40 protein-coding genes and 2 pseudogenes are annotated in these 45,240 nt (G+C 62.6%); 25 read left to right on the forward strand and 17 right to left on the reverse strand.

What is annotated here, in order from left to right; translation table 11 throughout:
• From HGR_RS06785 to HGR_RS06795, 3 genes are all read right to left on the reverse strand, one after another.
• Nucleotides 1-1,255 (reverse strand): efflux RND transporter permease subunit (locus HGR_RS06785; RefSeq protein ID WP_006297428.1); only part of this gene is annotated, 1,255 nt, incomplete at its 3' end.
• A gap of 25 nt (nucleotides 1,256-1,280) precedes the next feature.
• Entirely contained in the window at nucleotides 1,281-2,525 is a 1,245-nt protein-coding gene (locus HGR_RS06790) for an efflux RND transporter periplasmic adaptor subunit (RefSeq protein ID WP_006297429.1), read from the reverse strand.
• Nucleotides 2,526-2,724: 199 nt separating this feature from the next.
• Nucleotides 2,725-3,561, reverse strand: a complete 837-nt coding sequence (locus tag HGR_RS06795) for an alpha/beta hydrolase (protein WP_039852747.1) — start codon at nucleotides 3,559-3,561, stop codon at nucleotides 2,725-2,727.
• A 113-nt stretch (nucleotides 3,562-3,674) separates the two neighbouring features.
• On the opposite strand from HGR_RS06795, the gene HGR_RS06800 reads away from it, so the two are divergent.
• Together HGR_RS06800 and HGR_RS06805 are read left to right on the forward strand one after the other, a co-directional pair.
• Complete coding sequence (locus HGR_RS06800) at nucleotides 3,675-4,589, forward strand: LysR family transcriptional regulator (protein ID WP_006297431.1); 915 nt, start codon at nucleotides 3,675-3,677, stop codon at nucleotides 4,587-4,589.
• Nucleotides 4,590-4,666: 77 nt separating this feature from the next.
• Entirely contained in the window at nucleotides 4,667-5,140 is a 474-nt protein-coding gene (locus HGR_RS06805; protein ID WP_006297432.1) for a GNAT family N-acetyltransferase, read from the forward strand.
• Here the strand turns inward: HGR_RS06805 and HGR_RS06810 are convergent.
• Nucleotides 5,137-5,700 carry an NADPH-dependent FMN reductase gene (locus HGR_RS06810; protein ID WP_006297433.1) on the reverse strand — a complete coding sequence of 188 codons (564 nt, stop codon included), beginning with the start codon at nucleotides 5,698-5,700 and terminating at the stop codon, nucleotides 5,137-5,139. The genes HGR_RS06805 and HGR_RS06810 overlap by 4 nt on opposite strands.
• Complete coding sequence (locus HGR_RS06815; protein WP_006297434.1) at nucleotides 5,697-6,596, reverse strand: RNA polymerase sigma factor; 900 nt, start codon at nucleotides 6,594-6,596, stop codon at nucleotides 5,697-5,699. Before HGR_RS06815 ends, HGR_RS06810 begins: the two co-directional genes overlap by 4 nt.
• A gap of 91 nt (nucleotides 6,597-6,687) precedes the next feature.
• On the opposite strand from HGR_RS06815, the gene HGR_RS06820 reads away from it, so the two are divergent.
• Nucleotides 6,688-7,305, forward strand: coding sequence for an ATP-dependent Clp protease proteolytic subunit (locus HGR_RS06820; RefSeq protein ID WP_006297435.1), 618 nt, complete (start codon nucleotides 6,688-6,690; stop codon nucleotides 7,303-7,305).
• A gap of 81 nt (nucleotides 7,306-7,386) precedes the next feature.
• Nucleotides 7,387-8,787 (forward strand): class II fumarate hydratase, encoded by a 1,401-nt coding sequence (gene fumC / locus HGR_RS06825; RefSeq protein WP_006297436.1) that lies wholly within the window; start codon nucleotides 7,387-7,389, stop codon nucleotides 8,785-8,787.
• Here fumC and HGR_RS06830 read toward each other — a convergent pair.
• Together HGR_RS06830 and HGR_RS06835 are read right to left on the reverse strand one after the other, a co-directional pair.
• Nucleotides 8,732-9,715, reverse strand: a complete 984-nt coding sequence (locus HGR_RS06830) for a cation diffusion facilitator family transporter (RefSeq protein ID WP_006297437.1) — start codon at nucleotides 9,713-9,715, stop codon at nucleotides 8,732-8,734. The two genes, fumC and HGR_RS06830, sit on opposite strands and share 56 nt — an antisense overlap.
• 225 nt (nucleotides 9,716-9,940) lie before the next feature.
• Nucleotides 9,941-10,339, reverse strand: a complete 399-nt coding sequence (locus HGR_RS06835; RefSeq protein WP_006297438.1) for a tautomerase family protein — start codon at nucleotides 10,337-10,339, stop codon at nucleotides 9,941-9,943.
• Between the two features lie 140 nt (nucleotides 10,340-10,479).
• On the opposite strand from HGR_RS06835, the gene HGR_RS06840 reads away from it, so the two are divergent.
• Both HGR_RS06840 and HGR_RS06845 read left to right on the forward strand, forming a co-directional pair.
• A complete protein-coding gene (locus HGR_RS06840) occupies nucleotides 10,480-11,403 on the forward strand; it encodes a LysR family transcriptional regulator (RefSeq protein ID WP_039852758.1) in 924 nt (307 codons plus the stop codon).
• Nucleotides 11,404-11,541: 138 nt separating this feature from the next.
• Nucleotides 11,542-11,973 (forward strand): hypothetical protein, encoded by a 432-nt coding sequence (locus HGR_RS06845; RefSeq protein ID WP_138922428.1) that lies wholly within the window; start codon nucleotides 11,542-11,544, stop codon nucleotides 11,971-11,973.
• 32 nt (nucleotides 11,974-12,005) lie between these two features.
• Here HGR_RS06845 and HGR_RS17260 read toward each other — a convergent pair whose 3' ends face one another.
• The 7 genes and pseudogenes from HGR_RS17260 to HGR_RS17275 all read right to left on the reverse strand — a co-directional run bounded on the left by HGR_RS17260 (nucleotide 12,006) and on the right by HGR_RS17275 (nucleotide 16,871).
• The gene (locus HGR_RS17260; RefSeq protein ID WP_138922429.1) at nucleotides 12,006-12,950 is read right to left on the reverse strand and encodes a hypothetical protein; all 945 of its coding nucleotides are present in this window, start codon (nucleotides 12,948-12,950) and stop codon (nucleotides 12,006-12,008) included.
• 14 nt (nucleotides 12,951-12,964) lie between these two features.
• On the reverse strand, nucleotides 12,965-13,378 hold the full coding sequence (locus HGR_RS06855; RefSeq protein WP_138922430.1) for a hypothetical protein: 414 nt from the start codon (nucleotides 13,376-13,378) through the stop codon (nucleotides 12,965-12,967).
• Nucleotides 13,379-13,494: 116 nt separating this feature from the next.
• Nucleotides 13,495-14,538 (reverse strand): GNAT family N-acetyltransferase, encoded by a 1,044-nt coding sequence (locus HGR_RS06860; protein ID WP_006297444.1) that lies wholly within the window; start codon nucleotides 14,536-14,538, stop codon nucleotides 13,495-13,497.
• A gap of 28 nt (nucleotides 14,539-14,566) precedes the next feature.
• Nucleotides 14,567-14,922, reverse strand: a pseudogene (locus tag HGR_RS06865) (transposase); the annotation flags it as partial.
• Nucleotides 14,923-15,104: 182 nt separating this feature from the next.
• Nucleotides 15,105-15,233 (reverse strand): annotated as a pseudogene (locus tag HGR_RS17775) (IS5/IS1182 family transposase); the annotation flags it as partial.
• Nucleotides 15,234-15,257: 24 nt separating this feature from the next.
• On the reverse strand, nucleotides 15,258-15,869 hold the full coding sequence (locus HGR_RS17270; protein ID WP_138922431.1) for a hypothetical protein: 612 nt from the start codon (nucleotides 15,867-15,869) through the stop codon (nucleotides 15,258-15,260).
• Between the two features lie 735 nt (nucleotides 15,870-16,604).
• A complete protein-coding gene (locus tag HGR_RS17275; RefSeq protein ID WP_138922432.1) occupies nucleotides 16,605-16,871 on the reverse strand; it encodes a hypothetical protein in 267 nt (88 codons plus the stop codon).
• On the opposite strand from HGR_RS17275, the gene tssC reads away from it, so the two are divergent.
• From tssC to HGR_RS06930, 13 genes are read left to right on the forward strand one after another with little or no spacing between them, the layout of a single operon-like run.
• Nucleotides 16,854-18,824 (forward strand): type VI secretion system contractile sheath large subunit, encoded by a 1,971-nt coding sequence (gene tssC / locus HGR_RS06870; protein WP_006297447.1) that lies wholly within the window; start codon nucleotides 16,854-16,856, stop codon nucleotides 18,822-18,824. The two genes, HGR_RS17275 and tssC, sit on opposite strands and share 18 nt — an antisense overlap.
• Before the next feature lie 53 nt (nucleotides 18,825-18,877).
• A complete protein-coding gene (locus HGR_RS06875) occupies nucleotides 18,878-19,504 on the forward strand; it encodes an Hcp family type VI secretion system effector (RefSeq protein WP_006297448.1) in 627 nt (208 codons plus the stop codon).
• Between the two features lie 14 nt (nucleotides 19,505-19,518).
• Nucleotides 19,519-19,932: a type VI secretion system baseplate subunit TssE gene (gene tssE, locus HGR_RS06880; RefSeq protein WP_006297449.1), complete on the forward strand. Its 414-nt coding sequence runs from the start codon at nucleotides 19,519-19,521 to the stop codon at nucleotides 19,930-19,932.
• A gap of 30 nt (nucleotides 19,933-19,962) precedes the next feature.
• Entirely contained in the window at nucleotides 19,963-21,759 is a 1,797-nt protein-coding gene (tssF, locus tag HGR_RS06885; RefSeq protein ID WP_006297450.1) for a type VI secretion system baseplate subunit TssF, read from the forward strand.
• Entirely contained in the window at nucleotides 21,723-22,829 is a 1,107-nt protein-coding gene (tssG, locus tag HGR_RS06890; RefSeq protein WP_006297451.1) for a type VI secretion system baseplate subunit TssG, read from the forward strand. The genes tssF and tssG overlap by 37 nt, the downstream gene beginning before the upstream one ends.
• Nucleotides 22,826-25,873 carry a contractile injection system protein, VgrG/Pvc8 family gene (locus HGR_RS06895; protein ID WP_006297452.1) on the forward strand — a complete coding sequence of 1,016 codons (3,048 nt, stop codon included), beginning with the start codon at nucleotides 22,826-22,828 and terminating at the stop codon, nucleotides 25,871-25,873. Before tssG ends, HGR_RS06895 begins: the two co-directional genes overlap by 4 nt.
• Before the next feature lie 7 nt (nucleotides 25,874-25,880).
• The gene (locus HGR_RS16800) at nucleotides 25,881-28,520 is read left to right on the forward strand and encodes a DUF2169 family type VI secretion system accessory protein (protein ID WP_006297453.1); all 2,640 of its coding nucleotides are present in this window, start codon (nucleotides 25,881-25,883) and stop codon (nucleotides 28,518-28,520) included.
• A gap of 23 nt (nucleotides 28,521-28,543) precedes the next feature.
• On the forward strand, nucleotides 28,544-29,608 hold the full coding sequence (locus tag HGR_RS06905) for a pentapeptide repeat-containing protein (RefSeq protein WP_006297454.1): 1,065 nt from the start codon (nucleotides 28,544-28,546) through the stop codon (nucleotides 29,606-29,608).
• Entirely contained in the window at nucleotides 29,605-30,159 is a 555-nt protein-coding gene (locus HGR_RS06910) for a DUF3540 domain-containing protein (RefSeq protein WP_006297455.1), read from the forward strand. Before HGR_RS06905 ends, HGR_RS06910 begins: the two co-directional genes overlap by 4 nt.
• The gene (locus tag HGR_RS06915) at nucleotides 30,159-30,542 is read left to right on the forward strand and encodes a DUF4150 domain-containing protein (protein ID WP_006297456.1); all 384 of its coding nucleotides are present in this window, start codon (nucleotides 30,159-30,161) and stop codon (nucleotides 30,540-30,542) included. Before HGR_RS06910 ends, HGR_RS06915 begins: the two co-directional genes overlap by 1 nt.
• Before the next feature lie 2 nt (nucleotides 30,543-30,544).
• A complete protein-coding gene (locus tag HGR_RS06920) occupies nucleotides 30,545-31,048 on the forward strand; it encodes a hypothetical protein (RefSeq protein WP_006297457.1) in 504 nt (167 codons plus the stop codon).
• 2 nt (nucleotides 31,049-31,050) lie between these two features.
• Complete coding sequence (gene tssK, locus HGR_RS06925; RefSeq protein WP_006297458.1) at nucleotides 31,051-32,451, forward strand: type VI secretion system baseplate subunit TssK; 1,401 nt, start codon at nucleotides 31,051-31,053, stop codon at nucleotides 32,449-32,451.
• Complete coding sequence (locus tag HGR_RS06930) at nucleotides 32,444-33,220, forward strand: DotU family type IV/VI secretion system protein (protein WP_006297459.1); 777 nt, start codon at nucleotides 32,444-32,446, stop codon at nucleotides 33,218-33,220. Before tssK ends, HGR_RS06930 begins: the two co-directional genes overlap by 8 nt.
• Nucleotides 33,221-33,238: 18 nt before the next feature.
• On the opposite strand, the gene HGR_RS17530 is transcribed toward HGR_RS06930, so the two are convergent.
• Complete coding sequence (locus HGR_RS17530; RefSeq protein ID WP_237701384.1) at nucleotides 33,239-33,412, reverse strand: hypothetical protein; 174 nt, start codon at nucleotides 33,410-33,412, stop codon at nucleotides 33,239-33,241.
• 163 nt (nucleotides 33,413-33,575) lie between these two features.
• Between HGR_RS17530 and HGR_RS06935 the strand changes: the two genes are divergently transcribed.
• From HGR_RS06935 to HGR_RS06945, 3 genes are all read left to right on the forward strand, one after another.
• On the forward strand, nucleotides 33,576-37,136 hold the full coding sequence (locus HGR_RS06935) for a type VI secretion system protein (RefSeq protein WP_169312684.1): 3,561 nt from the start codon (nucleotides 33,576-33,578) through the stop codon (nucleotides 37,134-37,136).
• 20 nt (nucleotides 37,137-37,156) lie between these two features.
• A complete protein-coding gene (tssA, locus tag HGR_RS06940) occupies nucleotides 37,157-38,338 on the forward strand; it encodes a type VI secretion system protein TssA (protein ID WP_006297461.1) in 1,182 nt (393 codons plus the stop codon).
• 69 nt (nucleotides 38,339-38,407) lie between these two features.
• Nucleotides 38,408-39,781, forward strand: coding sequence for a hypothetical protein (locus HGR_RS06945; RefSeq protein ID WP_138922433.1), 1,374 nt, complete (start codon nucleotides 38,408-38,410; stop codon nucleotides 39,779-39,781).
• A 313-nt stretch (nucleotides 39,782-40,094) separates the two neighbouring features.
• Here HGR_RS06945 and HGR_RS06955 read toward each other — a convergent pair whose 3' ends face one another.
• Together HGR_RS06955 and HGR_RS06960 are read right to left on the reverse strand one after the other, a co-directional pair.
• Entirely contained in the window at nucleotides 40,095-41,054 is a 960-nt protein-coding gene (locus HGR_RS06955; protein WP_039852751.1) for a sigma-54 interaction domain-containing protein, read from the reverse strand.
• A 449-nt stretch (nucleotides 41,055-41,503) separates the two neighbouring features.
• Nucleotides 41,504-42,259 (reverse strand): IclR family transcriptional regulator, encoded by a 756-nt coding sequence (locus HGR_RS06960; protein WP_039852752.1) that lies wholly within the window; start codon nucleotides 42,257-42,259, stop codon nucleotides 41,504-41,506.
• Between the two features lie 100 nt (nucleotides 42,260-42,359).
• On the opposite strand from HGR_RS06960, the gene HGR_RS06965 reads away from it, so the two are divergent.
• From HGR_RS06965 to HGR_RS06975, 3 genes are read left to right on the forward strand one after another with little or no spacing between them, the layout of a single operon-like run.
• The gene (locus HGR_RS06965) at nucleotides 42,360-43,340 is read left to right on the forward strand and encodes a Bug family tripartite tricarboxylate transporter substrate binding protein (protein ID WP_006297466.1); all 981 of its coding nucleotides are present in this window, start codon (nucleotides 42,360-42,362) and stop codon (nucleotides 43,338-43,340) included.
• A 17-nt stretch (nucleotides 43,341-43,357) separates the two neighbouring features.
• On the forward strand, nucleotides 43,358-44,038 hold the full coding sequence (locus HGR_RS06970) for an RraA family protein (RefSeq protein ID WP_006297467.1): 681 nt from the start codon (nucleotides 43,358-43,360) through the stop codon (nucleotides 44,036-44,038).
• A complete protein-coding gene (locus HGR_RS06975; RefSeq protein ID WP_006297468.1) occupies nucleotides 44,035-44,967 on the forward strand; it encodes an NAD(P)-dependent oxidoreductase in 933 nt (310 codons plus the stop codon). Before HGR_RS06970 ends, HGR_RS06975 begins: the two co-directional genes overlap by 4 nt.
• Nucleotides 44,968-45,240: the final 273 nt, after the last annotated feature.

Here is a 45,240-nt window from a genome sequence, read left to right on the forward strand (position 1 = left end):
CGTTCTCCACCACCACGATGGCGTCGTCCACCACGATGCCGATGGCCAGCACCAGGCCAAACAGCGACAGCGCGTTGATCGAGAAGCCCAGCAGGTGCAACACGGCGAAGGTGCCCACCACCGACACCGGCACGGCCAGCAGCGGGATGATGGAAGCGCGCCAGGTTTGCAGGAACAGGATCACCACCAGCACCACCAGGGCGATGGCTTCGAGCAGGGTCTGGATGACCGACTTGATGGAGGCGCGCACGAACTGCGTGGGGTCGTAGGCGATGCGGTACTCCACGCCTTCAGGCATGAGCTTTTGCAGCTCGTCCATGGTCTCGCGCACGGCGGCCGAGATCTCCAGCGCGTTGGAGCCCGGGGCCTGGAACACGCCCATGCCCACGGCGGGCTTATTGTTCAACAGGGAACGCAGCGAGTAATCGGCCGCGCCCATTTCGAGCCGGGCGATGTCGCGCAGTCGGGTCACCGCGCCGTTGGCGCCGGTCTTGACGATGATGTCACCGAACTCTTCTTCGCTTTGCAGGCGACCCTGGGCGTTGATGGACAGCTGCATGTCCACGCCGGGCAGCCCGGGCGAGGCGCCGACCACGCCGGCCGCGGCCTGCACGTTCTGACCGCGGATGGCGTTCACCACGTCGCTGGCCGACATGCCGCGTTGGGCGATCTTCTGCGGGTCCAGCCAGACGCGCATGGAATAGTCACCGCCGCCGAAGATCTGCACCTGGCCCACGCCCTCGATGCGCGCGAGCCGGTCCTTGACGTTGAGCACCGCGTAGTTGCGCAGGTAGTTGATGTCGTAGCGGTCGTTCGGCGAAACCAGGTGCACCACCATCGTGATGTCTGGCGAACTCTTGACCGTGGTGACACCCAGTCTGCGCACTTCCTCGGGCAGGCGCGGCTCGGCTTGCGAGACGCGGTTCTGCACCATCTGCTGCGCCTTGTCGACATCGGTGCCGAGCTTGAAGGTCACGGTGAGCGTCATCACGCCGTCGGTCGTGGCTTGGCTGCCCATGTAGAGCATGCCTTCCACGCCGTTGATGGATTCCTCCAGCGGCGTGGCCACGGTCTCGGCGATGACCTTGGGGTTGGCCCCGGGGTACTGCGCGCGCACCACGATGGAGGGCGGCGCGACCTCGGGGTACTCGGAGATCGGCAGGCCGCGCAAGGCGACCAGGCCGGCGATCAGCATCAGCAGCGAGAGCACGCCCGCGAAGATCGGCCGATCAATGAAGAATTTCGAGAGATTCATGATGTGTTCTGGAGGTTCTCGAGGTTCAAGGCTGGGCCGAGGCCACGGCTTGCGCGGCGGCGTCACCGTTCTTGCCGCGCAGGGCGGCGTTCATGGGCACGTCCTGCGGCTGCACCACGTCGCCGGGGCGCACGCGCTGCAGGCCGTTGACGACGATGCGTTCACCCGCGCGCAGGCCACTGAGCACCAGGCGCAGGCCGTCCACGGAAGCGCCGAGGGTGATTTCGCGGTACGCGGTGCGGTTGCCTTCGCCCAACACCAGCACGTACTTCTTGTTCTGGTCGGTGCCGATGGCGCGTTCGCTCACCAGCAGGGCGCGGCTCGCCTGGGCTTGTCCCATGTGGATGCGGGCGAATTGGCCATGCATGAGTTGGCCGTCCTTGTTGTCGAAGACGGCCCGCACGCGCACCGTGCCGCTGCTGGTGTTCACCTGGTTGTCGATCAACTGCAGCCGGCCGGTGTAGGGCGTGTCGCCGCTGCTGGAGGTGCCCATGCGAACCGGAACGCGTTCCAGTGCTTGGCGTTCACCGTTCACGCCGCCGTTCACGCTCTTGAGCGCGCGCGCGACCACCTGTTCATCGGCGTCGAAGCTGGCGTAGATGGGGTGCACCGACACCAGGGTCGTGAGCACGGGGGCGCCCGCGCCGGCGGCGACGAGGTTGCCCACGGTCACTTCCAGCTTGCCGATGCGCCCGGCCACCGGTGCGCGCACCTGGGTGTAGTCCAGGTTGAGTTGCGCCACCTGCAGCTGGGCCTGGGCGGCCTTGAGGTTGGCTTCGGCCTCGCGCAGCGTGTTCAGACGGTCGTCGTACTCGCGCTGGGCGATGGCACGTTCGTCCCAGAGCAAACGCGCGCGGGCATGTTCGCTGGTGGCGTTCGTCACGCGGGCTTGGGCCGCGGCCACCTGAGCGGCGGCGCGAGCCACCTCGGCCTCGTAGGGCGCGGGGTCGATGGAGATCAACAGATCCCCTTGGTTCACCAAGGCGCCTTCGCGGAAGTGCATGGCCTGGATGACGCCCGCGACGCGGGGGCGGATGTCCACGCGGTCGATGGCTTCGAGCCGGCCCGAGAACTCGTCCCAGGCCGACACGTCACTTTCCGTGACCAGGGCGACCGAGACGGGCATGGGCGGCGGCGCGCCATTGGCGGCACCCGCTTGCGCGGCGGTCGGTTTGTGCAGCAGCACGACGACGGCCACGGTGACGGCGGTCAGGGCGGCGGCAGTGGGCCACCAGAGGCGGCGGCGGGGGCTCAGAGGGAAGCGGGACATGAGGTTTCCTTTGAAGAACAGCAAAGAGGCAAGAAGACGAAAAGGCGAAAAGGCGAAAAGACAAAAATCGAGAGAGGAGAGAGGAGAGAAAAATGAGGACAGCGAAACAGGCGAAGGAAAAAATGGGCGAGCACAGCCCAACCCGACCGTCGGCCGGGTTGAACGGAGCAGGGGAAATCAGGTCAGCAGAGAGCGGCCATCAGGCCGCAGGCGGCGCCGCGGCCTGGAAGAAGCTGCGCAGGTGCTCACGCGCCAGGGCTGCGCAGGGGGGAACGTCATCGGCCAATGGCTCGGCCAGGGAATCGGGCCAGCCGGTCTGGGCCTGCAGCAGGACGCGGGTGACCGGGATGCCAGCGTCGCGCAAGCGGTCCGCATAGGCCAGCGCTTCATCGCGCATGGGGTCGTCACCCCCCGCGAGGATCAGCGTGGGCGGCACGCCCGCGAGCCGCTGTGCGAGCGCCGGCACGGCATACGGGTGCTCGGCGTCCATGGGGCCGCGCAGGTACTCGCGCCAGCCGTCCATCCATTTGCAGCGGGTGGTCGCGCCCAGGGTTTCGCGCAGCGAGGCCGTGCCGTTGCAGGGGTCCAGCATGGGCGACACCAGGATCTGCCCAGCCAAGGCGGGGTGGGCGCGGTCGCGCACCATCAGCGCCACCGCCGCCGCGATATTGCCGCCGGCTTCCTCGCCCGCGACGAAGAGGGGCGCGCCCGTGCCCGCCAGGCGCGTGCGCTGCTTGTACAGCCATTCGATGGCGGTGTAACCTGCTTCCACGGCTTCGGGGAATTTGTGGGTGGGCGCCAGTGGGTAGGCCAGCGAAGCCACCACGGCGCCGGAAGCGGCCAGCAGTTCGGCCAGGCAGGCGCCGCTGTCCAGATCACCCGAGACAAAGGCGCCGCCATGGAAATGCAGCACCAGCGGCCGCGCCGCGCCGCGCACCTTGTCGCCACGCACGCGCAGTTCCAGCGGACGGTCGCCCGGCACGAACAGGGTGTGAGTCGGCGAGGGTTGGAACGGGGATGGGGTTGAGCTGACCATGGACGCGACTATAGACATGCGAGTTCCGGGGATAAAGCAGGCTGCGACCAGTTGTCTGTTTCCCATTCATGAACAATCCCGCCTGCGCGACGCGCAAACAGGACACAAAAGGCATGGACCAGATTCAATCGATACGCGTCTTCGCCCGGGTGGTGGAGGCCGGCACCTTCACCAAGGCGGCCGAATCGCTGGACCTGCCCAAGGGCACGGTGACCAAGCTGGTGCAGCAACTGGAGGCACGGCTGAAGGTCAAGCTGCTCAATCGCACGACGCGGCGCGTGACCGTCACCCCCGATGGCGCGGCGTATTACGAGCGCACCACCCGCGTGCTCAAGGATCTGGACGACATCGAAGCCAGCATGACCAATGCACAGGCCAAGCCCAGCGGGCGCCTGCGCGTGGACGTTGGCACCTCGGTGGCGGGCCAGATCCTGATCCCCGCGCTGGCTGACTTCTACCGCCGCTTCCCCGACATCCAGCTGGACCTGGGCGTGACCGACCGCCCGGTCGACCTGATCACCGACAACGTGGACTGCGTGATCCGCGGCGGTGATCTGCAGGAACAGTCCCTGGTGGCGCGCCGACTGGGCAATGTGCCCCTGGTGGCCGTGGCCTCGCCGGCCTACATCAAGGCGCGGGGCCTGCCTCGGCATCCGTCGGAGCTGGAACGCGAGCACACCACGGTGAACTTCTTTTCCGCGCGCACGGGCCGACCCTACATGCACGAATACATGCAAGACGGCAAGACGCTGGAGGTGGCGGGGCACTACCAGCTGTCGGTGAACGAAAGCAATGCCTTGACGTCGGCGGTGCTGGCCGGCCTGGGCGTGTCCCACATTCCGACCTTTACCGCGGAACCTTTGATCGCGAGTGGTCAACTGGTGCGGGTGCTGGAGGATTGGACTTGCCCCGTCATTCCGCTCTACGTGGTCTATCCGCCCAACCGCCACCTCAGCGCCAAGGTGCGGGCTTTCGTGGAATGGGCGGCGGAACTGTTTTCCCGCCACCCGCAGGTGTTGACAGGGTGAGCCAGGGCTGATCCCTCGGCCCGCGCGTCGCATCGCGGTGATGGTCATGGCCCATGATGCGTCCTTATCATCGGGACATGCAATTACCTCTTTCTTCCGGTCTGCGTTGGATTGGCCTGGGCTTCGAGGCCCTGACCGTGCACCAGCTGTACGACTTGCTGCGCCTGCGCTCGGAGATCTTCGTGGTCGAGCAGCGCTGTGCCTACCTCGACCCCGACGGCAAAGACCTGCATCCTCAGGCCTTGCACCTGCTCGGCTACGACGGTGAGGTGCTCGCCGCCAGCGTGCGCATCCTGCCGCCGGGGCTGGGCTATCCCTGCCCGAGCATCGGGCGCGTGGTGGTGGCCGCCTCGCACCGCGGCACCGGCCTGGGCCATGTGCTGATGCGCGAGGCCCTGAGCCAGGTGTTCCAGCATTGGCCGGGCAGCGAGGTCCAGCTGGGCGCGCAGGCGCACCTGGCGAATTTCTATGCCGTGCATGGTTTTGTCGTGGCTTCGCCGGTCTACGACGAGGACGGCATTCCCCACGTCACCATGCGCCGCCCGGCTTAAGCGAGCGGAAAACTCGGTCCCACGCCGCCATTGCCGCCATCACCTTGCAGGTGCCTGAGCAGGGCGGCCAGCAGGTCCTCGAGAGCGCGGCGTACTTCTGGGCTTCTCAGCATGGCCTCTTCGCTGGTGCAGTGGCCCGGCAGGGGCAAGCCCCCGGAGGCCTGGACCACGATGTCGGCCGACATGGTGCGCAGCACCTCACGCAAGGCGTCGTCGGCGTGGTGCGCGCGGGGCGCGGCGTTGACCAGCGCCACTGGCTTGCCCACGGTGCCTTCAAAGCTGACCAGCCAGTCCAGCGCATTTTTCATCACGCCCGAGATGCCGTGCGCGTACTCGGGGCTGGCGATCAGCAGCGCGTCGGCTGCGGCGACCGTGGCGCGCCAGTGCCGCACCGATTCGGGCGGTTGTGCTTCCAGATCCGGGTTGAACAGCGGCAGATCCCTCAGGCCTTCGAACACCGAGATGCGCAGAGCCGGTGGCGCCAACCGAGCCGCCACGCGGCAGACGGCCGAGTTGATGGAGGCAGCCCGCAGGCTGCCGGACACCGCGACGATGTTCATCCGGCCACCGCATGGACGGCGGTCAACGGTTCGCGTTCGGCGCGGCTACCCAGGGGCAGCACACACAGCGTGACGCCATCCAGGCTGAGTGCCAAGCCCAACTGCCCGCCAACCCGCACGAGACCACTGATGCGGGTCGTCGGCCGTGCATCGGCCCAGCAGCTGATCTCGCCCGCGGCCAGCGATGCGCTGGGGGCGGCGTGACGGGCACTGACCAGCGGTTGGCGCAGCAAGGCCCACAGGGGGGCCGCGTCACGCAGTTGCAGGCATTGGCAATAGGTTTGGAAGAGGACTTCGGTCTCGGTGTCCGCTGTCCTCGATGCGTCTTTCAAATACTCCAACTCGTCCAAGTCCGACGCGGGGTTGGACCGCCCCAGCGACGCGCCTGCCGCCTGGTGCAGCCGCGCCAAGGCGCGCCGCAACTGCTGGCGGCTGCCTGCTGCCGTCTTGCCCTGAGCTTGGGCGATCTCGGCATGTTCCACTTCGAACACCTCGTGCAGCAGGAGCACCGCGCCCTCCACGGGGGACAGGTGGGTCGCCAGCAGACGCAGCGCACGCGTGCTGTCTTGCCGCAGCGCCGCTTCCGATTCGGCAGAGGTTTGCGCGTCGGACGGAGGAACCTTGGCCGATTCCGCCAGCCATTGCTGCATCCACTGCCGACGCCGCAGGCGGTCGATGGCGATGTGGCGCATCACGGTGAGCAACCAGGCTTGAGCGACATTGAGTTCCAGGGCCCGGGCTTCCAGCGCGCGCACATAGGCGTCTTGCACCGCGTCCTCGGCCTCCGTCGGCCCCAGCAGGCGGGCAGCGGCGCGCACCAATTGGTGACGGTTGGCGTCGAGCAAATCGGTCAAGGCGGGCGGGGCAGGCAAGTCGGGCAGACGTTCATCGCGCATCGGGCCATCTTGCCATAGCGCCTTGACGGGCCGGGCTGTCACGCCGCATGGGCTTCGTTCGTCATGGCAGCTCAACCTCAAGGAAAACACGATGGAAACCTCCATGACCACCACCATGAACACACCCGACAGCCCTGCTCCGGCCAGCGTGCCCGAACCCCGCACCGCGTCCTACCTGGAAGAAAAAGCCTTCAAGACCCGCACCCTGCTGGTCTTCGGCACCGTGACCGACGCCATGGCCGCGGACGTGACGCGCCGGCTCATCGCCTTGGATGCGGACGGCGACCAGCCCATCCACCTGCTGGTGAGCTCGCCCGGCGGCCATCTGGAATCGGGCGACGCCATCCATGACATCGTGCGTTTCATCGCCGCGCCCGTGAACATGATCGGCACCGGCTGGGTCGGCAGCGCCGCCACCCATCTCTACCTGGCCGTGCCGCGCGCGCGGCGCTACTGCCTGCCCAACACGCGCTTTCTCATTCACCAGCCCAGCGGCGGCGCGGGCGGCCCGGCCACCAACATCGCCATCCAGGCCCGTGAGATGGTCAAGGCCCGCGAGCGCATCGCCGCCACCATCGCGCGCGAGACGGGAAAGTCCCTGGAGGCCGTATTGACCGACATCGAGCACGACCGCTGGTTGTCTGCCGAGGAGGCGGTGGACTACGGCCTGGTGTCGCGCATCATCGAGCGCAAGAGTGAGCTGGGATGAACGGCGTGGCCGTCAGCATCGCCGTGCACTGAACGGTGAGGCGGGCAGGGTGCTAAGGTCCGGCTTTTGTTGGACTACTCCATGAACACCCGCAAAGAAAACACCCGCACCGAACGCGACACCTTCGGCCCCATCGACGTCCCGGCCGAGCGGCTTTGGGGCGCGCAGACCCAGCGTTCCCTGCTCAACTTCGACATCTCGGGCGAGCGCCAGCCGCGCGAGCTGATCCATGCGCTGGTCCAGGTCAAGCGGGCTTCGGCCACGGTGAACCAAGGACTGGGTCTGCTGGACGCAGCCAAGGCCCACGCCATCGTGGCGGCGGCCGACGAGGTGCTGGCCGGGCGGCATGCGGACGAATTCCCGCTGGTGGTCTGGCAGACCGGCTCCGGCACGCAGACGAACATGAACGTCAACGAGGTGCTGGCCAACCGGGCCAGCGAGTTGTTGGGCGGTGAGCGCGGTGAAGCGCGGCGGGTGCACCCGAACGACGAGGTCAACCGCAGCCAGTCCAGCAATGACGTGTTCCCCACGGCCATGCATGTGGCCGCGGTCGAGGCCATCACGCAGCACTTGCTGCCCGCGCTGCAAACGCTGCGCGCCACGCTGGACGCCAAGGCGCGCGAATTCGACGACATCGTCAAGATCGGCCGCACCCATTTGCAAGACGCGACGCCGCTCACCTTGGGGCAGGAATTCTCGGGTTGGGTGGCGCAGCTGGCGCACGGTGAGCGGCATGTGCGCGCCGCCTTGCCGCATCTGTGTGAACTCGCGCTCGGTGGCACCGCAGTGGGCACTGGGCTGAATGCGCCCGCGGGTTACGCCGAGGCCGCGGCGGCGGAGCTGGCGCGCCTGACAGGGCTGCCCTTCGTGACCGCGCCCAACAAGTTCGAGGCCCTGGCCTCCTGCGATGCGCTGGTGCACGCGCACGGCGCGCTCAAGACGCTGGCCGCCAGCCTCATGAAGATCGCCAACGATGTGCGCTGGCTCGCCAGCGGGCCGCGCAGCGGCATCGGCGAGATCAGCATTCCCGAGAACGAGCCCGGCTCGTCCATCATGCCTGGCAAGGTCAACCCCACGCAGAGCGAGGCGCTGACCATGCTGTGCTGCCAGGTCTTCGGCAACGACGTGGCCATCAATCTGGGCGGCGCGTCGGGCAATTTTGAACTGAACGTGTTCCGCCCTCTGGTGGCCCACAACTTCCTGCAAAGCGTGCGCTTGCTGGCGGACGGCATGGGGAGCTTCAACGACCACTGCGCGGTCGGCATCACGCCCAACCGCGAACGCATCGCCGAACTGGTGGCGCGTTCGCTGATGCTGGTGACCGCGCTCAATCCGCACATCGGTTACGACAAGGCGGCCCAGATCGCCAAGAAGGCACACCAGGAAGGGTTGACCTTGCGCGACGCGGCCCTGGCCAGCGGCCACGTCACGGCCGAGCAGTTTGACCAGTGGGTGGTGCCGGAACGTATGGTGGGCCGCTGACCTGGTCGTGGTCCCGGTCCGGGCGATGCCAGGGGTCCACATGGGTCATGAGGTTCAGCACGCGGTGCCGTTGCATCACGCGGCGCCGGGCCTCGACCGCGATGTCGTGCCCGGCCTCGACCGTCAGCGTGGCGTCCACTTCGATGTGGGCATCCGCCACGATCAGGTCGCCCATCTTGCGGGTACGGATGTCGTGCACGCCCTGGATGCCGGGCGTCTCGCTCAGGGTCTGGCGGATGGCCGCCAGCTCCTCGTCGTTCACCGCGCGGTCCATCAGGTCGTGCAGCGCGTCCCAGCCAAACGTCCATCCCATCTTGGCCACCATGAAGCCGACGATGGCGGCGGCAATCGGGTCCAGGATGGGGTAGCCCGCCAAGTTGCCCAGGATGCCCAGGCCCACCACCAGGGAGGACGCGGCGTCCGAGCGCGCGTGCCAGGCGTTGGCCACCAGCATGCTGGACTTGACCCGCTTGGCCACGGCCAGCATGTAGCGAAACAGCAGTTCCTTGGCCACGAGTGCGCCCAGCGCCACCCACAGCGCGACCCCATGCACTTGCGGGATGGCGTGCGGCTGCTCCAGCTTCACGATGGCCGACCACAGCATGCCCACGCCCACGGCCAGCAGCAGCAAGCCCAGCACCAGCGAAGCCGCCGTTTCGTAACGATGGTGGCCGTAGGGGTGGTCCGCGTCGGCATCTTTCTGGCTGTGCCGGTTGGCCAGCAGCACCACGAAGTCGGCGATCAGGTCCGACAGCGAATGGATGCCGTCGGCCACCAGGGCCTGGGACTTGGTGAGCACGCCCGCGACGATCTGGGTCGACGTCAGCACCAGGTTGACGATCACGCTGACCCAGGTGCTGCGCGACGCCGCCGCAGCACGTTCCGCGCTGGTGTACTCGGTGGCTTCCGAGTCCTCCGTGAGGGGCATGGGTGTGTTCATCGGCGTCAGACGGGGTGGGGTGGAAGGGGCCGCCGCTGGAGCAGGGGGCGTGGCCCGATCATAGAGCGGCGACGTGCAGCATGGGGTGGGGGCGCAGCCGCTGGCTGACTGCCGCTGAACGATCGCCGCTGAAGGACCGCCGCTGAAGGACTGCCATTCGTTGAGCCCGGTTCGTTGAGCGCCGTTCACTGATAGTCGCCCAAGGGTTGTCGCTCAAGGGCTGGGGTGTTGGTAGCGATATTCCTGCGTCAGGCCGCCGAAACCATAGGCGGTGGCCCGAACATCTTGCACGTAAACATAGCTCTCGGGGTGGAGGTCCCCCAGCAGCCCCTTGAACGCGGCGAATGCCTCGGCGATGTACCGCGCTTTCTCGTCTTTGGTGTTGGTTTCGTCCGTCACCTTGACGTCGAAATAGAAGCTGGATTTTTTGAGTTTTGCCAGCGATTGGCCCGCAACGTACCAGTCGCGCGGGTCGACAAAGTTGATCACCACCGCCGTGAGCTCGCGCCGCTTGCCGAGTATCCGAGTGGTCAGCTCCAGCAAGGTTTCGGTGATGCGTTCCGAAAGAGCGTCGCTGCGCTGGGCCGACACTTGGACGTTGAGGATGGGCATGAATAACTCCGGTGCGTTGAAGAGGTCTCCACTGTAGGAACAGCATCGCCAACCGGAAATCACCGCTGGTGATAATCGCTTTTGCTCACGGCGCAAAGGCCCCCGAGTCCTGTTGATACTCTGATCCCTTGATCTTCTCGATGACGAAACTCTTCCTGCCCGACCCGTCCGATTTGCGTTGGCTCGTGCGCTCGCTGGACTTGCGTTCCTTCTCGGCGGCCGCGCGCGAACAGAACGTCGTCGTCTCCGTGGTGACGCGGGGCGTGGACCGCCTGGAAGCGGGGTACGGCGTCAAGCTGCTGCGCCGCTCCACGCACGGCTTGTCCGCCACCCCGGAAGGCGCTGAACTCGCGCAAGAGGCGCGCGCCGTGCTGGCCCGGCTGGAAGACGTCTCCGCATCCTTGACCGATCAGCGCAGCCGCGTGGCGGGCACCTTGCGGCTGGCCTCCAGCCAGGAGATTTGCGAAGAGCTGGTGCTGCCGCATCTGTCGGACCTGCAAGCGCGATATCCAGCTTTGCGCATCGAACTGCTGGCCGATGACCGGGTGGCCGACCTGGTGACGGAAGGCATTGACGTGGCCTTGCGCACCACCGTGGGCAACAGCGAGTTGGTCGTGGCCAGGGAATTGGGCAAATTCCAGCGGCGTCTCTATGCCTCACCCGCCTACTTGCGCGAGCACGGCACCCCCGCCGACCCCACCGAATTGCAGCAACACGAGACCGTGACCCACACCGCCCAAGGGCCGGTGGCCACCTGGGTCTTCCGCAAGCAGGGCAAGCGGCTGGAGTTGAACGTCCAGGCCAGGCTGGCCGCCAGCAGCTCGGCGCTGGTGCACCACGCCCTGGTCAACGGCGCGGGCATCGGCATGCTCTCAAGACCCCTGGCCTCGGCCGACGTGGCGCGCGGCCGCTTGGTGGAAGTGTTGGAGCCCTTTGCCTCGGGTACCGTGCATACCCTGTATGCCGTCGCCTCACCTGGCCGACGCAATGCCGCACGGGTCAAGGCCGTGATTGATTTTCTGGAACGGGCCTCGCGCGGTCCATGGGCCTTGGAGCGGGCTTGAAAAGCACCTGCAAAATGCCGTTACGATGTGGCACCACCTCGATGCCCGGCACTCGCTGGGCGCCTTTCGGTGCTCGGCACCGCGTGTGTGATCGGGATATTGTGGTGTTGCGGTTGCGCTTATCCCTGGAGATGGGACATGAGGCCTGAGTTTAGTTCACTGCCGTTCCACATGGCCATGCGCGACGAGCGCCACATGGTTAGCCTGATCCGCCAAGGCGATGCCCGCGGCCGCGTGCGCACCGCCATCGGTGTGCCGTATTCAGGCCACGGCAATCCGCGTGAACGCATCTTGGAACAGTGGGCCATGAACCAATGCTCACCCCGGCGCGAGATGAGCGGCACCGTGTTCGCCCCCTTGCCACCACGGCATCAAGCGGCGCTGCAACCGCTGCTCGCGCCCTTCATCAACGACCTATTGCGCGGCGGGTTGGAAGCCACGCCGATGGGGCGGCGCGACGTTGCTCAGGGGGTCAAAGCGCGCCTGCACCTGGGGCCGGATCGGGAGGCGGTGGTGAGTGGGCAACCGCCGATGCATCATGGTGGGCATGCGCGCGGGCGTGGGAGCTGAAGCGCTTTGTGCTCCTTAGGCGGACTGATTGCTTACTTGCCTCGCTTACTCACGTGCTCCATGTGCTCGGCCATGCAGGTCGCGCACGAATTGGCCATGTTAGACACACTGTCACTTCGCGTCCGGTTGCCAATCGTACGTGTGCCCTGAGGATCCGGGTCGGGAATTTGAGAGCTTGGCGGCACACTGAAATTGCTGAGTCGGTTGCCACGTCCACTCATTGAGGGGTTCATCATCTCGACCAAGCTATCTGGTGGAGGAATTGCGCCACGGTGCACTGATTCGATTGGGGCCTGGTTACCCATAGCCATGGAATGCGCAACATGCGCGGCACGTTTTGCCGCGCAGACATTGGCGTCATCAGCGGCAAACACGTCGGAGACAGTCACACCTTGCAGCCGCCCGCTCCAGTGACCGGAACGTCCTTCTTGATCGTAATGCTGTTGCAGGTCTAGCATTCGATCCTGAACCCGCTGAATATGTAGCAAGTCTTTCTCTGTCCCGGAAAAACCAACGCCCATGTGACCATTCACAGAAGCCACAGCAATTTGCCCGACTTGCTTGGGTGGGATTTTTTTCGCCATGTCCTCACGAACGATTTCATCCTGAGCTTCTTCAGCCATGCTGGCCGCGAAGCGGACGGCACTCGCCTCATGAATGCTGATCGGGCTCATAGCGTTCATTTGAGAACGCTGCCCTTCGGGAAACTGGAGATGACTGGCGCGGATCATGTCTTGGCGAACCCCGATTTCTCGACGTGCTGCCTCCACAACAAGGGCGGGGGTATCAGGGGAGCGGGAAAGTTCCCTCAGAGTCGATTCCGGTAACCGGCGAATGCTATTGGAGCGTTGCCTCCCCATACTGGCCACGCCAAGCGGGTTGTCCCTTTTCGATGGATTGGCCGGCAGATTCGTGACCAGTGCTCTACCGCGCAAAGTATAGGATTGTGGTTTCGTGCCGCGTTCATCGCTTGACATGAAGGTCTCCTTGGTCAATTTGATGAATGGAGATGATTGATCACACCGCCTTTGAATTTCACCTTTGCCTCGGTGTTGTGTTTCACTGTGACACCGGTAGCTTTCGTCGAGGCGATCCCCAGCACGCCGTTATCGGTGTGCTTTACCGTCCCCTTCGTCTCCGGGAACTTACTCAAACCTTGCCTAATCGCAATGATGGTGTTTATCTTTGGAGTCTCTGGTGCTCCAATACCAGTACCCAACGACCGCAGTTTTTTCATCTCGCTGGCGATATAGTCCATCAGGTTTTTCGACAGTGCATCTCCCGTAAAGTCATGAACCTCTGCGATGTGTCGATTTGCAAACCACTTCGTAAGACCCAAGTCGCCTGCTTCGTAGTCGTTGTGCGGCCTCATGTACTCCATGCTCGGTTTGCCATCGGCACCCATGGTCACCCGGAAGTGGTGCTTCCGGACCGCGCTCCGAAAAATCGGAGAGAACGAATTTGTCACAACTTGAGTACGTTGTGGCGATAGATACCGCATTGTCATCATGGTGCTATCTCCTAGCTTGATTTGTTGATGAAAATTTCCGCAACCACAGAAGTACTTGAGATGCGTTCAAATAAAAAACGAAGCTCCGTCGCAGCATCAAGCGTGAGCGTATAACCTGGCGTCACACGCCGAAAGTGCAGTTCGTTTTCGTACTCTGTGCGCACGTGAACATCTAGCAACTCGAAACCCAACTTCGCCAAGCCACTGAGCGAAGGCTGGTTGTCTGCGAAGCACTTCGCGTAACACACACGCAGACCCCAGTGAGTTTCTGCCAGCTCGAATAGCAGGCTGGCAGCTTTGGGGCCAAACCCCAGACCTTGGAATTCGGTTGCGATCCAGTAGTAGAAAAAACCGATGCCCTCGGCCAGGATCAGGCTCACCGAGCCGATGAAGCCCCACTGTGCGTGCATGACCGCAAAAATCATCTGGTCGCCGAAAGCACGGCAGTCATCCAGCCAAGCGTGCCATTCCTCTGCGTTGGCAAACTGTGGCAGGCAGCACCGTGCGGCGATGTCGGGATCTCGATAAGCCCAAGCGAAATGTTCGCAGTGCATGTGATCGAGCGGCACCAAGCGCAAGTTGGTATCGCCCCAGGACGGTCCCGGCATCGGAAAGCAACATGGCTGACGCAGGCTGTTCAGAATCGCTGCGTGCAACGTCGCAAAGCGGGCATCGTACGGGTGTTTGAACAGCAGGCGACGACTGATATCAAGCGCCGGTTCAGGTTCGCCACTGCGCCAAAACGCGATGATCAGGTCGAGTTCGTCGGCGAGGCTAGCCTCGCCTAACGCATGGCGGATCCCGCCGAGGGACCGAATCAGCGGCAAGTCGTCGCAGGCAACGGCGACCGCGAACAATCGTGCTCGTGCCTCGGCGTGTTCGGGCTGTCGTGCGAGAACCGAATCGGTTTCTAGATGCTGGCGCAAGGCCAGCAGCCAATTGATGCGTTCTTCGGGTTGTGGGCGCTTCTTGGGCTCCCAGATGCAGGGGGGCTCAGCGAGGTGCCTCTGCCGGTTCGATTCTTCGCCCAAAGCCGGCGTGAAGATGGCGGACATGATGAGGAGTCTCCCAAGGCTGCTTGAAGATGTGCTCGGCCAAGTCATTCGCTTCCAGCATGTGGCGAAAGTGCAGGATCGTCGTCTCATCTGGAATCGCCTGGAGGTTCAGCCCGGCGAACGCGCGCATGGAGGCGATCACTTAAGGGCCTCTTCCATCGCTGGATCGCTCAGGGTGAACCAGTTCTGCATCAGGTGCACCCGCAGCATCGCCTCCAGCGCGTAGGGCCGCCGCCCTCGGCCTGTCACCGGATAGTGCGGTTCGATCACTTTGAGCAAGGCCTTCCACGGCACCACCAGTTCCATCTCGGCCAGAAACACCTCGCGCCGTGTCTTCTTCCTCTTGCCTGACTGCTCGGCATCCGCAAAACTAATCTGGTTCATCGCTCTTGCTCCATTGACCGGTTCAGATCACCACGCAAGAATCGTGCACTTGTTCAGAGTTTCCCTAAGGAACGTCTGAACAAGTCATAAAACGTTGCTTGGCGATCTACCGAGCCAAACGATTCAGCACATCCCGCAATTCGAAAGTCGCCGTGGTGCCGCCGTGCACCCCCTGCGAGGGCTCACGCCCCCTGCACACGCACGACTCCCATCGTCGCCATCAGCTTCTTGCGCGCCATCCCCAGCCTGGACAGTGCAAACAGCTTGATCACTTGGGCCGTGTTCTTGGTCAAGCCCTTGAATATCACCTTAGCCAAACTTCGGTGACTGCGTACTCAATGCCAGCGTGGTCGCGACTCAATCGAACCGTAGTGCTTAGAATCCGTTCCGCGGTGAGGGCCCGGTCGTTCCGGTGTGATGGGGAATATGCCCTCTTTCGCCAACGTGCCAGCAGAGTTAGAACGAGTAGACGAAACACTGACTGATGGCTTAAGAGAAGCTGCTATCTCTCGTGTTTCTGGTGCAGTGTGACGTTTCATCAGATCGGAAATAAACGCTGTTGCCTCGCCGTTACCTGCCACATCTGATGCATCGCGTTTGCCGCGATCACCCCTGCCCTGGAAAATGTCTTCGCCTTGGTGCTTCTTCACAGACTCGTATACTTCCACCGCACTGTGAAACCCTTGTCCGATCAGAAACGCCGACGCAAGCGCGGACGCGGCTTCCGTTTGCGCTCGGGAACCGCCAGTAAGCGGCCCAACATGACGGCCCTCCATTCCTCTTGTGAATGGGCGTCTATCGCCCGCAGCAGCATCGGCGATCGCTGTTATTTCTCCTGGTGAGCCAGACATATGTCCTTGCAGCGGCTCTATCACGCGATCAAGTTTATCTCTGGAGATTTTCGCTTCCTGTGGACTAGCTTTTGCGAGTAGGGTGGTTTCGCTCATGTCATGAATTCCCATTCTTCCTACAAGCTCTTGAGTTCTGCTTCTCTCCTCTTTCTTGGCGGGTCCTACAACGCCCGAGTCGCTAAGGGCTTTGACTCGCTCCATCTGTGTGTGATGAAGCGATGGCAAGACACGCGCTATAGCGGCCTGTATTCCAGGCAGTTGGTATGGCGGCCGGCCTTCCATGCCTGTGGTGGCGCCCGTGTCAGTGAGAGCCGCACCCAGATCTCCCGCGATCGATTGCACCACTGCATGATCCCGTGCACCTGCTGAACCGTCATTACGACTCACTCTGTGCACGGCAGCTATAACGGCGCCATTGGATGTTCCTTTGGCTACCCCCTGAGGTCCTGCTACTCGAGCCAATAGACCACCACGATGACTGGCCGGGACTTCGCGGTAAATTTGCGTGATGGCTTGTGCAGTCATGGAAGCGCTAGCGCGCGCCCTCGGACCAGGATTGCTGAGTAGCGCTTCTGCCGCATTGTTCTGCTGGCTCACCAATTCTCTAGTTCTATCCCCTGTCTGACGCAAACGCGGTATGTCATGTAGTTTTTTAGGATCTGTGGGCATGATTTATTCCAAGTAATGGAATGTCAATTGAGGAGTGGATTTCGCTTGTTCGAATGAATGCTAAGACGCAAGAAATCTTTGTGCATCATCGGCAACCCCCAGAAAAATATTACCTGTCAGGAAAATTTTTTCCTGGCCTCCGAAACAAAAACCTCATTCTTGTCAGTTGACTTTTCGGGCAACAGGACACATGAACGGTAGGAAAAAATGTTCCTTGCGCGACAGGACATGGGGAATAATTTTTTGAGAAAAATCAAAGACATAAGTCGAAATTAAGACCTGGCACGCGTCTTGAGTAATCAAGCCAACCTCAAAGGTGGCTTGTTGCCAATCCACCCTTGAGCGACGACGCGCCTTTGTCTCGGCACTGCCTGGCATCGGCGCATGAGTTACTTGCTCAGGAGCGCATTCATGCTGGGTAGCATTCAAGACAAACTGACGCGGGTGCGACCCCCGCGAGTGAAAATCACGTACGACGTGGAGACGGGCGGCGCCCTCGAAAAGAAGGAACTGCCTTTCATCGTGGGCATCCTGGCCGAGCTGTCGGGCGACTTTCTGCCCGAGCCCTTGCCACCGCTCAAGGACCGCAAGCTGGTCGAGATTGACCGGGACAATTTCAACAAGGTGCTGGAAAGCATCAGCCCGCAGCTCAAGCTGGCGGGGTGCGCCAACGTGATGCCGGGTGGGGAGGGCAACCTCACCGGCACCTTGACCTTCAAGCACATGGACGACTTCACGCCGGTGCGCGTGATCCGCCAAGTCGGCGTCATGAGCGCGATGTACGATGGCCGCGCACGACTGCGCTTCTTGCAGTCCAAGGCGGAAATTTCGGAGCCTTTGGCGCGCTACCTCGACTTGGTGTGCGCCATGTCGGAAGACGGCACGGCCGCCCGCACGGAACTGGTGGGCCTGTTCGACGCCAAGGCGGAGCCCAAGACCTGGGAAGCCGTGGCCCCTGCGGGCAAGGTCGCCGATCTGACGGGCGAGAAAGGCATGGCACTGGAAGGCGATGCCCTGAAGACCTTCATGGGGCTGCTCGGGCAGTTCGCCGTGGACGTGGCCGCGGAGCTGAAAGAAGCGCATCAGAACGGCTTTGGCGCCTTGATCGACAACCGCGTGGCGGTGATCGACCACGCGCTTGGCTTGCAACTGGACGTGGTCATGCATTCGCCGGGCTTCCAGCGTCTGGAAGCCACCTGGCGCGGCTTCAACTACCTGGTCATGCGCACCGAAACCGGGGTGATGCTCAAGCTGCGCGTGCTCAACGCCAGCAAGAAGGACTTGCTGGACGACCTGACCAAGGCGGTCGAGTTCGACCAAAGCGGCCTCTTCAAGATGATCTACGAGGCGGAGTACGGCACCTACGGCGGCATGCCCTTCAGCATGCTGGTGGGGGACTACGAATTCGGCCGCAGCAATGACGACATCACCCTGCTGAACAAGATCGCGGAGGTGGCCGCTGCGGGCCACGCACCCTTCGTCTCCGCCGCCTACGCCAAGCTGTTTGACTTGGGCACCTTCGAGGAACTGACCCGCCCGCGCGACTTGCAGAAGATTTTCGAGAGCGTGGAGCTGGCCTCGTGGAAGGGGTTCCGCGAGAGCGAGGATTCGCGCTACGTCACACTCGCCCTGCCGCGCGTGCTGCTGCGCCTGCCTTATGACCCGGAGAAAGTGCCCTGTGAAGGTGTGAACTATCAAGAAGACGTGGGGCTGAACGACGCGAGCAAGTTCCTCTGGGGCAATGCCGCGTTCATCTTGGCGGAGCGCATCACCTATGCGTTTTCCGTGTATGGCTGGACGGCCGCGATTCGAGGCGTTGAAGGCGGCGGCTTGGTGACCGGGTTGCCGGTGTACACCTACAAGAGTGACGACGGTGACGTGGCGATGATTTGCCCGACCCAGGTCGCCATCACGGACCGCCGTGAAAAGGAACTCAATGACCTGGGCTTCATGGCCATCTGTCACTGCAAGGGCACCAACAAGGCCGCCTTCTTTGGCGGGCAGACCACGAACTTGCCCAAGAAGTTCATGTCGGACCCGGCCAACGCCAACGCGCAGATCTCCGCCATGCTGCCGTATGTGCTGGCGGCATCCCGCTTCGCTCATTACGTGAAGGTGATCATGCGCGAAAAGGTGGGCTCGTTCATGACGCGGGCCAGCGTGGAAAGCTACCTCAATGCTTGGGTGTCGCAGTACGTGCTACTGGATGAGGGGGCCACCCAGGACGTGAAGGCCGCCTATCCGCTCAGCGCGGCCAAGGTCAACGTCACCGATGTGCCTGGCAAACCTGGCTCCTACAAGGCCACGATGTTCCTGCGCCCTCACTTTCAGCTGGAAGAGTTGACCACGTCCATCCGTCTGGTGGCGGAACTGCCGGGTTGATCGGCGTCTGCGCGAACCATCCAACGAAGCTAATTTCTTAAAGGTTATTCATCATGGATTTGATCATCTTGCAGCCGGGCGACGACAAGATGTTGTCGACCAACAGCTGGACCACGGGCGGCAGCCTGCTGGATCCCAGCAACACCGTCAAGGGCAATGTGTGGCCAGGACCTGCCGATTCGGTTTTTTCCGCTTCCACACCAGGTCCCGGAAACGTTGCGTTGCGTCCCGGTGGGTACATTGAGCTGGTGTCCGTGCATCAAGGCATGAAGCAGCAAATGACCACCGATGTATCCAATTCGGCACGGACTTCGGGGCGGCCGGTTGTCACGGAGTTCACCTGCGTGAAGTATGTGGACAAGAGTTCGGTCTTGCTGTTTGACCGGTGTCTGCGCGCGCTCCCCTTGGGCGCGGGTGCCACAGCGCCCACCATGCTGTATGTGTTGCGGAACTCCGGCACCACCACGGCCAACATCATTACCATGGCCCTGCGTGACGCCATGATCAGTGAGATCCAGTTTCAGACCAATCCCAACGACATGCCGACCGAGCAGTTCAAGATCAACTTCACGGAGATCCTTTGGACTTACACCGTGCAGAACGCCGACACCACGTCGGGTGGCGTCATGTCCTCGGGTTGGAGTCTGGCGCGCAACGCGCCCATTGGCCAGTTCACCTGATCCCCGGGGGCGTCATGCAGTACTTGTTCGAGCGCTTGAACGCGCGCGTGCACACGCGCGCGCACCTGCCAGATTCCCGAGAGCAATTGCGCGAAGCGGTGCGCAGCCAGATCCAATGGCTCGTCGGGTCGCGTGATTGGCGTGCCGAACAAGAGATGCGTGGGCTGCTGGACATCGCGCTGCCCGCCCTGCCCACCCTGGGCAAGGGCGGCTCGCAGTTGAAACGCTACGTGGAAAGGCTCAAGCAGCTCATCCAGCGGCATGAACCCCGGCTGACCCAGGTGCAGGTGGAACTGCAAGCCACAGGTCAATCGCTCACGCCCTTCACGGTGGTGGTCTCGGGCCAATTGGCCCAGGACGATTCCGGCCAGGACGTGCGGTTCGAGTACGAGCCCGGTCCGCGGGATGTGCGCGCCGCACGTTCCTGATGGGCTTTGCTTGAGACCGGTACCCCGCCCATGCAAAACGCCACCACGTTTTTCGATCTGTACCAGACCGAGCTGGCCAAGCTGCGCGAAGACGCCGCGTGGTTCGCGCGTGAGCAGCCTGCGGCGGCGCATGCCTTGGGCATGGGGCATGGCCGTTCAGGTGATCCGCATGTGGAGTTGCTGCTGCAATCCTTTGCTTACCTCACCGGCCGCTTAAGCCACCAGGTGGAGCAGGACCGGGCCTTGCTGCCCAATGCCATGTTGGACCACCTGTGTCCGCACCTCACGGCGCCCATCCCCAGCCTGCTGGTGGGGCAACTGGCCGTGAATGCGGACAGCACAGGCGTGCTGGCCCAGGGGCGGGAGTTTTATGCCATCGCGCAGAACCCGCATGGGCACAAGGTCCGCTGCCGCATGGCGACCTGCTTCGACGTGCCGCTGGCGCCGCTGACGGTGCAGAACCTGGAGCACGTGGCGGTGACCGCCTATGACGAACTGAGCGCTGACACTGGCACCGGCGTTCATTCGGTGCTCAAGCTGCGCCTGCACAACCTGGGCACGGAGCCGCTCTACAACAAGCCGGTGGACAAGCTGCTGTGCTATTTGGACATTGAGCACCTGCAGGTCTGGAAGCTCTATGACTTGCTCACCACCCAGGTGGCCGGGCTCGCCGTGGATGCGGGCAAGGGCACGCTGCGACGCGGGGGGGAGATCCGCTGGCTGGGCTTCTCGGAACAGGAAGCCGCCCTCAAGACCTCTCTGGCCACGCACCCGGGGTTGAGGCTGATACAAGAGTACTTTGCGTTCCCCGAGAAGTTCCTGTTCTTCGAGATCTCCGGTCTGGATTGGAGCGACTGTGAGTCGGAGATGGACTTGCTGCTGCTGCTGCGCAGCGGGGTGGACAAGTCCATGGTGCTGGCGCCCACGACGCTGCGATTGAATTGCGCGCCGCTGATCAACCTGTTCCCGCAGCGGCTGGACCCGGTGGCGCTGGACCAGACGCGGCATGAGTACCGGCTCAGCGGGGACTACAGCCAGCACGACTACACCGAGATTTACGCCATCGACCATCTGGAAGCCGCCGCGCCGGGGCAGCCGACGCGGCCCCTGGCGCCTTACTTTGGTTTCGAGGATTTTGCGCAGGACAGCCCCAGCTACTTCTACACCACGCGGCGGGTGCACAGCCAGTTTCGCGGCGTGCCAGGCACCGACGTGCATGTCTCTTTCGTGGACATGCATCTGCAACCCCAGAACCCGGCCAATGACGTCATCGGCGGCCGCGCCTGGTGCACCAACCGGCGATTGGTGGAGCAATTGCATGTGGGCAATCGCCTTCGACTGGATGGCCCCGGGCCGGTGAGGCACTTGACCGTGGTGTCCAAGCCCACGGCGCACCAGACGCCGGTGTTGCTGGCCGGTCAGCCGTGGGCCCTGGTGTCTCAGTTGTCGCTCAACCACTTGTCCCTGTCCTCGGGGCCGCAGGCCTTGGCGGCACTCAAGCAGCTGCTGCGTGCCCATCTGGGGCCGGGGCATCGTGTGGGGGGAAAACAGATCGACGCCCTGCGGTCCCTCGATGTCAGCACCACGCTGACCCCGTGGGTCTTGTCGGGTCGCCATAGCCTGGTGGAGTGCCTGAGCATCGTGCTGCGCATCGATGCCAGCGTCTTCACGGGCGGGAGCCCGCTGATGCTGGGCGAGGTTCTGCGCTATTTCTTCGCTCACTACGCGAGCATCAACACCTTGGTTGAGCTGGCGCTGGAAACGTCCGACGTCAAAGGAAAGGTGAAGACATGGCCTCCCATGGCTGGCGCTCAGATCGTTCTCTGAGTCTCAGCCTGAGGGCGGAGACCGGTCGTTTCAACTTCTACCAGATGGTTCGCCTGTTGCTGGCGGAGCGTGGCTTGAACGCGCGGCAGATCGACCAGGGCGTGCGTTTCCGGGCCAACCTGGGCCAGTCTTTCCCAGCGCACGAAGCCAAAGTCCTGGACGAACCGGGCATAACGAAGAACGCGCAAGTTCCCACCGCGGTGGCCATGCGCAATTACACGCTGGCTGGCTTGCTGGGCCCGCTGCCCGAGGCGCTGGTTGACCAATTGATGGCGCGGTCGCGCGAGGGCGACGAGGTGTGGATCGACTTCCTCGACATCTTCAACCACCGGATCAATGCCTTGCGCTACGCGCTCAAGGCGCAGGCGCGCAACGCGCTGGACCTGCTGCCCCCTGATCAGACGGACAGCGCCCGGATGTACCTGTCCCTCATGGGGCTCTCCGAGCCCGCCGCCGTGGCACAGTTGCCCGTGTCGCCGCGCGCCTGGGTGGGCTTGGCTGGCTTGCTGGTGAACCCGCGCCGCAGTGCGCCGGTCATTGGTCGCATCCTGGGCCTGTGGACCGCGGCTCCCGTGCAGGTCCAACCGCTGACGGGAAACTGGCGCGGCATTGCACCGGCGGCCTGGACTCGCCTGGGCGCTCAGGGCAGTTCTCAGGTGCTGGGGGCGACGGCCCGGATCGGCACATCGGCGTGGCTGCCCACGGCGGCGGTGCAACTGACCATCGGCCCGCTGCCTTACGAGGCGTACTGCGGTTTTCTTCCCGGCAAGGTGCAGGAACAAGGGCAGGAGCAGGAGCAGGAGCAGTCGCAAAAGATCGACCCGAGGCATGAAACCCTGTGCTGGATGGTCCGAACCTTGTTGAATTGGCGTCAGGACGCCAAGGTGGTGTTGCTGCTGGCCGAGTCTGAGCACGTGCAGGAAACGCTGTCGACCCCGGCGTCCCCAGAAAGTGGTCGGCGCAACCGGACCGGCCTGCGGCTCGGACAGACGGCTTGGCTGAGCGGGCAAGCGCGTTGCCCGCGACAAACGAGCTTCTGGGTGCGAGCCCTGCGGGAGCACCGAGCATGAATGCACCCCTGCCCATCGGCACCGCGCCGATTGTTCCCATAGAGGATGCCAACGGCGAAGGCCCCGCGCTCTTCCTGCACCTGGGCATCTTTCTGGCGGATGCGAACAACACGGTGCTCGGCGACAGCATCTTCAGACTGGTGTCGGTGCAAGGGCAAGAGTCCGTCTCGGAGCCTTTCGAATTCAAGCTGGAGCTGCATGCCAACGACCAGTGGCAGAGCGACGCCATCTACGCCGCCAATGGTTTCACGACCCAGGGCGGATGGACCTTCGACGCCGTGCTGGGGCGTTCCATCACCTTCGCCATCAGCACGCCGCAGGCCACTTCCAGTACGACTGCTTCTTCCAGTACGACGGCTTCTTCCAGTACGACGGCTTCTTCCAGTACGGCAAGCCCCGGCTCCACGGCGGGGGAGCCTTCCACGGATGTTCAAACCTCCAGCCAAGTGTTCGCGCAGGCCATTGCCTCGGGTTCGCAGCCCTCACCGGCCAGTGGCTACACCATGTCCTTCTTCAACGGCATCGTGGCGGGCATCGCCATGGGCGGGCCTGGCATCTACCACGTGACGGTCCGCCCATCGCTGTGGCTGTTGACGCTCTCCAATCGCTATGTCTTGCATCCCCAGTGCTCCATTCAGGGTGCGATTGCCTCGGCGTTGTTGAACTACAGCATCGAGGGCGACTATTCCGGACTGGACGTGACGGCCGTGGGCCAGACGCAGGACTGGTTGCAGGCGGGCGAGTCGGACTACCAGTTCGTCAAACGCCTGATGGGCAAGGCGCACCTGCTGTACTACTTCCGCCACACGCCCATCAGTCATCAACTGGTGTTTCTGAACACGTCGAGCTACCCAGATGCCGTGCAGTACGTGGGTCCGATGCAGTACGTGCACGTGGATGAGACCCCGCTGGGCCAGCAAGCCTGGGACACCATCAGCAATCTGAACTACGAGCAAAACTTGGCGGCGGCGACCGTCAAGGGCAGTTTCGTCGCGCAGAGCGAGGCCTGGCAAGGCGACGCGGCCATGTACAAGCAGCCGATCAACACCTACGCGGGAACGGCGGTCGATGGCACGGGCGGCATCGCGGCGGTGGATCTGTACAAGGTGTACCAATATGGCTGCGTCCAGGACACGGCGGACGAGTTCACGCAGAAGACGCTGAGTGCGAGCAACGCGGCCAGTCGGCGCCTGTCGGGCACGGCGTATTGCTCGATGTTCCGCGCCGGGTACACCTTCCAGATCGGCGCGCACACCTGGGCTGGGGGGGGTCAGACCGTGGTCCGCCCGGATTTGGATGGCCGGCGGTTTGTCCTGACCAAGGTCGAACACCAGGCCAATCAGGATGGCGAGTACAGCAACACCTTCGAAGCCGGCATCGTCGACGGATTGGTCTGCGGGTTCAGCCTGGAGGAAACGCAGCAGGGCTCGGTGCTTGCTGTTGTGGTTAAGGTGGCAGAGGGTAAAGGGAAAAATGAGGAAGTTGGAAACCAAGAAAAAATTAAGAGTCAAGCTAGCGGATACAAATATCAAAAAAAATCGGACTTTGCAGAGGCTGAAGAAAGCTGCACATCCTTAGAGGCTGCAGTTGCCACAGCTGTCGCCGATGTTTTCGCAGTCGCAGACGAAGTCGCCGCGATCAAAGCCGACGTTGCTGCCGTAGCCGCAGTTGCAAAATTCGTCGCCGACATCGGTCACCTGTCTGACACCTCCCAGGTCTTCGCCGACGCTGACACTGCCAAGGCCTCTGTCAAGGCCGCCATCAAGGCTAACGCAACGACCGCCGCAGCCAAAGCCGCCGCAGCCGAAGATATGGCCGCCGCCAGTAAAAAACTGAGAGGTGTCTACGTGGTTCTCGCCAATGCCTGGCCCGAAGGGCCGCAGATCTTTGTCAAGCTGGCGGCTTATATGCAGTCTGTGCCATCGATTGGGTCTCTCGTGCTAGTCGGGCGCGCCAACGATGAAACCGAATTGCCAGAACTGCAGCAAGTCGTTCATGCGGTCGGCAACGAGACGGTGACGCCCGATGGCTGGACGTCGAACACGTCCATCGGCCATGCCTACAGCACCCACTACGGCGACGGCAAGAGTTTGGGTTTTGGTTTCAAGTCGGTCCCCAATCTCACGGCGGCGATCAACATCGTCAACACTGCCTACGCCTGCACCGCCGTGAAACCGGTTCCGTACTTCAAGGACGCGAGCTATGCCCAGGGCGCGAGCTACAACTATTCAACCTCCGAATCCACGGCCACCGCCTCTCAGCAGGATCTGAAGACCACGCTGAACAAGAGTGGCTTGTACGCGCAGGCCACCGACCTTTTGAGCGTGAGCGAGTCGTTTGGATCGACGTTCAGTCGCAGCAGTGGACAGGTTCAGTCGAATATCTCCACGGTGGGTTCGAGTTATGCCGATAACACGGTGACGGGCACCAGTGTGTCGGTGTCGCTTTACGAGGGGGATGTCAGCAACACCACGACCATGAAGGCCAATAACAGCTCCACCACTGAGGTGGATGGCAATGAAACGTCGGTCAGCACGCACATGGGGAACGTGAGCAACACGTCCACCATCAACGGAACGAATTCCAGCACGTCGACCGTCAATGGCGACGAGACCAACAACAGCACGCACAACGGCAATGTGACCAACGTCTCCGTCACCAATGGCAACAACAGCAATACCACCACGGTGAACGGTTCTGACTCGACGACGGTCACCTACAACGGCAACACGTCCAATACAACCACCGTCAATGGTGACAGCACCTCACACAACACCACAAGCGGTACCCAGACCAACCACATGAGCGCGGGGGTTGTCAATTCGATGAACATGACGGGAAGCAGCAATTCCCTCAACATGTCAGGTTCGGACTCCTCGATGCAACTGCTGGGCAACAGCAATTCGCTGCGTTTGACGCTCGAGACAAACGACATTTCTCTATTGGGCGCAGGCATCACGCTTTCGCTTTCAGGGGCAGTGCTTAAAACCGAAGCCGCGTTGTTGAGCATAGAAATGCCCGTCACGCTGAAGTTGGTGATGTGAGATCGCCATGAAAGTCATCAAACCTTCTCAGCTGAGTCTCTTGACGCGGCCTTTCAACCAGGACGAACGGAGTTGGCTGGCGGTCGCCGTGATCGGCTTCTTTCCCTTGGGGCGACCGTCGTTCTTGTTCCTGGACGAAGCGGAGCAATGGCCGGCGGCCTTGAAAGCGCTGCCCAAGCACAAGCCGCTGGACGAAGTTTTCCCCAAGACCCGAGGCGAGTGGCTGCTTTCGGGCAGCGCCTACGCGCCCGAGGGCAAGCCGGTGCAGAGCATGGACGTGAGCATCCGCGTCGGTGACGTGAGCAAGACCCTGCGTGTGCGGGGTGACCGCCGCTGGTACTACGGGCCTTGGTATCGGCAGACCAAGGCGCTGCAGTTCCTCAGCATGCCCCTGACCATGGAGCGCGCTTATGGTGGGCCGCGCCATCCCGCCAACCCCGAAGGCTGTGGTTACACCGGCAACCCGTTGGCGGGGTGGATCGGCCGCAACGAGGGTGCGCTGCCCAATATCGAGCGGCCCGAACGTCCCGTGCGTGGCCATGTGCTCAAGGGCGAGCCCGTGGGTTTGGGGCCGCTGGACCCGAGCAAACCACCGCGCCGCCGCCATGCGGGCAACTTTGGTCGGCGCTGGCAAGAACGGAAACTGGCGGGGCTGGGGCTGAACATGGACCCGCGGTTCTTCCAGACCGCACCCGCGGATCAGTGGGCGAGCGGTCACTGGCAGGGCGGCGAGCGCTACCGTTTGGAGAATCTGCATCCCCAAAGGTCCGTGATCGAAGGTTTACTTCCCGACGCGCGGGCGCGTGTTCTGGCGCGTACCAAGGAGACCGCAGCCGTGCGGGAAGTGGACATGGCGATGGACACGGTCTGGTTCTTTCCCGACCACCTGCTCGGCGTGGCGGTCTACCACGGCAAGATCGCAGTCAGTGATCCCGATGCCTTGGATGTGGATGCGGTGCTGGCGGCGTACGAGCATCCTTTGGCGACACGACCGCTGTCCCACTACTTGCAAGCCTTGGCCGACCGCACGGACCCGGAGACGGCCGTGTTGCACGCAATGACCGATGCGCCGCTGATCCCCGTGGAGTCGGCTCAGGCCCGCGCCCTGCGTCAGAAGACCCGACAAGCGAAGCGCGCCGCCGCCGAAGAGGCGCAACGCCTGCGGCGCGAGGCGCAGGCACTTGAGTTGGGTGGCGCTGCTCAGACGTCGCAGAAGGCGCAGGCGGCGCCACCGGCGCCCATGACTGCGGCGCTGGGTGAACCTCTGGACCTTGAGGCCGTGCGCAGCGGTGACATCGATATGGCCGCCTGGCTGGCTCATCTCAAGGCCAAGACCGGGGACATGCAGGAGCAAGCTCAGCAGTCGGCCCGTGAGGCGCTGTCCGCGGCGGCTGCGCACGCTCAGCCCGTGGACATGGCCAAGGAGAAGCAACGCCTGTACGAGATCGCCAGCAAGCCGGCGTGGGATTTGCTGGATGCCGCCGCGGTCACCGCCACGGACGACCAGCAGTACATCCAGGGCGTGCATCCGCAGGACCTGAGCAAGGCGCGCGCCGAATTCAGTCGGGTGCAGGTGCTGCAGCGCCAGGCCCGCCGGGCCGTGCTCAAGCCCTCATCGCCCCCCTTGCCGCCAGAGCTCAGTGCCTGGTTCGGAGGCTTGGTCCGTCACTGGCGCGGCAGCGGCCTGGCCTTGCCGGGTCGTGATCTGGCCGGCGCCGATCTGAGGGGCGTGGATTTTTCGGGCGCTGATTTGCGGGAAACCATTTTTGAGGCTTGTGATCTGCGGGGCGCCAAGTTCAGAGCCGCAGATTTACGGGGCGCGAGTTTTGTGGCTGCCCAGATCGCGCAGGCTGATTTTTCTCAAGCCCGCATGGAAGGCGCGAACTTGAGCGCCTGCAGCGCCAAGGGCGCACGCTTCGTCGGCGCCGATCTGCGCCAGGCCTGGGCCATGGCGGCTGACCTCAGCGAATGCGTGCTGGACGATGCCGTGCTGGATGAACTCTTGGCGCAAAAGCTTGTCCTGCGCGGTGCGAGCTTGCTGCGGGTGCGCGCGGAACGTGCCCTGCTGCTGGAGTTGCAGGCGGAGGGCAGTTGTTGGGATGGCGCCCAGCTTTCCACCGGCAATCTTTTGAAAGCGCAGTTGAACGGCTCGGCGTGGAGAGGGGCGCGGCTGACGCGCTGCGTGCTCTTGGATGCGAGGTGGGTGCGCGCCGATTTGTCGCAGGCCACGCTGGAGAAATGCCTGGCCATCGGAGCGTCCTTCGAGCATGCGCGCGCGCGCGGTCTGCGCAGCCTGGGCAGCGGCTGGCGCGGCAGTGTGTGGAAAGACGCCGACATGAGCACCGCGCAATGCCTGAGCAGCGATTTCGGCAATGTGGATTTCAGCGGAGCGACCTTGCAGGGTGCCGTCTTCGCCAAATGCGTGTTGCAGGGTGCCAAGTTGCATGAGGTGCAGGCCCGCGACGCAGATTTCATGCGCGCCCTGTGCCGACGCGCGGACTTTGGCGGCAGCGATTTGCAGGGCAGCAACTTTCGCCAGGCCGCGCTGGGCTTGGCGCGCTTTGACGGCGCGGACCTGCGCAGTGCGCTGCTGGAAAAGTCAGCGCGCCGCAAGATCCGGCGCGAGAACAAGAAGGTGGCGCTGTGACGCAGGAAGCACCAGAGCAGTCCATGGAACAAGCATTGCTGCGTGCGCGCCGCTTGGGCCATCCCTTGACCGGGGAAAACCGCCCGCGCTGGAACGCGCCAGGCAGAGACCTCAGTGGTCTCACGTTCATGGAGTCCTCCTTGCCGCAATCGGTGCTGGTGGGCGCTGACCTGAGCCACACCCGCTGGGTGAACTGCGATCTGCGGCAAGCCGATTTCACCGGCTGTCGCCTTGATGGCGCGCTGTTCAGTCGCTGCAAACTGGACGGTGCGATTTTTTCGGGGGTCAGCTGCAGTGACGCGCACTGGGTGCAAAGCTCGCTGGTGAGCAGCGCTTGGCACTCCTCGCAGATGCAGCGAGTCACCTGGACGAAGGTCGATTTGTCAGGCGCGGACTGGCGCGGCGTGGCGCTTCAGCGGGGTGCCATGCTGTCCAGCCAAGCCGATGGCATCAATCTACAGGGCGCGAATGTCGGGCACAGCGCGCTGACGGGGCTGAACTTCAGCAGCTCGGAGTTGAAAGGGTTCGTGGCCGATACCTGTGTGTTTCAGGGTTCCGTCTTCCTTGGGAAAAACCTCTCCGGCATGAGCTTGCGGCGCTGCAACTTCGATGGGGTGGATTTCACCCAGGTCTTGTTCGATGAAGCTGACCTCAGTGGCAGCAACTTCCATCAAAGCAAGATGCATGGCGCGTCGCTGCAGCGCGTCAAGGCAATTCACACCCTGTGGATGAAAGCAGAACTCGAAGGGTGCAACTTTGAGAGAGCGCACATGGACTGCGCCTTGTTCGTGCATGCCAAGGCCATGGGGTGCAACTTCGCAAACGCCTGCTTGGCGTATTCCGTGTGGGACCACGCCGTGATCCAGCGCAGCACTTACGAGAACGCTGATCTGAACACCTCCCAGTGGCAGCACGCCCGCGGCGATCACCTTGATTTTTCCGGCTGCGAATTTCGCAACGCCAAGTTGCACGGTGCCTTGTTCGAGCACAGCACCTACCGGGGGGCGAAGATCAAACATGCCAAGGGGACCGATCGAGACTTGCTCGCGGCCGAGCAACGCAGCCTTGTTTTGGAGCAATCTGCATGACGATTTCCGTTGAACCCCTCTCGTCTGTTTCGCAATCCACGTCGGACCTCGTCAGGGCCACCGTTGCCGAGGTGTGTGGACCGGACAGCTACCGCCTCGACGACGGCCGTCTGGCTCGCCGCAGCTCGTCCTGCTTGCTGCAGGCGCAGAAGCAGGACCAAGTCCTGGTCTGGGAAGGTGACGAGGGTGCGTGCTACATCTTGTCGATCCTGGTGCGCCCGACGGGATCGACGGCGCGCCTGAGTGTGCCGGGTGCCGACGAACTGACCTTGGACGCGCCGCGTGTGTGCCTGCAGGCCGAGAGTCTGATCCGGCTGATTTCCATGCAGAACCTGGAACTCTGCGCCAGCGCGGGGCAGCTGTCGGCCGTTGCGTCGACCATCAACTTGACCGCGCTGGACCACCTGATTCAGTCGGCCGCTCAGTGCCTGGGCCAGTACGAAAACCTGTTGCTGGAAGCCAAAGGCCTGGCGCGGCTGCACGCCCAACAGATGTTGCTGAGCGCGCAGCAAGACCTGCGCGCCGACGCTCAACGTATCAGCATGGGGTAATGGACATGTTTGCGAACACCAATCTTGGCGTGCTGAACATGGGGTTCCCGGATGTCTGCCTGACGCCTCCGCTGGCAATACCTGTTCCTTTCCCGAACATCGCGATGTCGTTGACGCACATTCCATCCGTCTTCAACGTGCTGCTTGATTGCGGTTTAGCCGAGAACTTGCTGACACAAGGCACCCTGAGCTTGGGTGACGTGGGCGCGGGCGTGGCCAGCGGCATGATGGCCGGACCGGACCACCCATTGCTCGGGAGTTTCAAGACCATCTTCGGCGTTTGCCCCGCCACGCGGATGACCACCTTGAACATCCAAAACCTGGACAACGCGCCCGGGATTTCGCTGACTCCCGCGCAAATCCGCGTCCTCTTGTTGGGCTGAGCATGCGCGATTCTGCCAACCGCGCCGTTCTGTCCATCCTGCTGCTTTGTTCGGCTGGACTGGCGGGCTGTTCCGTGCTTCGATCTGCCGTCGATACCGTCGAGACTTGGATCGGTCTGGAACCTCCCAGGGCGGCCTTGAGGCATTTGACCCTGGTGACGGACCACGATGCGAATGACAGCAGCGCCGTGCGCATCGACATCGTGGCCGTGCACGACAAGGCCGCAGCGCTGGCGCTGCCGAAGTCCTCCAGCGCTTGGTTTGAGCAAAGGCAAGCCCTCAAGGGCAGTTTGGCTGACGCCATCGCCGTCCAGTCTTTCGAGGTGCCTGCGGGCAGGCTGCTCAAACACGTCCACCTCCCCCACGACGTCAGCAGAGCCTGGAGCGTTCGCGCCTACGTGGACCTGCGCGGTCAGTCGGAGCAGGGCGCGATTGACATCACCAACCCATGCAGTGTCACGCTGCACGTTCAAAGAGATCTTGTTACCAAGATCGTGGAGCCTTGACCATGCAACTGATCGAATCGCTGCCGGAGGCGGTCCAATGGACCGAGGGCATGCTGTTGTCGCCGCAGCATTTCCAGCAGCAGGACATCTACTGGCAATCCCAGGTTCAACATCTCTTGGCCTTGCAACAGCCCCATGCCTGGGGTTTGGTGGCGCTGGAGTTTGATGCCGCCGCCTTGGCGCAGCATGTGCTGAGGATCATCCGCCTGCATGCGGTGACACCCGACGGCTTGGTGGTGCAGTTTCCTGGGCACCACGCGTCGTCGCTGGAGCTGAATTTGGCGCGGCTGGACTGGACGCAGGAAAGCGTGCAGCGCGTTTCTTTGGCCGTTCCGCGCCGTGAGCGGGGCGCGGCCACGCCGGGCAGCGCGATCCAGCGCTTTGATCCTGTCCCTGGAAGCCTGGAGTCCGATGAGACCCTGCCCGACAGCAAGGTGGAGGTGAGTCGCCTGAGGCCGAGGCTGGAGTTGCTGGCTGGCCCGGTGCCGCCGCGCTATGCCGCCGTGCCTCTTCTGGACGTGTTCCGCGATGCCGTGGGCAGTCTTCGAGTTGGCACGTATTGCCCGCCGATCTTGCGCCTGGACGCGAGCGGGTTCCTCGAGGACAAGGACCCCATGCGCCGCGTGCGCAAGGTGATCGAGTCCATGCGCGTCAAGCTGCGAGACCTCGCGGGGAGCCGCCGGCCGCAAGACAACGCCAGTCGCTTGTCGGAAGATGCGCAGCGCACTTTGATGGTGGCCCGGGGGCTGGCGGTGATGCTGCCCAGCATGGAATTGCTGGTGGCGAGTTCCGTCACGCACCCGCATGCGCTCTACCTTGAGTTGAGCCGGGTGGTGGGGCAGGTGGCGGTCCTCGCCACCAATCCAACCCCTCCGGTGCTCAAGCCTTATCAGCATGAGGATCTGCGGCCGGGCATGGAGCAGATGCTGGACTTTCTGGAAAGCAGGCTGGCGCTGATCAGTCCGATGTTCGAGGCGATGTTTTTCGAGCGCGAATCGGACTTCCGCTTCTCCCGCCTGCTTCCCGATGGTGCAGCGCCCGAGCAGTTCATCGTCGAACTCCGGCCGCGAGCCGGGCAGGATGGGCAGGCGCTCGCGCGCTGGCTGGGGCAGGCCACCATAGGCAGCGAGGAACTGGTGTTGGAACTCAAGCGCCGCCGTTTGCCGGGTGCGACGTGCGTGCCCGTCTTGGCACGGGATCTGCCGGGCCTGAACGTGCCGGACGATGCGCCCCTGTTCAGAATCACGATCAACTCGCTGGACATGGAGGGCAAGAGCATGCCTTCCGTCTCGGCGGGAGGGCGGCTGGTGATCGAACACGCCGCGCAGGCGCAAGGCCCCATTGACATCGTGTGGCATCAGGCTGTGAATCAGACGGCGCAAGGGGCGGGTGACCATGCTTGAAGCGGCTTGGTCCAACAGCCGGCTGGTGTCGAACTTCGCTGACTACTACAGCGAGTTGTCGGAGTACAAACGGGCGATACGCGAGGGGAAGCTGCAGCAGGTGTTGCAGAGTGATCTGTCGTCCGACAATCCAACGGTCGAAGAACTCACGAACGCGGTTCGACGGCGCTTGCTGAACTATCTGCATCGCCAGCAGCAGGCGGTGGCGCGAGCCGATGCCAAGTTGGACACGCGAATTTATCGCCGCGCGCAATATGTCATGGCGGCATTGAGTGACGAAATTTTCCTGCTCGAACTGGATTGGCCCGGCGCCGAGCATTGGCTGACGCTGACCCTTGAAGACGCGCTGTTCGGAAGTCGCTTGGCGGGCCGTCTTTTCTTTCGTCAGGTCGAGAGTTTGCCCAGGCTGGGGGGCGGACAGTCTGCCTTGCGCGATCTGGCGGCCGTGCATCTGTTGGCATTGCAGCTGGGCTTCAAGGGGGAGTGCCGGGGCAAGAGTGAGTCCGATGCGCTGGACAAGTACCGCGATCAGCTCATCCAAATGCTGAGCGAAAACCACCGTGGTTTCGCCGACGTGTCCAGCCTGCAACCGTTTACCCAGGCGCGCAGTTACACACTGACGCAGCGCAACGACGAACGTCTGGCGCCGCTGCGGCCCTGGTACCGATTCACTGCCTGGGGTCTGGCCGTCTATCTCCTGTTGACCAGCGTGCTTTGGCTGGGCTACTTGGTGCCCTTCGCGACGGGTTTGAAGTCAGCGTTCCGGTAGAGAGATGATGCTGCAAAGCTACGTCACCACCCATTCTGCAACGCTGTGGATCGTCGCTGCGCTGGTACTCGCCGTGTTGGCCGTGTGGCTGGTGCTGCGCTGGCGCAGACCCAAGGTGGGCAAGGACGCGACCGCGGCGCAGGCTGATATCCCCAAGCCCTGGGCGGGCAAGCTGCGCGGTGGCATGGACATTCTGGTGCAAGCCCTGCGTTACCTCAGCACGCGGCGTGAGTGGCGATACGCCAGCCCGTGGATCATGCTGCTTGGCGAACGCAGGTCGGGCAAGTCGAGCATCGCCGCTTCCCTCACCGATGGCCGCCGCGAGGCACTGATCTTGCGGGAGCGCCAGCTGACCGTGGACGGCGCGGACTGGCACTTCTGCTCGGGCGGCGTGCTGATTGACCCTGATGGCGCATTGTCGTGGTCAGAGCAGGGCTCCAAAGAGGAGTGGCGTTGGCAGCAGCTGCTGCGTGCGATCGACGAGCGCCGACCCGAGCGTGGCTTGGATGGAACCATCCTGACCGTCTCCGCGCGCACCTTGATGAAAGGCCATGGCGACTCATTGCGCGATCTGGCGGAGCAGTGCCATCGTCAGCTTTGGCAGGTGCAAAAATCTTTCGAATTCGTGGTCCCTGTCTATCTGGTGATCACCCAGATGGACGCGGTGGAGGGGTACGCCGAGTTCTGGCGCAATCTGCCAACGCGCTTGCGCGACGGATTGTGGGGTTGGTCCAATCCCTCGCTGATCGATCACGAGCCCGCGGCGGACATCGCGCGGGCGGTCTGCGGCGAAGTGGTGGGCGGTTTGCGCCAGTTGCAGATCGCCTTGGCGGCGAGCGGTGCCGAGATTGACTCCCCGGACCGCTTCTTTCTCTTTCCTCAATGCTTCTCGGAGATCGAGCCTGGCCTGAAGTCCTTCCTGGAATCCTTGCTCAAGCCCAGCGTTCACCACGCGAATTTCTACTTTCGGGGGGTCTACTTCTGCGGCAGCGAAGCGTGCGACGGGGAAACACTCAAGGGCGTTTGCAAGGAAGTCGATTTCGCGCAGCCGCTGCTGCGTGACAAGGTCTTCGCTGAACCTGGTCTGGCAAGGCCGTTGCAGAAGAGCATTTGGTCGCGCAACCGCATCTTGCGCAAGTTCCAGTACGGTTTGATCGCGTCGGCGATGGCGTTGTGTGTCGCCTTGTTCTACGACGTGAATTCACTGGTGCGTGAGGTCAACGAATTCAAGAGTTCCGTAGCGCAGATCCATGCCAAGTCAGGAAATTTGACGCGAGTGGATCACTGCCTGAGCTATGCATCCGTCTCCAAACTGCTGGAGCAGATGGGGGAACTGAACTCCGACACCCGCTACGTCTCCATTCCGATTTCCTGGTTCGATCACCGCTTGAGCGAGGACGTCGGTGAATGGCTGGCCCAGAAAATGTTTGAGCAGTATGTGATGCCGAGCTTGCAGTGCCGTCTTGAACAAGAGGCCGAGGCTCTGATCAACGCTCACATTTTTGATCCGGACGACACGCTGAACACGTCCGAAACCGTGGACGGCATGGTTCAGCAATATGACCACTATGCGCAGCGGGTGGCACGTCTTGAATCGAACGTGGCCGCCTTCGCAAAGGTGGCCAAGGGGGGATCCAGCACGCCCCTGCCCGAGAAGGCCAGGCTGTTCGATCAGCTTTTGTTGGGGCTGTACCAGATCAAGCCAGAGAGGCATGCGCCCGCAATCACGGCCTCCTACCTCAAGTCGATGTCCGCGCTCCACTATTCAGGAGAGCCTTCGATCAGAAAAGACTATCGAGGAAAGATCGGTCAAAAACTGCAAGAAGGCGGTGAGTTCCTGTACCAAGAAATGGTCTCCCGAGTCGGGTTGGGGCAAAGGCTGATTGGACAGCTTCTTTCGGAAGAACCGGAATTGGACATCCCTGGCAGCCTGACGCTGTTGAAGGATTGGGTGGGTTGGGTGGAAGGCACCTGGGTTTCCAGCAGCGACGACAAAAATCCCTGCGCCCGCGTGCGCGACACAGTGTTGGACCGTCTTGAGGGATTGCAAGCGGAGCACGGCTACGCGGGGGATTTCGCCGAAATCAGGCACAGCTTCGATCCGCAGAACTGTCGGACGATGGCGCTCAACCAACTGACCGCGACCGCTGTCTCTCCTTATGGGCCCTTGGTCGCTAAGGGCGAAGGAGGCTACCAGATCAATCCCATCTTGGCGCACGACGAGCGCTCCTTGAGGGGCATTGAGAACCTGCCATACATGAAGGTCAGGCCGAGGGGGGCTTTTTCTTGTCAGCCCGCGCTGAGCGGGTGGCTGGATTCTCAGCTCAAGGAGGTTGATATGTACCTCGGGGACTACAAGAAGTTCAGAGCAGCCATCCAGATCGACGCCGCCACAACACCGCTGACCGATCTGCTTGTGCGGGCCCAGTTGCGTGCGGTGCTGGCGGAGCGACTGAACGAGGCGCAACGCACGACGCTGGCACCGCAGCTGGACGCTGGTTTGGACGCGCGCTTTTCCGATCAAAGTCAGAGCTTTGACAAGCAGCGCGAGCAACTCGGGCGTTTGCTGGCGCTTGTGCCCGAGCTGGGCGGGGCCGCTTTCTCGAGCGCGATCACCGAATGTGTGCACAACTACGCAAACGACATGCTCAGACGCATTGACCAGCTCGCGGAGTCAGGGAAACTCTATGAGCCGAAACCCAGCGATGCCAGTGACTTCAATCCTAGGGATCCGATGTTCCAGCTCGGTGATCTGAATCAACTGACGAATTACCTGATGCACCAGCGTGACCGTGTGGGCGTGCTGGTGGGCTATGCGACACCTTTCGTCCAGTTCATAGAGGACCATCCACCGCTTGCGCTGTCCGGCGGCGCCAGCGTGGGCAGTGGATCATCGAATGCCAGTGTTCGTCGCTGGCGCAGCACCGCTGCTGAGCTGTACCGATACCAGAGCGGCAAGGATTTGACGGGCAGCCTGGGGGGCCTCGAAACGTTTTTTCAGAACACGCTGGCCGATCTGAACTATGTCGATTGCCCGCGCGTCTTGAGCAAATTGAGTTCTAACGCTGCCAGTTCAGATTTCTTCAGTCAGTGGCGGCGGGAGATTCAGGACACATCGATTCTGCGTTGCAAGAACCAGAGTGAAGCCGATGCCTTGCTGGCTTACATGGATATCGCCCGTCGATTCAACAATGAACTGTCAGGACGTTATCCCTTCGCGGACCTCCGTGCCCCGGATGCGCCCTTGTCCGTGGTCCAGGCGTTTTTTCAGGACTACGCGAAGAAACGCGAGGCGCTCAAACAGCAGATCAGCGGCCTGAGAGACAACCGCTGGCGACCCGTCAGCTTATTCCTGGAGCAGTTGGATGCGGTCGCTGCGCTGATGGAGAGCACGGGGTTGGCGTCGGACGAGGCGCGGCCCTTGCGCATGAAAGTCAACTTCCGTGCGCGGCGCAAGCAGGAGGTGGGCGCCGAGGAGATCATCGAATGGGGTTTGCGCGCTGGAGACAAGAAAATCAATGATCGGGAGGTGAACCCGGTGTTGGACTTCGGTTGGGGTGAACCTGTCGAATTGTCCCTGGCGTGGGCCACGCAATCGGTCTGGAAGCCGGTGCGCAGACCTGGTGACGTGGCGACCATGAGCGTCAGCGGCTCGACCGCAAAGTTCAACGAGGTCGGCGATTGGGCGTTGCTGCGCTGGATGGAGCGTCACCAGCCCAGCGTGGCTGGCGAGCCACGATCAGGCAAGCGTGCCTCGGTGCTGGAGTTTGCGGTGCCCTTGCGCGACGACAAGGGGCGCATGGGCGAAGCGCGTCTGTATCTGGAGTTGGGCTTCAATGCAACCGATCCCAAGGGGCAGACCGCTCAAAGTATTGCCTTGCCGGTCAATTGGCCCGTCTTGGCGCCTCGGCAGTGACAGGGAGAGGATAAAACATCATGCAACAACAGATGGCTCAAACCGCGGACTACGCTGAACTTCTGCTGCGGGCTCAGCGCTACTTTCAACAGAGCGTCGGCGTGGACCTGGACGAGTTGCTCCAGCCCATCACCCCAGAAAGTCCGACGGGTAAGTCGGTCCGTGGCAACGGTGTCTACAACGCCATCCGTGAAGCGCGACGCGAGGACGATGCCAGCTTGCCGCAAGGCGCCTGGGCCTACGAACTGAAGCAAGCGGAGTGGGACAAGGTCACGGACATCGCCGCGCATGCCCTGCTGAGCAAGACCAAGGACTTGCAGCTGGCGGCGTGGCTGATGGAGGCGCAGATCGCGCAACATGGTTTCGAGGCGATCGCGCCCTGCATGGTGTTCATCTCCGCCTTGTGCGAGCGGTACTGGAATGAGTTGTACCCGCGCATCGATGAGGGGGACGAGGAGTACCGCGTCAACATCGTGCGTTGGATCAACGACAAGTTGCTGCCGCCCCTGCGTTTGCTCGCCATCACCGACGTTCGTTCCGGGCGCGGGTACTGCTGGGCCGACTACGAGCAGGCCCGCCGCACCGAGCAGGCACGTGCCAAGCAGGCAAGACCCATGAACCAGGCCGCTGACGCAGACAGCGTGACTTTGCAGGAGCTTCAAACCGCGCTGTCTTCCACGCCGACGGAGCATCATCTGCAGCGCTACCGCGTGCTCGCGGATGCATTGGCTGGCGTGGATGCGGCCGCGAAGACGCTGGAAGCCCTGTGGGGTGACGCCGCACCCAGCCTGAATTCCTTGGCGGGTTTGTTGGAACAGATCCAGGCCTTGCTGGCCGGGGAACTCTACAAACGCGGCGTGCGGTTGAACGCTGCGGCCACCCAGGCCGCGGCGGGGGGAGCGGGAGGGGATGACGCTGCGCCAGCAAGCACCGATTCCGATGATGCGGGCGATGGACGAGGCGGAGACGGTCCCATACGCAATCGCGCGGACGCGTACCGCCGCTTGGCCTTGATCGCCGACTACCTCGCCGCCCTGGAACCCCACAGCCCGGTGCCTTACCTGCTGCAGCGCGCTGGCGAGTGGGGCAACATGAACACGGCGGAGCTGTACCACGAAATGTTCGTGCGCTTTGGCGGCAACCTCAACATCTTTGAGGTGTTGGGGGTTGAGTCTGCACCCCATGGGGCGGCGTCATCGTGAGATGAGTCCCCTTGCGTGTCCTTCGGTTGACGGAGGACGAACGGGAGAAATATTCCATGGAGTATTGCAATGAGCGACCCTGCTGACTTGCCACCAAACCAAGCGGCTGCGACCAAAACTACGGACGGCCTACCGCCCCATCAGGGCGTCGCCACCCGCAGAAGAGCTGCGACGGTAGGACCTGTCAGTGATTTCACGCCGGTCATTTCGGAGGTGGGGCTTCGCGCTCGGTCGCAAACGCTGTCGCCAGTGGTGCGACCTTCTGTGACCTTGGATGCATCCAGAAGCGCTGTTCCTAGACAGCCTGAAAAACCTTCCCATGACTTGCCGGCGGATCATCCGGATTACGTGGGCTACACCGGCAATGAATACCAGTTCAAGACGCCAGTCAGGGCCGGTCCTTTCAAATTTTCCGTCGTGGGGCAAATTTCTCCCGATATCGCGCGCCACTATGGCCTCGCGACGGCGGGGGCGCAGACGCATCAAGGGCGGTCTCATGCGGAGACGGTTGCGTACCATGACCGCATGAAGAACCCTGAGTTCTGGGGTTACACAGGGCGTGATCACGAGTTCAAGACGCCGGTCAGCGTCGGGCGCTTCAAGTTTTCTGTGGTTGGCAGCATTTCCCCTGACGTGGCACGGCACTATGGGCTGGACCAACTCGAAGCCCAAGATCACGCGACCGGACGCATGGCGCATGAGTCCACCGAGCATGAGTCTGCGACGTTGCCGGCCCGCCAAGGCAAGTTGAAGATGGGCTTTGGCACCCCCAGAGTGGGGGGCGTCTTTGGCGAGATCGTCATGGCGAAACTGGCCAAGAAAGCAACGGCTCAAGGAGGCGAGACGTCAGCGCCGGGGGAGGCAAAGACCGGAGATGTCCGTGCGGGGGATGGGGGTCACGACCACTCTTTGACCACCCGCAGTGTCGTTGAGCACAAGGATTTCTTGGGGTTCACGGGCCGCGATGACGAGTTCAAGACGCCGGTGCGCATGGGGTCGTTCCAATTCTCAGTGGTCGGCAACATTTCACCCGAGATTGCGAGGCACTACGGCATTGAGCATCTTGGGGTCGAAGGCCGATCCCATGCTGACCACACTGCAACACCTGCGAAGGCGAGTCATGCACAGGAGCATGGACCGACGCGCGGCAAGTTCAAGTTGGGTTTCGGCCCCGCCAAGATTGGGGGTGTCTTTGGCGAAATCGTCACGGCCAAGCTGGCTCAACGCGCGATGAAGCAAGCGGGCAAGGCGACTTCCCACTCTGCCGCCGGTGAGAAATCCGGCACTGCCAAAGGGAAACCCGCGAAATTCAAACTCAGTGTCACGCCCCATATTGGGGGTGTTTTGGGGGACAAGGTGACAGCCAAGCTGGCCTTGCGTGCGCGCAAGCAGGCCGCCAAGAGCACGCCTGTGAAGAGTCCCACGGCCAAGAAGACGGCCTAAAGAACGCCAGAGCCCAAAATGCGCGAAGCAGACATACTCTTTGCGATGGCTGCGATACGGAAAACTTTGATGCACTCGCCCCACGTCAAGGACACGGCCAAGGGGGTGCATGAATTTTGGATTGCGTGGGAGGAGCCACGCCCCTTGATCTCCGTAACGGTGAGAGCGTTGGAGAGGCTGCAAAGCTTGGGAGAGATGGAGGTCCTGCGGCAGCAAGACGGGTCCATGGTGTGGCGTGCCAAGCCACCATCGGAATGAGCGATCCCCGATCACTGTGCCCGATGGATGCGCTTTGTCTGCGGTGACAACGCCTTCAGGCGTTCAGGTCTGACCGGTACTTGCGCACCAGCTTGCCGAAAGCGCTGGGGTCTTGATGGGCCAACCGCGCGGCCTTCGTGATGTTGCCCCCGGTTTCGTTCATCAACTGGAGCACGTAGCCGCGCTCAAATTTTTTAACAGCCTCCACCTTGGCCGCGCGGAAGCCTTGGGTCGTGCGAGGCAAGCCCGCTTCATCCGCCTCAGGCACGTCGGGCAGAACGATGTGCGGACCGTCGCTCAGAAGAAATGCGCGGTGCACGGCGTTCTCCAGTTCCCGAACATTGCCTGGCCATTCGTGGTTGTTGATGTAAACCACGGATTCCGGTGTGAGCTTGGCTTTTGCTCGGCCGTAATGCCGCGCGAAACGCGAAACGAAGATCTCGGCGAGTTCCACGGCATCGCCAGTACGGTCCCGAAGATTGGGCAGGCGCAAGCTCAAGACACTGATGCGGAAGTAGAGGTCTTTGCGGAATTTTTTCTCTTCGGCCATTTGCAGCAAATTCGCGTTGCTGGCGACCAAAATCCGCACGTTGGCTTGCTGAATCTTGCCGCTGCCCACCCGACGGTACATGCCATCTTGCAGAAAGCGCAGCAAGGCCGCTTGCGCCTTGTGGCCCAAGGAATCGATTTCATCCAGGAAGAGGGTGCCGCCGTTGGCCTCTTGTATCAGACCTCCGGAACTGTGTTTGGCATCCGTGAAGGCGCCGCGTTCATGCCCGAACAGCTCACTCTCGATCAGGTGTTCGGTCAGCGCGCCACAGTTGATCGGCACGAAGGGCCCGTCCTTGCGCTGGCCCATGTAGTGGATGGCCCGAGCGGCCATTTCCTTGCCCGTTCCTGTCTCGCCTTCAATGAGAACCGTCGCGTCAATGCCGGCAACTTTCTCAATTTGCAGCCGGACCTTTCTGAACGCTGGCGATGAACCCAATAACTGATATTGGAACAGCACCGACATCTCTGTCGCCCTCCATCAACTCGTTGCATGCAACTGCACCGACCAGCATCACGCGTTTCGTGGGTAACGGACAGACGAATTCTGTTGCTGCACCAGCGGGAAAGTAGTGGTCTCAGTTCATATCCCCTGTGAACTTGGATGCGAACAATCGCTGCAAACCTTGTTCAAAGGAAGCGGAAGTCTACGGGGAATGAGAGTTTTTTACGATATACCCTAAAGGGGCATGGGGCAGAAGTTCCTTTTGCGTGAATTGCGACGAGGTTCAATCTGCAACGAGATGGCCGCGGTCAGCGGGGTGGCGAAGAGAGCCCGAATGGCTTGCTTCAAACCCTGGATGAGATGCTCCCCGATGTGTCGCATTGGCCAGTTGAATTCGCCGCCTGTAGACAACTTTACAAGGAGGAAATATTTGAGTTCAGCGGGCGCCTCCGATCATCGCATCGCCGTTGTCACGGATGCCAGTGCGAAACGACGGCGGGCGTCGCCGCGGAGCGGCTGCCCGCTAAGGCATAAGAGAGTTGGTTCGCCGCGCGGATCACCACCTTGGCGTGCTTCTCCAGCTTGGCCTTGGTGAGGCGCGAGCTAGGTCCCGAAATGCACATGGATCCCAGCAGCCGCCAGTTCAGGCCGAAGACCGGTGCCGCCACGCTGGCCACTTCAGCTTCGCGCTCGCCCAGCGAGATATGGAAGCCACGCTTGCGAATGGCTTCGTAGGGTTCGCCCACCGATCCGCTGAAAGCCAGGATGACGCGACCAGGAGCCCCCCGGTCCAGCGGCAAGCGCTCGCCGATGCGCACGTTGTGCCGCACGGATTGCGGGCCTTCGACGCGGGCCATGCAGGACCGGATGGCACCCTCACGCACGTAGAAAGATGCACTCTCGCCGGTTTCTTTGACCAATTGATGCAAGGCGGGCTCGACCACGTTGTTGACGTCAAAGCCCGCCTGGTAACGCGCGCCCAGCCAGCCGGCGGCCGGGCCCAGGCGCCACAGGCCGTCGTCGGTCTGCACCATGTACTGAGACAGGGCAAGGGTCCGGGCGAGGCGCAGCACCGTGGTCTTGTGCAGGCCGACGCGCCGCGCCAGCTCGGCAAGGCTGAGCGACGACTCGCCCACCTCGAAGCTTTCCATTAGAGCCAGTGCGCGAGTCACGGCGGCAACGCCTTCGCCGGTGGTTTCCTGGTCTTTTGTCGTCGTATTGCGCATGGTGCACCGTGGTTCGCTGTACGAAACGCCATTGTATGGTGCGCAACACGTGTCTACAGTGCGGTCACGGTGCACCAACAACACCGATCAGGAGACAAGCATGAAGTTTTTCCGTCGCGCCGCACTGGCACTGGCACTGGCACTGGCGCTCGCAAGCCTTTCCTTCGCCGTGCCCATGGCATTCGCCCAGACCTGGCCCAGTAAACCTGTCCGACTCGTGGTCCCGTTCCCGGCCGGTGGAGGTACAGACATCATCGCCCGGGAGGTCACCAGCAAGATGCCCGGCTATACCTTCGTCATCGAGAACAAACCGGGCACGGGCGGCAATATTGGCGTTGACGCCGTGGCCAAGGCGCCAGCCGATGGTTACACCCTGGTGTTGGGCCAGACCAGCAATCTTGCGATCAACCCCACGCTTTACCCCAAGCTGCCTTACGACCCGCTGAAGGATTTGACGCCGATCAGCCTGGTGGCCAGCTCACCGCTGGTGATCGTGACCGGGGCCGATTCGCCGTTTCGCACGCTGGATGACGTGGTCAAGGCGGCGAAGGCCCAGCCCGACAGCATCAACTTTGCCTCGGCCGGTAACGGCACGGTGGGACATCTGGCGGCCGAGTCTTTCCAAAAGGTCGCTGGCATCAAGCTCACCCACATTCCCTACAAGGGTGCGGCGCAGAGCGCCACGGACGTGATCAGCGGGCAGGTACAGCTGTACGTCTCCACCATTCCGACCCTCATGGGCTTCATCAAGGGCGGGAAGATGCGGCCCATCGCCGTCACCTCCGCCACACGAGTCGACGACCTCCCCCAGGTGCCGACCGTTGCCGAGTCTGGCTACAAGGGTTTCGAGGCGATCACCTGGTTCGGCATCCTGGGTCCGGCCAAGCTGCCCAAGAACGTGGTGCCCAAGCTCAATGCCGACATCAACAAGGCCTTGAAGGACACCGAATTGCAAATGAAGCTGAATGCCCAGGGCGCTGACATCACCGGCAGCACGCCAGAGCAATTCAGCAAGCTGATCCGCGACGACATCGCCCGCTGGGGTGCCATCGTCAAGGAGTCGGGCGCCAAGATCGATTGACCCACTGGAAGAGTGACATGACGCAAGACATCGTGCGCGACTTTGATCGCGTCTCCCCGGCCCTGGTCCGCCAGGCGGCCGAGTACCAAGCGGCTATCCTGGCCGACGTGAACGGTCGCCGCGGCGCGCTGCATGGCCGCATCGGCGCTTTGCGCCCAGAGATGAAAGTCGCGGGCCCAGCCTTCACGGTGGACGTGCGACCTGGCGACAATCTGATGATTCACGCGGCCATGGCATTGGCCAAACCCGGTGACGTGCTCGTGATCGACGGCAAGGGCGATCTGACGGCTGCCCTGATGGGCACGATCATGATCACGGCCTGCCGCAAACTCGGCATCGCCGGCGTGGTCATCGACGGCGCGGTGCGCGACAGTCTGGAACTCGCGGAACTTGGCTTCCCGGTGTTCGCGGCGGGGACCAATCCCAACGGACCCACCAAAAACGTGCCGGGTCGCATCGGTCACCCGGTCAGCATCGGTGGCGTCACGGTGCGCCCGGGCGACCTCGTGGTGGCCGACGCCGACGGGGTCTTCGTGGCGGCGCGCGAGATCGTCGAAAGCCTGTTGCCTCTGGCGCGCAAAAAAGTGGACGACGAAGCCGCGCGTCTTGCGCAAATCGCGCAGGGCAACACCCATTCGCCTTGGTTGCTGCCTGCACTGCGCACGGCTGGTTTGCTCAAGGACGGAGAGACGCTTTGAGCCGTCGGCCCATCATCCTGGTCACCGGCGCCGACCTGGCACCCCAGGCGCTGGCATTGCTCAGCGATTTTGACGTGGTCTACGCGGGCAAAGCCCCGCAAGAGGCCGACTTGATCGCCTTGTGTCGCCAGCATGATCCCGTCGCTATCATCGTGCGCTATGGCCGCATCACCGCACCGATCATCGCTGCGTCAGCGTCGCTGCGCGTCATCTCCAAACACGGCAGTGGCACCGACACGATCGACCGTGCCGCCGCCGAGGGTCGTGGCATCCAGGTGCTTGCGGCGGCGGGTGCGAACGCCGCTGCCGTGGCCGAACAAGCCGTCGCGCTCATGCTGGCCTGCGCGAAATCGGTGGTGCACCTCAACGAACGCATGCACGCGGGCCACTGGGACAAAGCCACGCACAAAAGCGTGGAGCTGAGTGGACGGACTGTCGGGGTGGTGGGCCTGGGCGCTATCGGTCAGCGCTTCGCGCGTATCGCCGCGGCGATGGACATGACCGTGATCGGCTTCGATCCGTACGCCAGCAACCCGCCCGCATTCATCGAGCCCGTGACCTTGGATGCGATCTGGGCGCGCTCCGACGTCATCTCCTTGCATTGCCCTCTGACCGAAGACAACCAGGGCATGGTCAACGAGACGACGTTGGGTCGGTGCAAGACGGGTGTCATCATCGTGAACACCGGCCGGGGCGGTCTGATCGACGAGCGTTCCCTGCTGACGGCCATCGCAAATGGAAAGGTGGTCATGGCGGGACTGGATGCTTTCGCCCAGGAGCCTCCGTCCCCAGACCATCCCTTCTTTGGCAATTCACGCCTGGTGCTCAGTCCGCACATCGGCGGCGTGACAAGCGACGCCTACGTCAACATGGGCGTGGCCTCGGCAAGAAACATCTTGAAAGCGCTGGGCGTCACGGCATCCACTTGACGCATCGGTTTGGGTGAGATCCGGCATGGAGTACTTCATCGGGATCTGCCTGCTTGCGATGTAGTGCGCCGCCCAATCGGCCACCCTGAGCTGCGGTTGAGTTCCGCTGAAATCTGCCCCGCGACTGGAGTGCATCCCACGGACTGGACTGCCGGGTTCGCTTCCATCTCGGGCGAGGTCTGTGACTGAATGGCAGGAGTTTTGTGTCGGACGCAATGCACGTGGTGCCGGTCAGCGGATTCTGGCGCGGGGCCAAAATCGCCGGAAGCAAAA

The sequence above is a fragment of the Hylemonella gracilis ATCC 19624 genome (assembly GCF_000211835.1).
GTDB classification, from domain to species: domain Bacteria; phylum Pseudomonadota; class Gammaproteobacteria; order Burkholderiales; family Burkholderiaceae_C; genus Hylemonella; species Hylemonella gracilis.

Excerpts from the sequence above, each read along its gene's own strand:
- HGR_RS06790 (WP_006297429.1), bottom strand. The coding sequence starts at position 2,525 with ATGTCCCGCTTCCCTCTGAGCCCCCGCCGCCGCCTCTGGTGGCCCACT.
- HGR_RS06795 (WP_039852747.1), bottom strand. The coding sequence starts at position 3,561 with ATGGTCAGCTCAACCCCATCCCCGTTCCAACCCTCGCCGACTCACACC.
- HGR_RS06800 (WP_006297431.1), top strand. The coding sequence starts at position 3,675 with ATGGACCAGATTCAATCGATACGCGTCTTCGCCCGGGTGGTGGAGGCC.
- HGR_RS06805 (WP_006297432.1), top strand. The coding sequence starts at position 4,667 with ATGCAATTACCTCTTTCTTCCGGTCTGCGTTGGATTGGCCTGGGCTTC.
- HGR_RS06810 (WP_006297433.1), bottom strand. The coding sequence starts at position 5,700 with ATGAACATCGTCGCGGTGTCCGGCAGCCTGCGGGCTGCCTCCATCAAC.
- HGR_RS06815 (WP_006297434.1), bottom strand. The coding sequence starts at position 6,596 with ATGCGCGATGAACGTCTGCCCGACTTGCCTGCCCCGCCCGCCTTGACC.
- HGR_RS06820 (WP_006297435.1), top strand. The coding sequence starts at position 6,688 with ATGGAAACCTCCATGACCACCACCATGAACACACCCGACAGCCCTGCT.
- fumC (WP_006297436.1), top strand. The coding sequence starts at position 7,387 with ATGAACACCCGCAAAGAAAACACCCGCACCGAACGCGACACCTTCGGC.
- HGR_RS06830 (WP_006297437.1), bottom strand. The coding sequence starts at position 9,715 with ATGCCCCTCACGGAGGACTCGGAAGCCACCGAGTACACCAGCGCGGAA.
- HGR_RS06835 (WP_006297438.1), bottom strand. The coding sequence starts at position 10,339 with ATGCCCATCCTCAACGTCCAAGTGTCGGCCCAGCGCAGCGACGCTCTT.
- HGR_RS06840 (WP_039852758.1), top strand. The coding sequence starts at position 10,480 with ATGACGAAACTCTTCCTGCCCGACCCGTCCGATTTGCGTTGGCTCGTG.
- HGR_RS06845 (WP_138922428.1), top strand. The coding sequence starts at position 11,542 with ATGAGGCCTGAGTTTAGTTCACTGCCGTTCCACATGGCCATGCGCGAC.
- HGR_RS17260 (WP_138922429.1), bottom strand. The coding sequence starts at position 12,950 with ATGTCAAGCGATGAACGCGGCACGAAACCACAATCCTATACTTTGCGC.
- HGR_RS06855 (WP_138922430.1), bottom strand. The coding sequence starts at position 13,378 with ATGGGTGCCGATGGCAAACCGAGCATGGAGTACATGAGGCCGCACAAC.
- HGR_RS06860 (WP_006297444.1), bottom strand. The coding sequence starts at position 14,538 with ATGTCCGCCATCTTCACGCCGGCTTTGGGCGAAGAATCGAACCGGCAG.
- HGR_RS17270 (WP_138922431.1), bottom strand. The coding sequence starts at position 15,869 with ATGAGCGAAACCACCCTACTCGCAAAAGCTAGTCCACAGGAAGCGAAA.
- tssC (WP_006297447.1), top strand. The coding sequence starts at position 16,854 with ATGCTGGGTAGCATTCAAGACAAACTGACGCGGGTGCGACCCCCGCGA.
- HGR_RS06875 (WP_006297448.1), top strand. The coding sequence starts at position 18,878 with ATGGATTTGATCATCTTGCAGCCGGGCGACGACAAGATGTTGTCGACC.
- tssE (WP_006297449.1), top strand. The coding sequence starts at position 19,519 with ATGCAGTACTTGTTCGAGCGCTTGAACGCGCGCGTGCACACGCGCGCG.
- tssF (WP_006297450.1), top strand. The coding sequence starts at position 19,963 with ATGCAAAACGCCACCACGTTTTTCGATCTGTACCAGACCGAGCTGGCC.
- tssG (WP_006297451.1), top strand. The coding sequence starts at position 21,723 with ATGGCCTCCCATGGCTGGCGCTCAGATCGTTCTCTGAGTCTCAGCCTG.
- HGR_RS06895 (WP_006297452.1), top strand. The coding sequence starts at position 22,826 with ATGAATGCACCCCTGCCCATCGGCACCGCGCCGATTGTTCCCATAGAG.
- HGR_RS16800 (WP_006297453.1), top strand. The coding sequence starts at position 25,881 with ATGAAAGTCATCAAACCTTCTCAGCTGAGTCTCTTGACGCGGCCTTTC.
- HGR_RS06905 (WP_006297454.1), top strand. The coding sequence starts at position 28,544 with ATGGAACAAGCATTGCTGCGTGCGCGCCGCTTGGGCCATCCCTTGACC.
- HGR_RS06910 (WP_006297455.1), top strand. The coding sequence starts at position 29,605 with ATGACGATTTCCGTTGAACCCCTCTCGTCTGTTTCGCAATCCACGTCG.
- HGR_RS06915 (WP_006297456.1), top strand. The coding sequence starts at position 30,159 with ATGGACATGTTTGCGAACACCAATCTTGGCGTGCTGAACATGGGGTTC.
- HGR_RS06920 (WP_006297457.1), top strand. The coding sequence starts at position 30,545 with ATGCGCGATTCTGCCAACCGCGCCGTTCTGTCCATCCTGCTGCTTTGT.
- tssK (WP_006297458.1), top strand. The coding sequence starts at position 31,051 with ATGCAACTGATCGAATCGCTGCCGGAGGCGGTCCAATGGACCGAGGGC.
- HGR_RS06930 (WP_006297459.1), top strand. The coding sequence starts at position 32,444 with ATGCTTGAAGCGGCTTGGTCCAACAGCCGGCTGGTGTCGAACTTCGCT.
- HGR_RS17530 (WP_237701384.1), bottom strand. The coding sequence starts at position 33,412 with ATGTCCATGCCACCGCGCAGCTTGCCCGCCCAGGGCTTGGGGATATCA.
- tssA (WP_006297461.1), top strand. The coding sequence starts at position 37,157 with ATGCAACAACAGATGGCTCAAACCGCGGACTACGCTGAACTTCTGCTG.
- HGR_RS06945 (WP_138922433.1), top strand. The coding sequence starts at position 38,408 with ATGAGCGACCCTGCTGACTTGCCACCAAACCAAGCGGCTGCGACCAAA.
- HGR_RS06955 (WP_039852751.1), bottom strand. The coding sequence starts at position 41,054 with ATGTCGGTGCTGTTCCAATATCAGTTATTGGGTTCATCGCCAGCGTTC.
- HGR_RS06960 (WP_039852752.1), bottom strand. The coding sequence starts at position 42,259 with ATGCGCAATACGACGACAAAAGACCAGGAAACCACCGGCGAAGGCGTT.
- HGR_RS06965 (WP_006297466.1), top strand. The coding sequence starts at position 42,360 with ATGAAGTTTTTCCGTCGCGCCGCACTGGCACTGGCACTGGCACTGGCG.
- HGR_RS06970 (WP_006297467.1), top strand. The coding sequence starts at position 43,358 with ATGACGCAAGACATCGTGCGCGACTTTGATCGCGTCTCCCCGGCCCTG.